Source organism: Saccharopolyspora sp. NPDC047091, from assembly GCF_040643635.1.
GTDB lineage: Bacteria > Actinomycetota > Actinomycetes > Mycobacteriales > Pseudonocardiaceae > Saccharopolyspora_C.
This window is the reverse complement of sequence record NZ_JBEYUS010000013.1, coordinates 1-56914: the sequence shown is the minus strand read 5'-3', so window position 1 is coordinate 56914 and position 56914 is coordinate 1. Positions and strand designations below refer to the sequence as shown.

Genomic DNA, 56914 nt, shown 5'->3' with positions numbered 1-56914 from the left:
GTGCTCACCGCGCAGCCGCCGCGCTCCGGCCGGGTCGAGATGCGGGCCATCTCCGGCGGGACCCTCGTGCAGCAGTCCGACGCGATCGACGCCGACGGGGACGACCCGGCGAACTGGACGCTCGCCGTGGGCGACGCGGCGGACGAGGCCACGCTCGCGGACCTGCGGTTCGCCTGGCGCGCCTGCCGCGCGGTGAAGTCGAATGCGATCCTGCTCGCCGACGACGGCGCCACGGTCGGCGTCGGCATGGGCCAGGTCAACCGGGTGGACTCGGCGCGGCTCGCGGTGGCGCGGGCCGGGGAGCGGGTCTCCGGTTCGGTGGTCGCCTCCGACGCGTTCTTCCCGTTCGGCGACGGGCCGCAGGTGCTCGTCGACGCCGGGGTGCGGGCGATCGTGCAGCCGGGCGGTTCGGTGCGGGACGAGGAGACGGTCGAGGTGTGCCGGGCGGCGGGGATTCCGCTGTACCTGACGGGCACGCGGCACTTCGCCCACTGAGCTGTTCCGCGCCCGGCCTGGTCGGCCGGGCGGTGCTTCCGCGGAGGGGCGGTGCGGGTCTTCGGACCTGCGCCGCCCCTCTTCGCGTGCGCGCCGGGTTGTCGGTGGGGCGGGGCAGGATGGGGGTGTGCGGCGGGTTTTCGGGGCGGGGACGCGTCCACCTGCTGTTATCGAACTTGTGTTCGCTCTTTGGTGTCAACGCCTTGACGGCGGACTCCTGGCCAGGGTTTACTTGAGTCAGTCGAACAAGGGTTCGACCTCCGGTCGGGGTCGGGAACGGCCTGCGGTGCGGCTCAGGGGCGGGGTGCCCGGGGCCACCGGTGACCGGAGGACTCCGGGCGTCGCGGGGGCGTGCGGACGAGAGTGATCGGGACGGTGATGTCGAGGACGGGACGCAACAGCAACGGCGGCGGTCCGCAGTGGAACGGGGACCGCCGGAAGTACTGAACTACCGGAAAGAACTCCGGAGCGATCGCCGTCGGGGGGCGGTCGTTCCACGAGGTGGTGCCGTTCGGGTGCAGACGGCACGACCTCACCGCTGTCTCCCCACAGCGGACGTGGGTGCCCGAGACGGGGTCGGGCATCCCTGCGAACGAGGTGGGGAGACGGCGGATGTCCGCGAGCACGTCCTTGGTGGCGTTGGACGGGGTGACCACGGCTCACGGGGTGTCCGTGGCTTCCCCGGCCGCCGAGGCGGGCGGCGATCCCGTTGCGGGACGGGTGCTGCCTGCGCGGGCGGAATTCGCCGCCGTGCTGCCATGGCCGGGCCTGCGCCGTGGCAGCACGGTGGCGGTGCACGAATCGACCTCCCTGCTGTTCGCCCTGCTGTCCGCGGCGACGGCGGCGGGCTCCTGGGCGGCGGTCGTCGGGCTCCCCGGACTCGGGTTGGCCGCGGCGTCCGAGGCGGGCGTGGAACTGTCCCGGCTGGCCCTGGTCCCGCATCCGGGGGACGACCCGGTCGCCGTGATCGCCGCCCTGCTGGACGGGGTGGACCTGGTCGTGGTCGGCCGCCCGGGGCTGGTGACCGAGACCGACGCCCGCCGGTTGTCCACCAGGGCTCGGCACCGCGGTGCGGTGCTGCTGCCGTTCGGCGCCTGGCCGGGCGCCGAGGTGCGGCTGCGGTGCGGGCAGGCGCGGTGGCGCGGCGTGGGACAGGGCCACGGTCACCTGCGGGAACGCGAAGTCACGGTGCGCGCGGGCGGACGCGGGGCGGCGTCCCGGCCGCGCTCGTGCCGGATGCTGCTGCCGGGGCGCGGCGGGCCCTCAGCACCGCTGAAGACGACGACCCCGCTGGAACCCGCCGCACCACTCGAACCGACGGCACCACTCGAACCGACGGCACCACTCGAACCGACGGCACCGCTCGAACCGACGGCACCGCTGGAACCGACGGCACCGCTGCAACCCGTCGCACCACTGGAACCCGTGGCTTCGACGGAAGCCTCGACGTCGCTGGAACCTGCTCCGGCAGGGGAACCCGTGGCGGGGCCGGAATCGGCCGCGTCGGTGGGGTCGGCTGCGCCGTGGGACTCGGCTGCATCGTGGGGACCTGCTGCGTCGCTGGGAACCGTGTCGCCGCTGGAACCGGTGGCGTCGCTGGACCTCGTTCCGTCGCCGGATTCCGGTGCAACGCCGGAACTCGCAACGCCGGAACCGGCAGCGCCGGAATCCGCAACGCCGGAACCAGCAGCGGCGGACCTCACGGGGGAGCGGCGGGCGCTGCGGCCGGTGCGGAGCGGCGACCATGCCTGCTGACCGCACCCGCCCCAGCTCGCCCGAGCCGGACGCGGCTCCGGACGCGGGGCACGGCTCCGCGGTGCGGCGGTTCCTGGTGTGGTGTCCGGACTGGCCGGTGGTGGCGGCCTCCCGCGCCGACGACCTCGACCCGCTGGCACCCGCTGCCGTGTTCAGCGCGAACCGGGTGCTGGCCTGCTCGGCGACCGCCCGGGACGCCGGGGTCCGGCGCGGGATGCGGCGCCGGGAAGCGCAGGGCCGGTGCCCGGAGCTCGTGGTGTCCGAGCACGACCCGGCGCGGGACGCGCGGTTGTTCGAGCCGGTGGTGGCCGCGATCGAACAGCTCACCCCCGGCGTGGAGGTGGTGCGCCCGGGACTGGTCGCGGTGCCGGCCCGCGGCCCCGCCCGCTACTTCGGTTCGGAGGAGGCCGCCGCGGAACGGCTCGTCGACCAGGTCGCCGCGCAGGCCGGGGTGGAATGCCAGGTGGGCGCGGCCGACGGCCTGTTCGCCGGGGTGCTCGCGGCCCGGCGCGGCGTGCTGGTGCCACCGGGTGGGAGCGGGGAATTCCTCGCTCCGCTCGGCATCGGCGAGATCGACCAGCCCGCGCAGCGGCTCACCGCGAACCGCGCGGAACTGGTGGACCTGTTGCGGCGCCTGGGAATCCGCACGCTCGGCGAGTTCGCCGCGCTGACTCCCGGCGACCTCACCACCCGCTTCGGCTCCGACGCGCTGCTGGCGCAGCGCTCCGCCCGCGGCGCCGAGGAACGCCCGCCGGACCGGCGCCGCCCGGCACCGGAACTGACGGTCACCGAGCAGCTGGACCCGCCGGTCGACCGGGTGGACGCCGCGGCGTTCGCGGCGCGAGCGCTGGCCGAACGGCTGCACCGGCTGCTCGCGGACCGCGGCGTCGCCTGCACGCGGCTCGGCATCGCCGCGCGGACCGAGCACGGCGAAGAACTGCACCGGGTGTGGCGGTGCGCGGAACCGCTGACCCCGGCCGACACCGTGGACCGGGTGCGCTGGCAGCTCGACGGCTGGCTCAGCGCCCGAGCACGGGAACCGCGCCCCACCTCGGGGGTGGCGGTGCTGGCGCTGTCCCCGGAGGAGGTCGTGGGCGCGGGCGGCCTCCAGCTGGACCTGGTGCACTCGGCGACCGGCGCCGCCGACGCCCGCGCGGGACGCGCGTTCGTGCGCGTGCAAGGGCTGCTCGGGCCGGACCGGGTGCTGGTGGGCGTGCCCTCCGGCGGCCGCGACGCGCGGGACCGCGTGACCCTGGTGCCGTGGGGCGCGGAACGCCACCCGCGGCTGGAACCGGACCGGCCGTGGCCGGGGCGGGTACCGGCGCCGTCCCCGTCGGTGCTGCCCGAACGGCCGTGGCCGGCGACGGTGCTCGACGCGTCCGGCGAACCGGTGCGGCTCACCGCCAGGGCGGAGCTGACCGCACCGCCGCGGCGGGTGCTGGTGCACGGCCGCGGCCGGGAGGTCGTCGGCTGGGCCGGGCCGTGGCCGCTGCGGGAACGCTGGTGGGACCAGGGCTCCGGGCCTGCGGGAGGTTCCGGACCCGCCGGGAGCACCGGCCCCGCGGGAGAGACCTCGCCGCTGCTCGCGCGCCTGCAGGTGGTCCTCGCTCCGGAGACCGGACCGGACGAGCCCCGAACCGACCTGCGCGACCGGCGAAGCCGGCGCGACCACCGAAACCACCGAGACCGGCCCGACCGCCAAGACCCACCCGACCGGCGAAGCCGGCGCGACCGCCGAAACCAGCGCGACCACCAAAACCGGACCGACTGCCAAGATCGGCCCGACCGGCAGGACCGGCAGGACCGGCAGGACCGGCACGACCGGCACGACCGGCACGACCGACACGACCGGCACGACCGACACGACCGGCACGACCGGCACGACCGACAAGATCGGCCCGACCGGCAGGACCGGCAGGACCGGCAGAGCCGGCCCGACGGCCAAGACCACGACGACCCGGGCGAGGTGGCGTTGCTGCTGGTGCACGAGAACGCCGCCTGGTGGGTGCAGGGGGTGTACCGGTGAACTGGTTCAACCCGCCGCAGACCTGGTCGGAGCTGGAAAAAGCGTTGTCCGGCAACGGGAACCTGCCGCGCGACGAGCGGTATCCCGGCGACGGCGGCGACAGCCCCGCCTGGACCCGGACCCGCGCGCCCTACCGGGGCGGGGGCGCGCCCGCGCCCGCCGACGTCCCCTACGCGGAGCTGCACGCGCACTCGCACTTCAGCTTTCTGGACGGCGCGGGCCACCCGGAGGAGCTGGTCGCCGAAGCGGCCCGCCTCGGCCTGGAAGCGGTGGCGCTGACCGACCACGACGGCATGTACGGGGTGGTGCGCTTCGCGGAGGCCGCCGCCGAGCACGGCGTGCGCACCCTCTTCGGCGCCGAACTGGGCCTGGGCGGCGACGGTGGCCGGGCCTCCGCCCGCACCGGCGAGCCGGACCCGCCGGACCGGCACCTGCTGGTGCTGGCCCGCGGCCCGGAGGGCTACCGCAGGTTGTGCCGGGCGATCACCACCGCGCAGCTGCGCGGCGGGGAGAAGGGCCGCCCGCACTACGACCTGGCGGAGCTGGCGGCGGAGGCCGACGGGCACTGGCTGGTGCTGACCGGCTGCCGCAAGGGCGCGGTGCGCGCGGCGTGGACCGAGGGCGGGACGTCTGCGGCCGCCGCGGAACTGGACCGGCTGGTGGCGCTGTTCGGCGCGGAGAACGTGGCCGTGGAGCTCACCGACCACGGGCTGCCGGAGGACTCGGTGCGCAACGACGACTTGTACGAGCTGGCGCGCAGCCGCGGACTGCGGGCCGTGGCGTCCACGGCGGCGCACCTGCCCGCACCGGACCGGGAGCGGATCGCCGCGGTGCTGGCGGCGATCCGGGCCCGCAGCAGCCTGGACGAGCTGGACGGCTGGCTGCCGCCGTCGGCGGGCGCGCACCTGCGGTCCGGCGCCGAGATGGCGCGCCGGTTCGCCCGCTACCCGGGGGTGGTGGCCGCGGCCGCCGAGCTGGGCCGGGAGTGCGCGTTCGACCTGCGCCTGGTGGCGCCGCGGCTGCCGCCGTTCGACGTGCCACCGGGCCGCACCGAGGCGCAGCACCTGCGGGAGCTGACGATGCGGGGCGCGCTGGACCGCTACGGCCCGCCGGAGCGGAACCCGGCCGCGTACCGGCAGCTGGAGCACGAGCTGGCGGTGATCGAACGGCTCGGCTTCCCCGGCTACTTCCTGGTGGTGCACGACATCGTGCGGTTCTGCCGGGAGCAGGACATCTTGTGCCAGGGCCGGGGTTCGGCGGCGAACTCGGCGGTGTGCTTCGCGCTGCGGATCACGAACGCGGACCCGGTGCGCTACGAGCTGCTGTTCGAGCGGTTCCTCGCCCCGGAACGGGACGGGCCGCCGGACATCGACCTGGACATCGAGTCGGACCGCCGCGAAGAGGTCATCCAGTACGTGTACGGCCTGCACGGCCGCACGCACGCCGCGCAGGTGGCGAACGTGATCTCGTACCGCCCGAAGTCGGCGGTGCGGGACGTGGCGCGGGCGCTCGGCCACTCGCCGGGGCAGCAGGACGCGTGGAGCAAGCGGGTGGAGTCCTGGCACGAGATCCCCGCCGACGAGGAGATCCCGGCGCAGGTGCGGGAACTGGCGGACGAGCTGCTCGGCTTCCCCCGCCACCTGGGCATCCACTCCGGCGGCATGGTGCTGTGCGACCGGCCGGTGAGCGAGGTGTGCCCGGTGGAGTGGGCGCGGATGCCGGGTCGCACGGTGCTGCAGTGGGACAAGGACGACTGCGCCGCCGCGGGGCTGGTGAAGTTCGACCTGCTGGGGCTGGGCATGCTCTCGGCGCTGCACTACGCGATCGACCTGGTCGCCGAGCACCACGGCCGCCGGGTGGACCTGGGCGAGCTGGACCTGGCCGACGACGCGGTGTACGAGATGCTGCGCCGCGCCGACGCGATCGGCGTGTTCCAGGTGGAGAGCCGCGCGCAGCTGGCGACGCTGCCGCGGTTGAAGCCGCGCGAGTTCTACGACCTGGTGGTGGAGGTGGCGCTGATCCGCCCCGGCCCCATCCAGGGCGGCTCGGTGCACCCGTACATCCGCCGCCGCAACGGGCTGGAGGAGTGGGACTACGAGCACCCGCTGATGGCGGGGGCGCTGGCGAAGACGCTGGGCGTCCCGCTGTTCCAGGAGCAGCTGATGCAGCTGGCGGTGGACGTCGCGGGCTTCTCGCCCGCGGAGGCCGACGAGCTGCGCCGGGCGATGGGCGCGAAGCGCTCGGGGGAGCGGATGCGGCGGCTGCGGGACCGGCTGTTCGCGGGCATGGCGGCGAACGGCATCGGCGAGGAGCTGGCGGAGCGGGTGTACGCGCGGCTGCTGGCGTTCGCGAACTACGGGTTCCCGGAGAGCCACGCGTTGAGCTTCGCGCTGCTGGTGTTCGCCAGCGCCTGGTTCAAGCGCTACTACCCGGCGGCGTTCTGCGCGGCGCTGCTGAAGGCGCAGCCGATGGGCTTCTACTCGCCCCAGTCGCTGGCCGCGGACGCGCGCAGGCACGGGGTGCGGGTGCTCGGCCCGGACGTCAACGCGAGCCGGGTGCGGGCGGACCTGGAGCCGGACGAGCGCTCGGACGGCGGGCAGGCGGTGCGGCTGGGCGTGGCATCGGTGCGCACCGTCGGCGAGGGCGCCGCGGAGCGGCTGGTGGCGGAGCGGGCCGAGCACGGCCCGTTCGCGGACCTGCCGGACGTGGCGCGGCGGGTGGGCCTGTCCGCGCCGCAGATGGAGGCGTTGGCGACGGCGGGCGCGTTCGGCTGCTTCGGCCTGTCCCGCCGGGAGGCGCTGTGGAACGCGGCCGCCGCGGCGGCGGACCGGCCGGATCGGTTGCCGGGCACCACGGTGTCGGCGGCGGCGCCGCCGGTGCTGCCGGGGATGGACGGGGTGGAGCTGGCCGCGGCGGACGTGTGGGCGACGGGCGTGTCGCCGGACAGCTTCCCGGTGCAGTTCGTGCGGTCCCGGCTGGACGGCTGGGGCGCGGTTCCGGCGGCCGGGTTGTCCGAGGTGGCGCACGGGGAGCGGGTGCTGGTGGGCGGCGCGGTGACGCACCGGCAGCGTCCGGCGACGGCGGGCGGCATCACGTTCCTGAACCTGGAGGACGAGACGGGGATGGTCAACGTGGTGTGCTCGCCGGGCCTGTGGGCGCGCTACCGGTCGGTGGCGCGGGGCAGCGCGGCGCTGCTGGTGCGCGGCACGGTGGAGCGCTCCGAGGGGGTGGTGAACCTGCGGGCGGACCGCTTGCAGCGACTCGACATGCGGGTCCCATCGACATCCCGCGACTTCTGCTGACTCGTCTGGTGCCTCGCTTCTGCTGCGCAGCACTGGGGTGGCGGAACCTCAGCGGGATTCTCGCTGCGGGATCGTTTTCACCGGTGGCTCCGCCACAGGCGAAAACGCTGTCCTCGCGAGAATCCCGCTGAGAACCCGCGGGTGGTCCTGCTGCGTGCGTGGTCTCCGCTCAGCGGCTTCGCCGCTGACAAGACGGCGGGCGGGTTGGGCGGCTTCGGCGTGACGTGGTTCGGCCCGGCGGCCGGTCTGTTCGAGCGGACGCCGGGCCGGGCTTTGGGGTGGGTGGTCAGGACTCCGCGAGCTGGGCCTGCCACATCCAGTGGGACTTCTCCAGTTCCTGCGCGATGGCGATCAGCAGGTCCTGGCTCACCAGATCCGTCTTGTCGGTCTCGTCGATCCGGCCGCGCAGCCTGCGGATCACCACGGCGAGCGCGTCGACGATGGCGGTGATGACCTCCTTGTCGCTGCGCCAGCCGGATTCGAACCGCGGCACCCCGGACGCCTCGGCCACCGTCGCGGCCCGGCCGTCCGGCGAGATGCCCAGCGCGGCCGCGCGTTCGGCGACGTCGTCGGCGAAGCCGCGCGCCACCGAGACCAGCTCGTCCAGCTGGAGGTGCACGTCCCGGAAGAACCGGCCGACGACGTTCCAGTGGGCCTGCTTCGCCACGAGGTGCAGGTCGATCATGTCCAGCAAGGTCCCCTGCAAGGCCTTGCCGGTGATGTCCTGTTCGGAGTCGCCGAGCGGGCTGGAGATCGGGGACTTGGTGGCGGTCATCGCGTACCTCCTCGCACCGGGTGCGCAGTCGGTTCGGGTATGTCCCCCGACGGCTACCCGGCGGGACCGCCCGGTAATCACGCCCGGCGCTGCTCGGCGAACCCCACCAGCTGGGTGCCGATGGTGCGCAGCGTGCCCCCCAGCTTCGGGTCCGAGCAGGAGCCGTCCGGTTCGAACCGGGCCTCCGAGGAGTTGACCGCGGCGCCGAGCGGCGTCGGCCAGCCGCGCAGCGAGTGCACCACCGAGCGCAGCGCCTGCAACGTGGTCACCGCCGCCTGCCAGCCGTACGCGGTGCCGACGCAGCCCACCGCCCGGCCGTCCAGGTACGGGTGCGCGTCGTCGCGGAGGTCCTCCGCGTAGTCGAGCGCGTTCTTGATCAGACCGGAGATGGTGCCGTGGTACCCCGGCGACGCCAGCACGACCCCGTCCGCCCCGCGCAACGCGGCCACCAGCTCCCGCGCGGCCTCGGTGCGGTCGGTGAAGTGCGGGTCGTAGAACGGCAGCACCAGGTCCTCGCCCCCGATGGCGCGCACCTCGGCGCCCGCCTCGCGCGCCCCGGCGAGAACGGCGTGCATCGCGCGCTCGGACTGGGAGTCCGGGCGCACCGAACCGCCGATTCCCACCACGGTCACGGTCATCTTCAGATCCTTTCATCGGGGGTCGGCGGTGTCCTGCGGTCGTGGCCGGACCTCGATCACGCTACGACCTCCAGATAACTCGAAGTCAAAGGTCCACGGCAGTGTCCCGGGTCACCACTACCTGCTAGTAGCCTCCCGGGCACGGTCCGTCCTCGGGAGGTCTTGCCATGTCGAAAGCCGTCGAACTGATCCCGCCCCGGATGCGCGCGCACGTGCTCGGCGCCGGGTTGCACGCCGCGTTCGCGCTGCCGCGGCCGCTGCGCAGGCTCATCGCGGGAGCACCGCGGCGGATCGACGGCCAGGAGCTCTCGCTCGACGCGCAGCTGCTGCTGAAGATGCAGTCGCTCACCGGCAGCACCCAGCTCACCACCGGCGACGCCGCCGGTTCCCGCGCACTGCTGGAGGAGTCCACCGCCCTCGTGGAACGGGCGCCGCTGGGCGGTGTCTCGGTCGGCGAGCGCAGCATCCCGACCCCGGACGGCGAGCTCGCGGCCCGGCTGTACCGGCCGCAGGCGCTGACCGAGCACAGCCCGCTGCTGGTGTTCTTCCACGGCGGCGGCTGGGTCATCGGCGACCTGGACAGCCACGACGACCTGTGCCGCTACTTCGCGAAGACCGCCGGGGTCCGGGTGCTGTCGGTGGACTACCGGCGCGCCCCGGAACACCCGTTCCCGGCGGCGTTCGACGACGCGATGGCCGCGTTCCGGTACGCGGTGGAACGCGCCGATGAGCTCGGCACCGAGCCGGACCGGATCGCGGTCGGCGGGGACAGCGCGGGCGGCAACCTGGCCGCGGTGGTCTCGTACCACGCGACGCGGGCCGGGGGCCCGAAGCCGGCCTTCCAGCTGCTGATGTACCCGGCGCTGGACATGACGACGCGGCGGCGTTCCCGGGACCTGTTCAGCAGCGGGCTGCTGCTGTCCGATGCGGACATCACCTGGTTCCTCGACCAGTACGCACCCGCCGGGGTGGACCGCTCGGACCTGCGGATGTCGGTGCTGCTGGCGGAAGACCTGAGCGGCCTGCCGCCCGCGCACGTGGTGACCAGCGGGTTCGACCCGCTGCGCGACGACGGCGAGGAGTACGCGCGGCGGCTCGCCGGAGCGGGCGTGCCGGTGGTGGTGCGGCGCTTCGACGACCTGATCCACGGTTTCGGCAGCATGCGCCAGGTGGGCACCCGGTTCAACGAGGCGCTGAGCGAGATCTCGGGGACCCTGCGCGCCGGCCTGGCCCTCACCTGACGCGCCCTGGGTGAGCGGCCCGCCGGCCCGTGCCGGTGGGCCGTCCACCCGGGTGCTCGTCAGGAGTCGAGGATCTCGCGGAGCCGGGCCAGCAGGTCCTCCCGGGAGGCGGCGCCGAGGCGCTGCTTGATCCGGCCGATGTGGTGCTCCACCGTCTTCGCCGAGATGAACAGCCGCTTGCCGACCTGCTTGTAGGTGAGCCCGGACAGCACCAGCTCCGCGACCTCCCGTTCCCGCTCGCTGAGCACCCCGTCGCCGGCATCGCCGACGGCGCGCGGCCGGGCCGGTTTGCCCTGCAGCGAGCGGGCGCACTCCAGCAGCCCGAGCATCGTGGGCCGGTCCGAGGTGCGCAGCGCCGCCTGCCCGGCGAGCCGCGCGCCGTCCCAGGTGAGCCCGGCGGCGTGCAGCCCGCGCGCCGCCTGCTCCGCCTGCTCGCGGTCGACGTCGCCGGTGAGCACGTCCTGCCAGGTGCGGGCGGCGGCGGCCATCGCCGCGGACATCGGGTTGTGCCCGGACATCGCTTCGAGCGCGGCGACGTGGGTGCGCACCGTCGCCGCGTCCTCGCTGACCACGGCGGCCTGCAGGCACTTCCAGCGCAGCAGGCCGGTCCACAGCGGCGGGTCGCCGAGCTCGCCGAGCAGCGCGAACGCGGCGTCCAGGTGCGGCTCCACCCAGTCCTGGTCGTGCAGCCGCGCGCAGGACACGGCGAGCTCGCCCAGCGCCAGCAGCCCGAACAGGTCCGCGGGGTGCTCGGCGATGGCCTGCCGGGCGCGGCCGCGGACCGCGTTCAGCGCGGCGGTGTCGTTGTCCCGGTTCGCGATGCCCGCTTCGATCGCGGTGGCCAGCAGCCGGTCCCGCGCCTGCAACGAGTCCGGTGCGGGCGCGGCGGCGTCCAGCGCGGCCCGCGCGCCGAGGGTGTCGCCGCGGGCCAGCGGGATCCACGCGGCGAGCAGCCGGTGCCGCACGGCGAGCATCGGCCCGCCGCTGCCCGCTTCGATCGCGCGCCCCACCACGGAGGCGGCGACGTCGAGCTCGCCGCAGTGCAGCGCGGCCAGGGTGGCGATCGCGGCGGGCGTGTCCGGCACCAGCGCGGCGCCGCCGACCGGTTCGGCCAGCGAGGCCGACCGGGTCAGCAGGGACAGCGCGGTGACCGGGCTACCGGTGATCGATTCGCGGATGCCGTCGACGAGCTGGTCGGACGACCCGGACAGCGAAGTCGGCGGGCCCGGGTCGGCCACCGTCCGCAGCAGCTGCTCGGCTTCGGCGAGCCGCCCGGTGCCGATCAGCGACACGGCCGCGTACGCGCGGTCGCCCGGCCAGCGCAGGTGTTCGGCGGACCAGCGGCACAGCTGCGCGGAGCGGGCGGGCAGTCCGCGGTGGGCGAGGACGCTGGCGGCGACCTGCACGCCTAGCGCCCGGTCCGGGACGGTCTCGTCCACGATCACCGCGTCCGCGAGCCGCAGCGCCTCGTCGAAGTGCCCGGCGATCGCGGCGGCCTTGGCCCGGCGGGCGGCGAGCCGGGCGGGCGGTGTGCCCGCGGAGACGGCGGCGTCGAAGAACCGCGAGGACAGGTCCGGCGCCTGCTCGGCGGCCTCGACCCCGGCCTGCTCGTAGGCCTCGGCCATCGTCGGGTCCGCGGCGGCGGTCGTCTCCGAGTCGAGGAACGGGCGCAGCAGCCCGAGCACCGGCCGGCCGCGGTCCAGCTGCACCCGCACCAGCCTGCGCGCGATCGCCAGCCGCTCGTCGACGGGCGTGAGCAGTTGCGCGGCCCGGCGCGCCAGCGGCAGCAGTTCCCCCGCCCCGTCGGTGAGCCCGCTGGCGCGGATCGCGGACAGCGCGGGCACCACGTCGGCGGGGTCGAGCGACAGCAGCCAGGCCAGCACGTCGGGGTGCGGGGCGGCACCGACGGCGACGGCGCTCGCGCACCGGGCGCCGATCCCGCCGAGGGCGGTGAGCTCGTGCTGGACGTGCTCGACGATGCGGGACGGCACCGAGGTCGACGTGAGGTGCTGCGGGCTGGTGTCGGCCAGCACGCCCTCCACCAGCCGCGGGACCCCGCCGGTCTGCGCGAGCAGCCGGTCGATCCACTCGGCGGGCGGGGCGGTGCCGAGACCGCGCTCGACGCGGGCGGCGAGGTCGGCGGCGGTGTACCCGGACAGCACGACGGGCGGTCCGGAGCGGTCCAGGACGTGCACGAGCTCGACGAGCTCGGCGCTGCGCGGCCACGGCCGGTAGGCCACCACCAGCCGGGCCCGCGGGTCGGCGGCGAGTTCGCGGGCGGCGCGCAGCGCGCCGTCGTCGAGCAGGTGCGCGTCGTCCAGGAGCACGGCGGCGCCCGCGGGGTCGGCGCGGCGGGCGTCCCGCTCGACCGGCACGCCCGCGGCCCGGTACGCGTCGGCGAGCTCGTCGAGCAGGGCGGTCTTGCCGGACCCGCCCGCGGCCTGGATCCCGACCTGCACCGGTTCGGCGGGCGCGGCGGCGACGGACTCCCACAACCGGACGGCGCGGGGCCCGGTCACCAGGTCTGGGGGGGTGGCTGTCCGGTGGTTCACAGGACTCCTCGGTTCACGGAGACCTCGATTCGCGGGTCACTCGGCGGGATCACTCTTAGGGGTGCGAGTGGGTTTCGTCAACGCTGCTGGGTCTGGATGGGACTGGAGGGGGCCGACGTTCCGCCGACCGTCTGCACGATGGTCAGCACCAGACCGCCGATGATCAGCAGCGCCGCCGCGGTCAGCTTGAGGATCTTGAACATCCGCTGCCGGTCTTCGTCCGGCGGTTCCAGGTACATGGGTTCGACCTGCACCGGCGGCCGCGGTGGTGCTTCGCGCTCGGGTTCGCCGTCGATGACGTCGAGGGCGCCGGGCCCTTCGACGCGGACGAGGACGCTGGTCTCGGCGACGGATTCGGGGCGTTCGTTGACCCCGGACAGCACGCTGACGGCGGAGGCCGCCGCGCCGCGGGCCGCGACGAGCTCGGGCGCCGAGTCGACCTGCGGGGTGCGTTCGAGGCGTTCGGCGACGAGCCGCTTGAGCAGCGGGGTGCGGGCGGTGCCACCGGCGAGCACGAGCGCGGTCAGGTCCTCGGGCGCGACCGCCGCGGACTGCACGGCCTGCAGCAACAGCTCCGGCACCCGTTCCAGGTGCGGCTGGGCGAGTTGTTCGTAGCGGGCGCGGGACACGGCGAAGTCGGTGCGCAGCCCGGGCAGTTCGATGCGGACGGTGCTGCCCGGGTGGTAGGACAGCGCTTCCTTGGCACGGGTGCAGTCGCCGCGCAGCGCGGCCAGCGCGGCGCGGTGGCCCGGGTCGGCCGCGTCGAGCCCGTCGAGCTGCTCGTCGAATTCGCCCAGCAGGTGGGAGAACACCTCGTCGTCGAGGTCCTGCCCGCTCGGATGATCGGTGTCCAAAGTGGACCCGACGACCTCGAAGCCGGGCGCGCGGCGGCGCAGCACGGTCGCGTCGAACCCGGTGCCGCCGATGTTCGCGACGGCGACGGCGTCCTGCTCGGCGACCTGCTGCTTGCTCGCGTAGTCGAGGGCTACGGCGACCGGTTCGGGCACCAGCGTCACGTCCCGCAGGCCGAGCTGGGCCAACGCCTGGCGCACCAGGTGGACGCGGAACGGTCCCCAGGTCGCGGAGTGCGCGAGGGTGATGTGCTCGGCCGGGTGGCCGAGCTGGTGGGCGACGGTGTCGGCGACCCATTCGACGACGGCCGCGACCAGCGCCTGCGCGGAGATGAACTCGCTGCCGACCAGCAGCGGCGCTTCATCGCCGACCTGGCGGGTGAATCCTCGGACGACCCACTCGTGGTGGGTCAGCTCCTGCCTGCTCGCCTGCTCGCCCGCGACGAACGATCCGTCCTGGACCCGGCACAGCACGGTGGGAACGGTGTGCCCGGTGGAACTCAGCGGTAGTGGGGTGGCCGCACCCCATCTGCCGCCGTCGCGCCGCGCGATGGCGGCCGAGGTGGCCGTGGCCCCCACGTGGATCCCCAGGACGTAAGGCATGCAACCCCTTCCTGCGATCGCCTTCCGGGGTCATCTGGCGGTACCGGACGCACGGCCGGGGAAGTCCGGATCACACGGTCGGGTGACCACCCGATGACGCTCAGGGCGGTGACAATTTAGCGCGTGCCCGATCACGGAGTGCTGACGGATCCCCCTATGGGTCCCCTAGTCGAGTCAGGACCACATCCCCTAACAGTGCCCCCAATCACTAGGAGTCGTACCCGATGGCCGCGGGCACGCCCCGCAGTAGCGTGCTCGCTGGGAGTGAGGGATCGGGCACGACCTTCACTCGGTCACACGTAACCGAGTTCCGCTGAGCCAGGAGAAGCAGTCATGACCCACTCTCAGCCGGATGATGCCCCGGGCCGTACCGAGCCCCCCACTGCCACCCCGGGGGCGCACGACGCGCCCGGTCAGCCGGAACCGACGCTGTACGAGTTCCTCACGAGGCTCGTCACCAGCCCGGACGCCCAGGCTGCCTTCGACGCGGATCCGCGCGCCACGCTGGATCACGCCGGACTCGGGGACATGAGCGCGACAGACGTGCTTCACGCATCGTCGCTGGTGCTCGACTACGCGCCGGTCGAGATCGCGGACGAGTACGGCCGCTCCTTGCAGAGCAGCGTCGAGAAGTTCGCCGCGAGCACCCAGCACGTCGCGATCAACGAATTGCATCCCGCACAGCCACACGAGCAGGAAGTTACGGAACTCAGCATGCTGCCTCCGCACAACACCCCCGCCCCTGCCCCCGGCGACGACGCCGAGCAGCACATCCACGACGAGACCAACGTCAACATCGAGCAGACCGACTCGCACAACCTGGTCAACGTGCACGACGTGCTCAGCGGCAACGAGATCCTGAGCGGCAACGAGGTCAACGTCGGCAACGTCGTCGGTGACACCACCTCCTCCGCCTTCGCGGGTGGCGACAGCATCGTCGGCACCGTCGGCGACGTCGCCTTCGGCGGCATCAACGAGGTCACCAACACCGTCGACACCACCGTGAACACGGTCGGCAACGTGGCCGGCGGCTCCGCCGACCTGTCGGTCGTCGACGACCTGACCGGCGCGCTGCCGGTCGGCGGCGACGCCGCCTCGGTCGACGCGGGCGCGCTGTCCGGTGTCGCCGGTGGCGCCCTGGACACCGTGGGCGACGTGGCCTCCGACGTGCCGGTCGCCGGCGACATCGCGGGCCCGGCCGTCGACACCGTCGGTGGCGTGGCCGGTGGCGCCGTGGGCACCGTCGAGGGTGTCGCCGGTGGCGCCGTGGACACCGTCGGTGGCGTGGCCGGTGGCGCCGTGGCCGGCCCGGTGGGCGACGTGGCCTCCGCGCTGCCCGCCCCGGCCGACCTGCCGGTCGTCGGTGACGTGGCCGAGTCCCTCCCCGTCGAGGACGTCGCCTCCCACCTGCCGGCCCCGAGCGACCTCCCGGTCGTCGGCGACATCGCCGGCCCGGCCGTCGAGGACGTCGCCGGTGCGGCCACCTCGGCCCTGCCGCTGGACGGCCTGCTCTGATCTGACCCTCCGGGTCTGATCGAGGCGAAATGCCCAGAAAGCCGGGTTCGCGCGTTCTGCGTGAACCCGGCTTTCGCATTACCACACCACAGTCCTGACACAAGTCACCCGCTCGGGTTTTCCTTTCGCTATGTAACGGTCCACAATCGCTGCTGTGATCGAGACGGCGATGGTGGAACTGATCGATCGCGCGACTGCGGAATGCGCCGAACAGCAGCGCCCCGACCTGCACAACCGGCTGCGCCAGATCCGGACGCGCGTGCTCGATCCCGCCCAGCTGGTGCTGGTCGTGGGCGAACCGAAGCAGGGCAAGAGCGAACTCATCAACGCGTTGGTCAACGCCTCCGTGTGCGATTCCGGCGACGACGTGACCACGCTCGTGCCCACCCTGGTGCGGCACGCCGACCATCCGACCGCCCAGGTCGTCGAGCAGGAACCCGCGGGCGGGCCCACCGCCCTCGACCGGTTCCCCGTCCCCGTGGAGCAGGTGCGGGAGCGCATCGGGCAGGCCATCGGCAACGGCCGGCCCGTCAGCCGCGGCGAGGTCGGCATCCCGCGCGCCGTGCTCAAGGACGGCCTGGTGCTGATGGACACGCCCGGCTTCGGCGCCACGTCCAGCACCCTCACCGCGCGCACCCTCGGCGTCGTCGCCGAAGCGGACGTGCTGCTGATCGTCTCGGACGCCACCCAGGAGCTCACCCACAACGAGCTGACCTTCCTGAAGAAGGTCGCGAAGCTGTGCCCGAACGTGGCGCTCGTGCAGCCGAAGACCGACGTCACCCCGCACTGGCGGAAGGTCGTCGAGGTCAACCAGCGGCACCTCGCCGACTCCGGGATCAACGCCAAGATCTTCCCGGTGTCCTCCACGATCCGGATGCAGGCGATGCACGCCAAGGACGCCGGGCTCAATTCCGAATCCGGATTTCCGCAACTGGTCGAATACCTGCGCGGCGAAGCGCTCGGCAAGCACGACCAGCTCACCCGGCGGCTCGTCGCGCAGAACGTCGCCGACGCCGTCGACGACCTCAGCGAAGCGCTGAAGGCCGAACTCGCCGGGCAGAGCCCGCGCACCGCCGCCCAGACCCTGATCGAACTGGAAACCGCGCAGCGGCGTTCCGAAGATCTGCGCCGCATCACCGGCCGCTGGCAGAAGGCGCTCAGCGACGGGATCGGCGAACTGTTCGCGGACATCGAATTCGACTTCCGGGAGCGCAGCTGGGCGATCACCACCCAGATCGGCGAGACCTTCGAGGAAGCCGATCCGGTGCCCGTCTGGGACGACTTCGCCGCCTGGCTCGACGGCGCGCTGATGACCGCCATCGAGGAGAACTTCAGCTGGCTGGACCGCCGCCGCGAACAGCTCCGCGATCGGATCACCGACGAGTTCCTGCGCGAGTACCCGGGCGCCCGGCCGCGGGTCGAGCAGGCGGCGCTGCCCGACCCGTTCGACCAGGTCGTCCCGCTCAAGCAGCCCAGCAACGGCACCTACAAGCGGTTCGACCAGGTGCTGACGGGACTGCGCGGCTCCTACGGCGGCGTGCTCATGTTCGGCCTGATCACCAGCCAGCTCGGGCTCGGGCTGCTGAACGTCGTGACGATCTGCTCGGGCCTGGTGCTGGGCAGCCGCAGCCTCGGCGAGGAGAAGGACGCCCGGCTGCGCCGCCGCCAGGCCGAAGCGAAGACCACCGCGCAGCGGTACGTGGAGAACGTGGTGTTCCACGTGAACAAGGAGGCCAAGGACGTCATCCGGGCCACCCACCGCGCGCTGCACCAGCACTTCAACCAGCTCACCGAGGAAGCCCAGATGGAGATCAGCCTGGCCATCCAGGAGATCAAGCGCACCGCCGAGCGCAGTGCCGTGGACCGCGAGGACCGGGCTCGCGAAATCCGCCGCAAGCTGGAAGAGCTGGCGCTGCTGCGCAGGCGGGCCGGAATGCTGACCGCGAACCGCATCACCGCGGCATGACCGCGCCCGACCAGCCCCGGGCCGATCTGCTGGAGCGGTCCCGGGCCCTGCTCATCCGCACCATGACGTTCTACCGGGACGATCCGCGCACCTCGGCGTGGCTGCGGGGACGGCTGGAACGGCTGGAGCAGCCGCTGCGCATCGCCGTCAGCGGCCGCGTCGGCTCCGGCAAGTCCACGCTGATCAACGCGCTGGTCGGGCAGGTGCTGGCGCCGACGGCCGCCGAGGAGAGCACCCAGGTCAACACCTTCTACCAGTACGGGCCGGAACCGCGGATCACCGTGCACACCCCGCACGGCGCGGTGCAGAACATGCCGGTGACGACGCTGGACCCGGCGACCATCCGCGACCTGCAGCGCTGGCGGCCGGACGAGGTGTCCCGGCTGGTGATCGAAGCCCCCGCCCCCGGCCTGCAGGCCATCACGCTGATCGAGACGCCCGGGGTGTCGTCCTCGGCGGTGCAGGACACCGGCCGGTCCGCGCTCGCGCAGATCCTCGCCGAGGCGGACGCGGTGCTGTACCTGACGCGCTACCCGCAGCAGACCGACGTGCAGTTCTTGCAGTCGGTGCACGAGCTGCAGCTGGCGCGGCGCGCCCCGATCAACACGATCATCACGCTGTCCCGCGCCGACGAGACCGGCAACGGGGGCGGCGGTGCGGTCGCCGCGGCGGAGCGGATCGCGCTGCGCTGGCGGGACGATCCGGTGGTGCGGTCGTTCACCCAGTACGCGATCCCGGTGATCGGGCTGGTGGCGCAGGCCGCGGCGACGCTCACCGCGGAGGACTTCGCCGCGCTGGTGCGGTTGCGGCAGCTCCCGGAGAAGGCGCTGGAGACGCTGCTGCTGTCCTCGGACCGGTTCGCGAACAACCCGACGCCGGAGGCGGTGCCGCCGAGCGTGCGCCAGGACCTGGTGGACCGCTTCGGGCGGTTCGGGCTGGCGCAGGCGCTGACCGCGCTCGGCGAGGGCGTGGCGGACCAGAAGAAGCTGAGCGCGGCGCTGCTGGAGGCCAGCAGGCTCAACGACCTGCAGGAAGCGGTGCACCAGCAGTTCGTCGAGCGGCAGGACGTGCTGCGCGCCCGGTCCGCGCTGCTGGCGGTGGACATGGTGCTGCGCGCGAACCCGCGGCCCGGGGTGGCGCAGCTGCACGGGGAGTTCGAGCGGCTGCTCGCGAACGCCCCGGAGTGGGAGGAGATGCGGCTGCTGTCGGCGCTGCAGTCCGGTCAGCTGAGCTTCCCGCGGCCGCTGCAGAACGAGGCGCGGCGGCTGCTCGGCGCGCACGGCCCGAGCGCGGCCGCGCGGCTCGGGCAGGACCCGGACACCCTGGAAGCGATCTTGGCGGACGAGGCGGGGGCGGCGCTGGCGCGCTGGCGCGACCAGGCGGTGAACCCGCTGCACGACCGCGCGCACCGGGACGCGGTGCGGGTGGTGCTGCGCAGCTGCGAACGGTTGATCGCCTCGCGGATGCACCGCTGACCGGCCCGGTCCAGGCCCGGAACACCGGGCCTGGACCTTGTGGTGGGTGCCGCAGTCAGCGGCCAGGGGCGGTTCGGGCGCCCCGGTCGGTGCCGGCGAGCTGATCGCCGGTGGTGCTCGCGTCCGGGCGGCAGTGCGGGCACAGCCCCCAGAACACGATCTCGGCCTCGTCCACCGCGTACCCGGCGGTGTCGGACGGGTCGAGGCAGGGTGCCGCGCCGTGCGCGCAGTCGACGTCCTCGGTCCGGCCGCACTCCCGGCACACCAGGTGGTGGTGGTTGTCGGCGGTCCGGGACTCGAACCGGGCGGGGTGCCCGGCGGGTTCGATCCGCCGCAGCAGCCCGGCGTCGGTGCAGGCGCGCAGCACGTCGTAGACGGCCTGGGTGGACACGGAGCCCAGCTCCGGGCGCACCGCGTTCGCCGCCTGGTCGGCGGTCGAGTGCGGGTGCCCGGACAGCCAGCGCAGCACGGCGATCCGCGGCCGGGTGGCCCGCAGCCCGCTGGCGCGCAACCGCTCGCGGAGCCGGGCCGAGTGCCCGTCCGCGTGGTCGACGTCCCTGGTCGCGGGTCCGCTGCGCTGGTTCATGGCACCCCCATTGTGCCACGAAAAACTGGAACCACTCAAAAAAAATCCGCGAGGTGAGTGGCCCACCCGCCCCATCGGGTTCGGGCCGGTGGGCCACTCACCTGACGTCAGAGGTCGAGCTCGCGCAGCGTGCCGTGCAGGCGGTGGATCAGCGGCCGCCTGCGGGCCAGCAGCGCCGCGGCCTCCGGGTCGGGGCGCACGGTCCGCTCCGGCCGCACCAGGCGGGCCGCGTGCCGCAGCGAATCGAGCTCGCCCAGCGCCCGCCAGCCCAGCAGCACCGCGCCGAGCCCCGATCCGCCGCTGCTGTCGGTGAGCTCCAGGTCCCGGCCCAGCGCCGCCGCGATCGCCGCCGACCACACCTCGCTGCGGAACCCGCCGCCGGTGGCCCGCACCTCGCGCACGTCGGCGCCCGCGTCGAGCACCGCCTCCTGCACCAGTGCCAGCTGCTGCGCCACGCCCTCGACGACGGCGCGGGTGATCTCGGCGCGGCCGTGCGAGCGGCGCAGCCCCACCAGCGCCCCGGTCAGCCCGGCCTCCCACCACGGCGCCCGCTCCCCCAGCAGGTAGGGCAGCGCCACCAGGCCGTCGGCGCCGGGCGGCACGGCCAGCGCCTCGTCGAGGAGGTCGGCGACGTCCACGCCGAACGCCTCCGCCGCCCACTGGCCGACGACGGCGCCGTTGCTCACCGCGCCGCCGATCACCCACAGCCCGTCGGCGAGCGCGTAGCTGAACGTGCGGCAGTCCGCGTCCACCCCGGGCCGGTCCCGCACCACGCGCAGCGCCCCGCTGGTGCCCAGCGACAACCCGGCCACGCCCGGGTTGATCGCCCCGGTGCCGAGGTTCCCGAGCGGCCCGTCCCCGCCGCCCAGCGCCACCGGCAGGCCGGACGGCAACCCGGTGGCCGCCGCCATCGACGCGGTCAGCGGCAGCACGTCCGTCGGCGCCCCGATCCGCGGCAGCTGCTCGGCGCGGACGCCCGCCACCTCCAGCGCCGGGCCGTACCAGTCGAGCGCGCTCATGTCCTGCAACCCGCTGCCGGAGGCCAGCGAGAAGTCGGTGGTGAACCCGTCGGCGAACGCGCCGAACACGTAGTCCTTCAACGCGCACCAGCGCTCGACCCCGCGCACCAGGTCCGGCCGCTCCCCGGTCAGCCAGGCGAGCTTCACCATCACCGACTGGGTGTGCACCGGGGTGCCGGTGGCGCGGTGCAGTTCGGCGGCGGCCGGGTCGGCGCGCAACCGGTCGGCGACATCGGCGGCGCGGGTGTCGGCCCAGTTGAACGCGGGGGTGGCGGGTTCTCCCGCCGAGTCGAGGCCGACGAGGGTGTGCATGGCGGTGCTGAACGACAGGCCGCGCACCTCGTGCCCGTGCTCGCGCGCCCAGTTCACGCAGTCGGTGAGGGCCTGGACGGCGGCGTCGCGCACCTGCCGCGGGTCCTGCGTGGCCTCGCCGGGTTCCTCGGTGCGCAGCGGGTAGCCGCGCTCGGTCCGGTGCAGCACCTCGGCGTCCGCGGTGGCGGCCACCACCTTCGTCGCCGTGGTGCCGAGATCGATGCCGAGGACGACGGGTGCGGAACTCATGCCCCCAACCTAACCGGGCGCGGAGCCCGGTCCCGCGCGCCGGTCAGCGGCCTGGGGCACGAACTACGAGCGAAGCGAGGTCGACGCCGATCTCGAACGGCTCGACGGTCTTGAACATCCCGCCGCCTTCGAATTGAGGCTCGTACCCGCCGTCGCACAACCGAAGCGCGGTGAGCGTGACCGAGTCGTCGATTTCGATGATCCAGTAGTGCGGAATTCCCGCCTGCGCGTACTCCTGCACCTTTACCAACCTGTCGATGCGTCCGGACCCAGGTGACACGACCTCGACAGCGAGCACCACGTCGGCGGCGACCAGCCGGTTCGGATTCACGTCGAAGGCCTGGGTGGACGCCAAGATCGCGTCCGGAATGCGGACCGTCGCGGGGAAGCCCTCCCCGACCACGACTTCCACGTCCTGCAGCACCTCCCACTTCACCGGGAGCTGCGCATCCAAGGTCGCTGTCAGGCGTTTGATGACGCGTTGGTGAACTGCCGCTGCTTTCGGGGACACCTGGAGGACGCCTTCCTGGAGCTCGTAGCGCCGCGAGTTGTCCTCCGGGAGCTCGTCGAACTCCGCCAGCGTCAGCAGGTGATCGGGCCAACTCATCACGGACATACCTCCTGCATCGGCACGTTCGAACAGCAGCTCGACCAGATCGACCGCAAGATCGCTGAGCCGGGTGGTGGGCACCACCCTCTCGTGAGAGTAGAAGGGCGCCTCCCTCCCGACCAGGAGGAAGGCGCCCGTCAGCGAGCCCGCGAGATCACTTCACCAGCGTCTCGGCGATCTCGTAGGTGTTCAGCGCGGCCCCCTTGCGCAGGTTGTCGCCGCACACGAAGAAGTCCAGCGTGTCGGTGAAGTCCAGCGCCTGCCGCACCCGGCCCACGTAGGTCGGGTCGGCGCCGACCACGGCCGCCGGGGTGGGGAACTCGAGCTTCTCCGGGTCGTCCTGCAGCACGATCGTCGGCTGCGCCTCGAACACGCGGTGCGCTTCGGCGACGGAGACCTCGCGCTCGAACACGGCGTGCACCGTGAGGGAGTGCGTGGTGACGACGGGGACGCGCACGCAGGTCGCGGAGACCTTCAGGTCCGGGATGCCGAGGATCTTGCGGGACTCGTTGCGGACCTTCAGCTCCTCGGAGGTCCAGCCGTCGTCCTTGCGGGATCCCGCCCACGGCACCACGTTCAGCGCCAGCGGTGCCTTGAACGGCGTCTCCTCCGGGAGCCCGGCCGCGGCCAGCGCCTCGGCGACGTCCCCGGCGCGCTCCCCGACCTGCTTGCCGGCCAGCGCCGCGATCTCGGCGTGCAGCCGGTCGATGCCTTCCTGGCCCGCGCCGGACGCGGCCTGGTAGGAGGACACCACCAGTTCCTTGAGCCCGAACTCGCGGTGCAGCGCACCGAGCGCGGCCATCATGGACAGCGTCGTGCAGTTCGGGTTGGCGATGATGCCGCGCGGGCGCTGGTGCACCTGCTCCGGGTTGACCTCCGGCACCACCAGCGGCACCTCGGGGTCCATCCGGAAGGCACCGGAGTTGTCGACGGCGACGGCACCGCGCTCGGCGGCGATCGGCGCCCACTCCGCGGAGATCTCGTCCGGCACGTCGAACAGCGCGATGTCCACGCCGTCGAACGCCTCCGGGGCGAGCTCCACCACGGTCAGCTCCTGGCCGCGCACGGTGATCTTCTTGCCCGCGGAGCGCGCGGAGGCGATCAGCCGGATCTCGCCCCACGGCACGGATTCGCGGTTGTTGATGATGTCGATCATGACGGTGCCGACGGCACCGGTGGCGCCGACGATCGCGACGGTGGGTGCCATCAGATACCACTCCCCGCGTACACCACGGCCTCTTCCTCGCCACCGAGCTCGAAGGCGCCGTGCAGCGCGCGCACCGCGTCGTCCAGCTGGGTGTCCCGGATCAGCACCGAGATGCGGATCTCCGAGGTGTTGATGATCTCGATGTTCACACCGGCGTTGGACAGCGCCTCGCAGAACGTGGCCGTCACCCCGGGGTGCGAGCGCATCCCCGCGCCAACCAGCGACACCTTGCCGACGTGGTCGTCGTAGACGACCTCCTCGAACCCGACCTCGTCCTTGATCTTCTCGAGCTCGGCGACGGCGTCCGCGCCGTTGTCCCTGGCCACCGTGAACGTGATGTCGGTGCGGCCGGAGCTGGTGCCCGAGACGTTCTGCAGCACCATGTCGATGTCGACCTCGGCGTCCGCGACCACGCGGAAGATCCTGCCCGCCACGCCTCGGTTGTCCGGCACACCGCGCACGGTGACCTTGGCCTCCGACCGGTCGTGCGCGACGCCGGTGATCATCGCCTGTTCCACGGAAAGGTCCTCCACTGAGCCGGACACGATCGTTCCGGGCTTGGGTGAGTACGACGAGCGGACGTGCAGCGGGACGCCGTAGCGGCGGGCGTACTCGACCGCGCGCAGGTGCAGCACCTTCGCGCCGGTCGCGGCCATCTCCAGCATCTCCTCGTAGGTGACGCGCTCCAGGTGCTTCGCGTTCGGCACGATCCGCGGGTCTGCGGTGTAGACGCCGTCGACGTCGGTGTAGATCTCGCACACGTCGGCGTTCATGGCCGCGGCCACCGCCACCGCGGTGGTGTCCGAGCCGCCCCGGCCGAGCGTGGTGATGTCCTTGGTGTCCTGCGCGACGCCTTGGAAACCGGCGACGAGCACCACCTGCCCCTCGGCGAGCGCCTCCTGCACCCGGCCCGGGGTCACGTCGATGATCCGCGCGTTCTGGTGCGCCGAAGTGGTGATCACCCCGGCCTGCGAGCCGGAGAACGAGCGGGCCTGCTCGCCGAGCGCCTCCACGGCCATCGCGACGAGCGCGTTCGAGATCCGCTCCCCCGCGGTGAGCAGCATGTCCAGTTCCCGCTCCGGCGGGGACGGGTTCACCTGCTGCGCCAGGTCGAGCATCTCGTCGGTGGTGTCGCCCATCGCCGAGCAGACGACCACGACGTCATTGCCCGCTTTGCGGGTCTCCACGATGCGTTCGGCGACCTTTTTGATCCGGTCGGCACTTTCCAGCGAGGAACCGCCGTACTTCTGGACGACGAGCGCCACGTGAAACTAACCTCCTCGCGCCGTTCCTCGGGTATGGGTGCCCGGAGGAAGCGGTCGTCCCGGGTGCGGGAGTGGTCCCACACTGACGCCGGTGGACGAAGAGCACCAGCGCGGTCACACCGAGTTGCACGGCGCGCCGGGGAGCCCCGCGACCAGCGAGAAGCAGCTTCGACCCGGCAGGTCGAGCGGCCCGTGACTGGTCGCTCCGCTGCTGCGCCAGCCTACCGAACCGTTACCGCCCAGACCCATAGCCGTGACTGACGACTAACGTGTCAGGCCGGTTTGTCGACAAGGGCGGAGGAGCGGTTTGTCCACCACTCCGGAGGCCGTCGGGTCACGGCGGTCCTCGACCGGGCAGAGCGCCCACGACCAGCGAGAACATCCCGTCCGCCGGTGGTGGGAACGGGCCCGCCACGAGGCCGCCGGCTTCGGTGCGCGCTGGGCCTTCCTGGCACCCGGTGTGGTTTACCTCGCAATCCGCCTGTTCGGCCTGCTGGTGCTCTCCCTGCTGTCCGCGGCCAACGACGAGACCGTCCGCGACAACCTGCGGGCGTGGGACGGCGAGTGGTACCTGGAGATCGCCGCGCACGGCTACGGCGGCGTCTCGGACAGCATGGTCGACGGCTACGGGCACCGGTACCCGGAGACGCCGCTGGCGTTCTTCCCCGGCTATCCGCTGCTGGTGCGGCTGGTGCGCCAGTTCCCCGGTTTCGGGCTGGACGGGGCGGCGACGACGGTCAGCCTCATCGCCGGGATCGTCGCCGCCTACGGGCTGGCCCGCATCGGCCGCTCGGTCGGCGGCACCCGCGGGGTGGGGCTGCTGCTGGTGGCGCTGTTCGCGGCCTCACCGATGTCGGTGACGCTGTCGATGGCCTACTCGGAGGCGCTGTTCTGCGCGCTGGCGGCGTGGGCGCTGGTGGGGGTGCTGGAGCGGAACTGGCTGCTCGCCGGGCTGTGCTGCGCGGCCTCCGGGCTGGTGCGGCCGACCGCCGCCGCGCTGATCGGCGTGGTGGGGCTCGCCGCGCTCGTCGCCCTGGTGCAGCGCAAGGACGGGTGGCGGCCGCTGCTCGGCGCGGTGCTGGCGCCCGCCGGCATGGTGCTGTACGTGGGCTGGGTCGCGGTGCAGACCGGCGAGCTGGGCGGCTACTTCGCGCTGCAGCAGCGCGGCTGGTCGTCCGCGTTCGACGGCGGGGTCGCCACCGCGAAGTTCGCGGTCGAGACGTTGTCCCAGAACAAGTCGGTGCTGGAGACGTTCACGGTGTGGATCGTGCTCGCGGCGCTGGTGCTGCTGGTGTTGTGCGTGCGGGCCCGGATGCCGTGGCCGCTGGTGCTGTTCGCGTTCGCGGTGCTGGCGATGGATCTGGGTTCGGACGGGCTGATGTACTCGAAGGTGCGGCTGCTGCTGCCCGCGTTCCCGCTGCTGATCCCGGTGGCGATCGGGTTGGCGAACCGGCGCACGACGACCGCCGTGTGCTCGACGGTGCTGATCGTGTGCTTCGGCGCCTGGTTCGGGGCGTACGCGCTGACGGCGTGGTCGTACGCGATCTGACGTGAACAGGAGGCTGGTGTGACCGAGGTGTTCGAGATCCCGGACGGCAAGGCGGCCGATTCGTCGGTGCCGCTGCACCCGCTGCTGGCGGCGCGGTGGAGCCCGCGGGCGCTGGACCCGGCGGCCGAGCTCGGCGAGGTGGAGCTCCGCGCGCTGTTCGAAGCGGCCCGCTGGGCGCCGTCCTGGGGCAACACGCAGCCCGCCCGGTTCCTCGCCGGGCGCCGCGGCGAGCCGGTGTTCGACCGCATCCACGGCACCCTGTCCCGCGGCAACAAGGGCTGGGCGGCCTCGGCGTCGGCGCTGGTCGCCGGGCTCGCGCAGACCGTCGACGACGAGGGCGAACCGCTGCCCTACGGCGAGTACGGGGTGGCGCTGGCGGCGCAGAACCTGGTGCTGCAGGCCGTCGCGGACGGCTTCGTCGCGCACCAGATGGCCGGGTTCGACCGGGACGCGCTGCGCGCCGAGTTCGCGGTGCCGGACGGCTTCGAACCGGTCGTGGTGATCGCGATCGGCAGGCTCGGCTCGACCGACGGGATGCCGGACCGGCTCCGGGAGAAGGAGGCCGCACCGCGCTCCCGCAAGCCGCTGGCGGACCTGGTGTTCACCGAGCAGTGGGGCCGACCGCTCTTCTGAATCCGGCGACCCGGTCTGTTTTCGCAGGCCCGGCACGTCCCCCGACCGGCCCGGATCGCGAGATCGGGCCGGTCCGGGCAGTGACGCGCAGTAGGCCCGTGCGGTATGAATCTCACTCGTGTGGACGAGCACCAGAGCGGCCGCGGAGGCGCTGGACCGCGCCGACGAGCTCGCCGCGCTGCGCGCCCGCTACGACCTGCCCGCGGGCGTGATCCGGCTCGACGGCACCAGCGGCGGGCCGCGGCCGCGCGCCACGTCGGCCCGGCTGCGGGAGTTCGTCGAGAGCAGGCGGGAGCTCCGCGCGCCCGCCCCGCAGGTCGACGAGGGCCTGCACCGGCAGGCCCGGGACGCGGCCGCCGAGCTGGCGCCGCTGATCGGGGCGCTGCCCGCGGAGGTCGTGGTCGCCGACTCGACGTCGATGAACCTGTTCAACGCGCTGCGCTCGGCGGCGGCGCTGCGGCCGGAGCGGCGGGTGCTGGCGGTGGGCAGGCACGACTTCGCCGCGGACCACTACCTGGCGCGCTCGGCCGCCGATTCCGCCGGGTGCGAGCTGCGCTTCGTGGACGATCCGGCCGAGCTGGCCGCGCAGCTCGACGGCCAGGTGGCGGTGCTCGCGCTCTCGCACGTCGATCCGCTGTCCGGGGCGGTGCGCGATGCCGCGGAGCTCACCGCCCTGGCGCACCGGCACGGCGCGCTGTCGCTGTGGGACCTGAGCCATTCGGCGGGGGCGGTGCGGGTGGACCTGCGCGGCTGGGCCGCTGATTTCGCGGTCGGCTGCGGCTACCGCTACCTTGGTGGTGGTTCCGGTGCGCCCGGTTTCTCGTTCATCGCGCAGCGGCGGCGCGCGGAGCTCGCCGAGGTGGCGCCCGGCCGCGGCGGGTTCGGCGCGATGCCGCCGACGTTCTCGATCACCGAGCTGCAGGCGGGCCTGGCCGCGCTGTCCGGGGCGGAACCCCGCGCGCTGGCCGCGAAGTCGACCGGGCTGGCCGAGTTCTTCGTGCACTGCCTGCGGGAGCTGCCGATGGCGGTGGCGCCGGTGCCGGTCGGGGTCGCGGGACGGGGCGCGCACGTGTGCGTGATGCACCGGCGCGCGCACGACGTGGCGCAGGAGTTGTCGTCCCGCGGCGTGATCGTGGACCTGGCGGGCCCGGGCAGGCTGCGCTTCGGCTTCGCCCCGACCTGGTTGCGCTACGCCGACGTCCGGGAGGCCGCCGACCACTTCGGAGCGGTGCTGGCGGAACTCGCCCAGCGCCGCTGACCGTCCGATCAGGACACCACTTCGGCGTAGACGTCGGTGAGCTTGTTGCGGAGGTTGTGCGCGGGCGCGTCGGGCTGGATGCGCAGCTGCCGGGCGGCGGTGCGCAGGGTCGAGACGATCCGCTGGGTGTGTTCGAGCCGCAGGTCGTCCCCGCCGCGTTCGATCAGCAGCGCCCGTTCGGTGGCGGCGTCCACGAGCCGTTCCAGCACGATGATCGACGGCCACCACACCTCGGCGGCACGGCCCACCGCTGCGGGTTCCATCAGCTGCTGCTGCAACGCGGTGCGCAGGTCGGACAGTTCCCGGTAGGTGCGGCGGCGCAGCGCGGACCGGCCCTGCACCCGCCCGGCCATGGACAGCGCCACGTACTCGGAGACGGTGTCGACGGCGTCGGCCAGCCTGCCCGCGAGCGCGGGGCTGCGCCCGGGCGGCCACATCAGGTAGCCGATGACGAGCACCAGCGCGCAGCCGAGCAGCGAGTCGACGAGCCGCACCCGGGGCAGCTGCTCGACGAACAGGTCGCTCTGGTGCATCTGCAGCAGCACGATCATCGTGACGACCATGGTGAACAGCCCGTAGTGCCTGCTGAGCGCTTCGGGCACGAACGCGGCGACGAGCACGGTGGCGATGGCGAGCCCCCACCCCGGCGGCACCGCCAGCAGCAGCGCCCCGGCGATGACGACGCCGACGAGCGACCCGATGCCGCGCAGCACGGTGCGGGCGAACACCGATCCGGAGTTGGGCTTGAGCACCAGCGCCACGGTCATCGCGATCCAGTACGAGTTCTGGAACTCCAGCGCGCTCCCGACTCCTTCGGCGACGGCCAGGCACAGCACCATGCGCAGCGTCAGCAGCCAGCCGGTGCGCCCGATGCTGATGTCGCTGCGCCACAACCGCAGCCGTTCCCAGGTGCCCAGGCGCGCCCGGAAGTCGGGCAGATCGGCGCGCTTCGCCCGGCGCCACGAGTCGATGAGGTCGACGAGCCCCTGGTCCAGCGCGTGCACCATGATCGAACCGGAGGTGGCGGGCCGGTAGGGCGGCACGGTCCCGCCGTCCCGCACGCACCGCGCGATGGCGCGCATCGCGTCGAGGGTGCGTTCGGCGGGCCGGATGCGGGCGTGCGCGAGCGCCACGGACGCTTCGACGACGGGCGTGGCGCGGGTGAGCACGACGTAGAGCCGGTCGTGCACGCGGCTGCGCGAGATGGAGGCCCCGCCGACGAGGATGTCGTGGGCGTTGTTGAGCGCCCGGGTGAGCTCCTGCCGCGCGCTGATCGCCGCATCGGTGCCCGCCGCGTCGAACAGCTTGAGCAGGGCGTCGAAGACGCGGGCGACGGCCCCGCGCGCGGGCGCGGCCCGGCGGAACGGCCAGGTGGCGGCGACGAGCGCCAGCAGCAGCACCTCCCCCGCCACGAACCAGCCGATCTGCTGGCCGACGGGCACGCCGGTGGCGACGTGCCCGGTGGCGACGACGCAGAAGGTGAGCATCTGGGCGCCCGCGGCCGCGCACAGGTCGTTGACCCGGCTGGCGAGCACCGAAGGCACGGCGACGGCGACGACCACGACGGCCGACCACAGCGGACTCGGTGCGGCGACGCCGACGGCGAAGCCGACTCCGCCGCTGAGCACGGTGAGCCCGACGCGGCGGAGGCGGTACCGGTAGGACCCGGTGAGGTCGGAGAAGCTGGCGCACAGCGCGCCGAGCGAGACGAGCACCGCTTCGTCGAGCCTGCCGACGCCGAGCCCGACGAGGGTGGGGCCGCCGATACCGAGGGCGGCGGCGACGATCCGGGTCCAGTCCAGCGGGAGCGGTGCGGGCCGCAGCATGCGGAGCAGCCACGCGGGCAGCAATGCGCGGGTGGCCCTGGTGGTTCCGGCGAGCGCTTCGGTCCGTGTCACGCACATCCCTCTCGCTGGTGGGAAATCGCGCTCCACGCCGAGCGGTCGAGTGCGTGCATTGTCACGCCGCTCGGCCACCGTTCCAGCTGCTCCGTGCAAGCATCACACGTTGCGGTGCATCACATCACCGGGTCGGGGTCCGTCCCCGGCGGCTCGTCAGCCGAAGGCGCTGATGATCCGCACCACGATGGACGTGAGGATCAGCCAGAAGATCGCGGCGATGCCGAAGTTCACCAGCACCGCCAGCTGCGGATCTTCCGGCGTGAACAGGTCCGCGAAGCCGAGCGCGAGCGGTTGCGACCAGTCCGCGACGAACCGGGTGATGCCGTTGTCCGGGTTCGCGCCGCCGACGGTGAGCACCACGTGCACGGTGAGCAGCAGTGCGATCAGCGTGCCGACCCAGCGGGCCACCGAGGCGAGCGCTCCGACCGCCTTGGCGCGGCCCTGCGCCCAGTCGTGCGTCCGACGCAACCGCCGTCGCCCTCCGCTGGGCAGGTCGCTCTCCTGCGCACCGGCGGTCGCCTCACCGACATTCTCCGACATACCCGGAAGTGTGACACGCGACAACTCCTCAGAACTACCACCCAGTAGCCCCCGTTTCCGCCTCGTGACCCGGGGTGCCGGGTGCTGCTACGAGCCGCCGGGTCCCCTAGCCCCGCCGGTCGAACCCGGGGGGGGCGTCGGGCCGCACCCGATCTCCCGGGGCCGCGATGCCGGCGAGCCGTTCGACGATCCGGTCCCGGAATCGGATCGGGCGAGGTGGCCGAGACCGGAACCACCGGCGCGATCGCGTTCCGCGACCGCCGCGCGATCAGCCGAAGATGCGGGCGAGGAGGCTGGTGGCGAGGACCCAGAACAGGGCGGCGAGGCCGTAGTCGAGGATCAGCTGCAGCTCGGCGTTGGGGGTCTGCACCAGACCGGGGAAGAACAGCGCGAGCGGTTCGGCGGCACCGCGCAGCGAGTCGGCGACGCCGTTCTCGCTGGGCAGCCCGAACAGCACGAGCACGACGTGCAGCACCAGGATGACGGCGAACAGGTAGCCCACGCCGTTGATCAGGGTGGCGATGCCGGAACGCCCCTTTTTCGCAGCCATGATCCCCAGTCTGCCCCGCCCGGCGGCGCCCGTGTTCCGCCGCCCGGCGGTCGCGGACCGACCACCATCTGGGACGCCGGGGTTGCGCCGTGGGCACCCGTTGCGGTTAACCTGGCGGGCGTGGCACGCGTTCTCCTGCTTCGCCGCCGCGACGGGGTCAGTTAGACCGGCCCCTCGTCGCGGGGTAGCAACCTGCCGGTCTGCGGTTCTGACATCCGACCAGCAGGAGACGAACACCCGATGACTTCGCCGCAGGAACCCCAGGCCCCCTTCACCGGCCGGGTACGCACGCCGTCCCGCCAGGCACCGGCCGACCAGCAGCCCTGGAACGCGCAGCGCGGCTCCTCGATGCCGTACCACCGCTACCGCCCGTTCCACGAGCTGGTCGAGGACGTGTCGCTGCCGGACCGCACCTGGCCGGACCAGCGCATCACCCGCGCCCCGCTGTGGTGCGCGGTGGACCTGCGGGACGGCAACCAGGCCCTGATCGATCCGATGTCGCCCGCCCGCAAGCGCCGCATGTTCGACCTGCTGGTCGGGATGGGCTACAAGGAGATCGAGGTCGGTTTCCCGGCGGCCAGCCAGACGGACTTCGACTTCGTGCGCGAGATCATCGAGGACGACGCGATCCCCGAGGACGTGCACATCCAGGTGCTGACGCAGTGCCGGCCGGAGCTGATCGAGCGCACCTTCGCCGCGCTGGAGGGCGCCCCGCGCGCCATCGTGCACATCTACAACTCGACGTCGATCCTCCAGCGCCGCGTGGTGTTCCGCGAGGAGCGCGAGGGCATCAAGAAGATCGCCAAGATGGGCGCCGAGCTGACGCTGGAGTACGCGGGCAAGTACTCCGACACCGACTTCCGCTTCGAGTACACGCCCGAGTCCTACACCGGCACCGAACTCTCCTTCGCCGTCGAGGTCTGCGACGCGGTCACCGAGATCTGGCAGCCGACCCCGGAGCGGCCGGTGATCCTCAACCTGCCGTCGACCGTCGAGATGGCCACGCCGAACGTGTACGCCGACTCCATCGAGTGGATGCACCGGAACCTGGCGCGCCGCGACTCGGTGATCCTGTCGCTGCACCCGCACAACGACCGCGGCACCGGCATCGCCGCCGCGGAGCTGGGTTACCAGGCCGGGGCGGACCGCATCGAGGGCTGCCTGTTCGGCAACGGCGAGCGCACCGGCAACGTGGACCTGGTGGCGCTGGGCATGAACCTGTTCAGCCAGGGCATCGACCCGCAGATCGACTTCTCGGACATCGACCACATCAGGCGCACCGTGGAGCACTGCAACCAGCTGCCGGTGCCCGAGCGGCACCCGTGGGGCGGCGAGCTGGTCTACACGGCGTTCTCCGGCAGCCACCAGGACGCGATCAACAAGGGCCTGGAGGCGCTCCGCGTGGACGCGGAGCGCGCCGGCGCCGACGTGGCCGACCACCCGTGGGAGGTCCCGTACCTGCCGATCGACCCGAAGGACGTGGGCCGCAGCTACGAGGCCGTGATCCGGGTGAACTCGCAGTCCGGCAAGGGCGGCGTCGCGTACATCATGAAGAGCGAGCACCAGCTGGACCTGCCGCGCAAGCTGCAGATCGAGTTCTCGAAGCTGGTGCAGGCCCGCACCGACTCGGACGGCGGCGAGGTGTCACCGGGCGCGATGTGGCAGGTGTTCTCCGAGGAGTACCTGGAGCCGCGCAGCCCGCTGGAGCTGGTGTCCCGCACCCTCAGCGGCGAGACCGGCCACGAGACGGTCACCGCGAAGGTCGTCGTGGACGGCAGCGAGCAGGAGATCACCGGCACCGGCAACGGCCCGATCGCCGCGTTCGTGGACGCGCTGAGCACCGTCGGCTACGACGTGCGGGTGCTGGACTACAACGAGCACGCGCTGACCGCGGGCGACGACGCGCGCGCCGCCTCCTACCTGGAGTGCGCGGTGGGCGACGAGGTCCTCTGGGGCGTGGGCATCGACACCTCCACCGTCACCGCCTCGCTCCGCGCGGTGGTCTCGGCGGTGAACCGGGCGCACCGCTGATCCGGGCGGGCCGCTGATCCGGGCGAGCTGGTCCGGGCGCACCGCCGAGCCGGGCGCGCTGGTTCGGACGCACCGCTGATCCGGGTGGAAGAGCCGCGTCGGCGCACGGAATCCCGTGCGCGGGCGCGGCTCTTCGCCGTTCAGCGCCGGTACCGCCCGCGGGCGACGGCGGCGAGGAAGACCGTCCACTGCGGACGGTCGAAGGAGAGGTGCCCGGCGGCGCGGTCCTTGGAATCGCGGACGGCCGCGCCACCCGGAAGACCACCCACCTCGACGCACTGGCCGCCGCCGTTGCTGTAGCTGCTGGTGCGCCAGTTCTTCGGTAATCCGTCGCCCACGGTCTCCTCCTCCAGTCAGACCTCGTGCAGATGGCGCAGTTCGTCGAGCCTGCGCCGGGAGACGCGCGGGTCCAGCGCGCTCGCCCGCAGGTGCTCGAAGACCTGCCGGTAGCGGTCCACCTCCTCGGGCTCTTCGAGGTAGCTCGCCCCGCTGAGATTGTCCAGGTACACCACCGGGTCGTACAGGGTCGCGAAGTCGAGCATCGTGAACGCGGTACCCATCGCGGCGTGCATGCCGATGTCGGCCTACGCCACGCGCTGGACGGACACCCTCACTCCTGTTCGGCTGAGCGGCGCCGGTCACACACCGGCGAACCCCCGGAGGAGGGAAGCTCCTTGCGCCACCGCGACTTTCGAACTACTTTCAAAGTATGGTCGCCGCAGTTGAAACCGCCTTCTCGGACTTGATCAACCACCCGAAGGCCACCCTCGCCAAGCTGGACTCGAACCCGGCGAACTCGATGCGGTTGCGCAGGCGGGACGACGAGGACCTGGTGCTGACCACGGCCGCACACGCCGAGCAGGAGACCGAGCTCGTTTCCGCCACCACGCGGATGTTCGTCGCGATGATGCGACACGACAGGGCCGCGTTGAGCCTCCTGGTCGATGTCGTCCCGGAAGCGTTCCCCTGGGTGCGGTTCCTGCCCGCCGAAGACGTTCGGGGGTTCGTCGTGGAGCTGGTGGAGACCCTCCGCGCAGCGGACTCGATCGAGAACCACGCGCCCGTCGTCCAGGTCATCACCGAATGGCGGCACACCGCCGAGGTGCACGCCGATCCCGACCTGCTGGCACGCCTGACCCAGGACGCCGAAGACAGCGGACCTGCGACGATTCCGCCGGGATCATGAACCAGACCAAACGCAAGCACCGGGTCGCGCCGCCCGCGGGACCGGACAAGTGGGAAGTCCGCTGCGGCAACAACGACGCGGGCAAGGGCTGGGACCAGCTGTGCCAGGCCGAACCGGCGAACACCCGCTGGGCATGGGAACAGATGAGCTCCGAGCCCGCGCCATCACCACCCACGACGCGGCACCACCGCATGAAGGGTTCGCTCAGCACTCGCACCTTCGAGGGGCGCACGCTGCCTCAGTGGCAGCTCGAGGTCACCGGAGCGGCCCGGGTCTGGTACCTGCTCGACGAGGAACGCTCGACGGTCTGGATCGTCCACGCCGGCCCGAGTCATCCGAAGTCCACCGAGTGAGAGCCGCACCCAGCCGACGAACCGTCCGCCGAGACCGCTGACGTCCCGGGCGGAGCCGATCACCGGTCGGGTCTGCGGTGGGCTCCTACTCCTCGGGGGTCGACGAGGTCGCGGAGGTCGCGGCCGCCGGGTTCGAAGGTGGGGAGGCTGCCGACGAGGATGGTCTCGCCGGGGGTGAACGGGTCGCCCTTGCGCTTGCGGAACTTCGACCTCGGCATCCGGGTGTCCATCATGGACAGTCCGGCGAGCCAGGCGGAGATGCCGCGGCTCTCCGCGGTGAACCAGACGGCGACCGCGGACAGCAGCGCGAACCCGACGGCCAGCCGGTTCACCTCGCTCGGGCCGAGGTCGGCGAAACCGACCAGCAGCACGTACTGGCCGCTGCCGAAGAACACCCGCAGCAGCAGCCGCAACCTGCCGGGCAGCGCGCCGTCCGGCAGCGCGGGGCGCAGCAGCACCGCTCGCTGCCCCAGCGTGCCGCCGCTGCCCACCATCGTCGGCACCAGCAGCACCAGAACTCCCGGCAACCAGGCGTTCAGCACCGCCTGCGCCGGATCGGGCAGCACCATCGACGGCGCCCCCGTCACCAGCAGCAGCACCGCCACCACCCCGCTGTGCAGCGCCGCCCCGGTCAGCACCAGCGCCGCCACGTCGCAGGCCATCCCGAGCAGCCGCCGCTGCGCCGTCACCGGGCGCGGCGTCATCGGGCGGGTGGGCGCCTTGCCGCCGACCAGCTCCAGCACCGGCGCCAGCAGCAGCCCGAACACCGCGCCCAGCGTGTTCATCAGCAGGTCGTCCACGTCGAACAGCCGGTACGCGCACGGGTACAGGAACCACACCCCGGTGAGCTGCGTCGTCTCGATCAGCAGCGAGGTCGCGAACCCGATCGCGACCGTGCCGATCCGGCTGGAGCGGAACAGGTGCCGGACGAACATGCCCAGCGGCACGAAGAGCGCGATGTTCAGCAGCGCCTGCCCCACCATCGGATCGCGCATCAGCGCGGCGAGACCACCGGACGCCGCGCGGAAGTCCGCCAGGAAGTGCAGCGGCTCCAGCTGCGGCGCGTACGCCGCCGGATCGGCGCAGAACCCCGGCCCCACCTCCGGCAACGGCAGCAGCGTGTAGGTCATCAGCGCCCAGCAGTGCACGATGAAGCCGAGCACCACCAGCATCCGGCCCGCACCGGTCCCGCCGCGCCAGCGGTACTCGCGGGCGACGAACGGCACGAACAACAACACCGCCAGCAGGACTCCGCACACGACTGCGATCACCGCGGGCGTCACCCTGTCGATCAACCGTGCTCCTCGATCACTCAGCGCTGTCACCCGGCTCCTCGACCGGGCGGTTCCGTTCGGGCCGCTCCACCTTTCCGCACCGGCCCCCGCGGGCTCGCCCTTCAGTGCGGAAGAACGCACTTCTGCCCGCGGCGGCAACCGAACAGCGGTGTCCGGCATGCGCACATCACGTTTTTCCCAGGCAGGAAGCGCGCGAAACGGATCCGCCCACCGCCCGGCGCGCGCCGCGGGGCAAGCCACCCGATGGTCCCGCGCACGACGGCGGAGCCGATCCGAAACCTTAGGGGGTCGATATCCGGTCGGTCACGATCAGTGCATCGACTCGACTAAAGGGGGTAGTCGCGGTGGATCTTGAACCCGGAGAATGCGGGAGCGGCGAAAGGTTGCTGTGATCAGACTCACCCCTGGGGAAATTCGGGAGAGCGGCCGGTAGGCCACGGCCTGTCGGGGCCGGCCGCCCTCCCGGCACGACCAGGGGCACTGGTCCGCCGAACCCCATCGAAGTTGATCACAATTGGGGTACTCGTTCGGTCTACTCCACTTGTCGGTGCGCGCCCCGCGCGGTTCAGTCATGCCTGCCCACCCAGCACGCGGCGGACAGGACGACATGCGGCCGATCGAAGAGCACAGCGATGACCTCCGATGGCGGATTCCGTGCCACGACTCCGGAGGCGAGAATCGCTCCGTGTCGATCCTGGTCATGGGCGACCGGGTTGCCGTCGTGCTCCCACCCGGCGACACGCTGATCTTCGACGCGGACGAGGCGGACGACTTCGCGGCGCTGCTCGACAAGATCGCGACCTACACGGAACCGTCCAGCACCTGAGCCACGGGGAGCGCTCATGGCCCTCATCGACGCGGACCTGAGCTTCGACCCCCGCGACCCGTACTTCCCGCTGCCCGGCAGCGACCTCCGCTGGGCCGTGCAGGTGTTCACCACCGGCAACGGCTACGGGCTCGACCCGGCGAGCTGCCGCCTCCAGGACGGGCGGCTGCGCTGCGACCGGCTCGCCCTCCTCGGCGGGCAGCGCACCGCGGACGGCGGCGTCGACGTCGAGCTGCGCACCGGCGGCGACCACACCGAGTGGACCATCCACGTGCACCACCCGGAACCGGTGAAAGCGGTGAAGCTGCTGCTCACCGGGATTCCCGACGAGCCGTGGTGGGCGCCGAACACCGGCCGCGGCCGGGAACTCGGCGACCGCTTCCAGCTGGACTACCCCGGGCCCGAGTGGGCGACGCCGTGGGCGGCCTGCGGCGACCTCGCGCTCAGCGTGCGGGACCCGCTGGTGCGGCGGCAGATCCTGCACGTGCACCGGCCCGTCTACGCGCCGGGGCGGATCGTCGAGCTGGTGCACCTGCCCGCCGCCTCCGCCCGCACCACGAGCCACCGGGTGCCGCCGATCCGGCTGCGCCGCGGCGGCCTCGACGCCGACCTGGACGAACACCTGTCCTTCGTGGCGGACGCCCACCGGCTGGTGCCGTGGGAGCAGCGGACCGACGTGCCGGACTGGCTGCGGGACGTCGCGCTGGTCGTCACGCTGCACGGACAGCACTGGACCGGGCACGTGTTCAACACCTTCCCGGCGATGGCCGAGGCGCTGCGCTTCGTCACCCGGCACGTCGAGCCGCACCGGGTGCTCGCCTACCTGCCCGGCTGGGAAGGCCGCTACTACCACGACTACCCGCGCTACCGGCCCGGCGCGGACCTCGGCGGGGACGCCGGGTTCCACCGGTTCACCGAGGCCGCGCGCGAGCTCGGCGTGCGGCTGATGCCGATGTTCGGCGGGCACGGCGCCAACGTGACCGCCTACCCGGACTGGGAGCGGTCGGTGATCCGCAACGACACCGGGCGCTACGCGGAACTGCTCAACCGGCCCGACTGGGACGGCGACCGCACCGGCGAGGGCGACCAGGTGTTCCTCAACCCGGGCGAGCCGCGGTTCCGGGCGCACCTGGTCGAGTCGGTGTCGGCGATCGTGCGCGAGTTCGGGGTGGACGCGGCGTTCTTCGACACCCTCGGCTACTGGTTCAACGATCCGCGGTTCGAGCTGGTGGACGGCTACCGGCGGCTCGTCGCGGAGCTGCGCGGCCGGCACCCGGAACTGCTGCTGGCCGCGGAGGGCTGGTGGGACGCGCTGTCCGCGCTGTTCCCGCTGAGCCAGCAGTGGTTCGGCGTGGACCGGGACCTGCGGGAGCCGCGGGTGCTGACCCGGTACGCGCGCACCACCGGGCACCTCGCGGAGGGCACGCCCGGGCCCGGCAGCACCGGGGTGCACGAGAAGGGCTTCGTGCGCCGGCCCGCGGACGTGGCCCGGCCCGGGCACATCCCGGTCGTCGGCATCGTCGGCGACACGCTCGCCGAGCACGCGGACGAGGTCGCCGCGATCGCCCGGTGGGCCCAGGCGCACCCGCCGAGGTGAGCCGGGCCGGGTGCGGTCGGCCGAACGGGCGCGCCGGGGCGGGCGGCGAGCGGCACGCCCTCGGGCGAGCGGGCCGTTCGCCCCGCGGGTCAGGTGGTGCGTTCGTGGGACTCGGCGCGCAGGGCTTCCAGGACCGCGCGGATCGCGGGCCGGTCCGTGGCGCCGCGCCGGGTCACCGCCTCCACGTTGCGGCCCGCGCGCACCCCGGCCAGCGGGCGCAGCACCAGATTCGGGTTGTCCAGCACGAACCGCGGCAGCAGCGCCACCCCGTGCCCCGCCGCGACCAGCGCCTCGGTGATCCGGAAGTCGTTGATCCGCTGCACCACCTCCGGCCGGGTCCCGGTCCGCACCGCCAGCGAGCGCAGCACGTCGTCCACCGGGAACCCCACGTCCACCCCGATCCACGGCTCCTCGGCCAGCTCGGTGAGCTCCACCCGGTCCTTGCGGGCGAGCCGGTGGTCCGGCGGCAGCGCCACGTCGAGCGGTTCCCGGTACAGCGGCGTGATCTCCGCGCGGGCCGCGTCGAACGGCGGCGCGTGGTCGTCCCGGTGCGTCATCAGCACGTCGAAGTCGGCGAGCAGGCCCGGCACCTCCGACGGCTGCATGTCGACGTCGTGGAACTCCACTCGCAGCTGCGGCTGCGCGGCGAGCCTGCTCAGCAGACCCGGCAGCACCAGCAGCGCGCCGGACGGGAACGCGGCCAGCCGCACCGTGCCGCGCGGTGCCGAGCGGAAGCTGTTCAGCTCGGCGTCCATCCGCTCCAGCGCGGCCAGCACCTCGTCGGACCGCGCCACCAGCGCCCAGCCCGCGTCGGTGAGCCGCAGGCTGCGGCCCGCGGGTTCGGTCAGCGGCACGCCCGCCTCCGCTTGCAGCGCCTTGAGCTGCTGGGACACCGCCGACGGCGTGTAGTCCAGCGCTTTCGCCACCGCGGTGACGGTCCCCCGATCGGCCAGCTCGCGCAGCAGCCGCAACCTCCGAACCTCCATGAAGCGAAACTACACGGACGTTGCAGATAATCTCGCTTGTCCTTCATGGAGCGTCCGCGCAGGCTCGGTGCCGTGACCGCCCGAGACCGCCTCCTCGCCGCTTTCGTCGCCCTGCTGTGGGGCATCAACTTCCTCGCCCTCGACTACGCGCTGCGGTGGTTCCCGCCGCTGTTCTTCGCGGGGCTGCGCTTCCTGGTGATCGCGGTGCCGACCGTGCTGCTGGTGCCGCTGCCCGGGGTGAAGTGGCGGTGGCTGCTGGGCTACGGGCTCGGGTTCGGCACCGTGCAGTTCGCGTTCCTGTTCCTGGCGATGGACGCGGGCCTGCCGACCGGGCTCGCCTCGCTGGTGCTGCAGGCGTCCGCGCCGTTCACGGTGCTGCTCGGCGGGGTGCTGCTGCGGGAGCGGATCCGGCCGGTGCAGGCCGCGGGCATCGCGATCGCCGTGCTGGGCATGGCCGCCATCGGCTGGCACCGGGCGCAGGCGGCGGCGCTGCTGCCGGTGCTGCTCGCGCTGTGCGGCGCGCTGGGCTGGGCGATCGGCAACCTGTGCAGCCGCAAGGCGCAGGCGCCGAACCCGCTGCGGCTGACGCTGTGGATGTCGATCGTGCCGCCGGTGCCGATGTTCGTGCTGTCCGCGTTCCTGGAAGGGCCCGGCACCGGCTGGCGGGCGGTCGCCGGTTCCGTGCTGTCCCCCGCCGGGTGGGCGGCGCTGGGCGGGCTGGCGTTCACCTCGCTGCTGGCGACCGTGGTCGGCTCCGGGCTGTGGACGACGCTGCTGGCGCGGTACCCGGCGAGCACCGTGGCACCGTTCTCGCTGCTGGTGCCGATCGTCGGCGTCACCTCGGCGTGGCTGGTGCTGGGCGAGCAGCCGCACCCGGTCGAGCTCGCCGCCGGGGCGGTCGTCGTCGGCGGAGTCCTCCTCGGCAGCCGCCCGCCCCGCGCCACCCCGCCACCCCTCGAACCCGTCGCGCCCCCGCTCGAAGCGGCACCGGCGACCGGAGAACACCGGAACGCGTGACCGGCCCCCGCGGAGCGGCAGGAGGTCCCACGGGCGCGATGCCCCACCGGCGCGTCCGGACGGCCCGGCCTGGGGAGCCTCATCGGAGTCGCAGCAGACGTCGACGAGCGCGATGCCGGGACCGCCGCGGTCAGTAGGTGAAGCGGTGGGTCTTCTCCGGGTGGAGGGTGCAGCGGAGAACTCCGGCGGCGAGCATGGCGTCGAGGTCGGCGATGCGCGTCGGGTCGGTCAGGTCCCAGTAGCGGGCGGCGAGGCGGCGGGCCAGGTCCTCCGCCCCGTCCGGTTCGAAGGTGACGCGACCGGCCACCGACACCCAGTGCTCGCGCTCCCCCACCGGGGCGGCGACGACGAGCGAGGCGCGCGGATCGCGCTCCAGCCGCCGCACCTTGAGCGAGCCGGGTTCGGTGAACAGGTGGATCGTGCCGTCGGCGGCGGCGTCGAACCAGACCGGGCGGGGTTGCGCCGGGACCGGGGCCGCCGCGACGGTCAGGAAACCGTGCAGCGGGCGCCGGAGGAGTGCGAGGTCTTCGGTGGTCGGGGTGCCGGTGTTCATGGTCTTCCCTCCGCTTTCGCCGTGTGGTCGGAGAAGTGCTTTTCAGTCCTTTGTGGATGCAGATGGCCCGCCCGCCCCCGAGCGGCGCTCACCCCCAGGCGCCCGCCGCGGCGGCCCGCACCACGTAGTCCTCGAACGTGCGGGGCGCGCGCCCGAGCAGGGCCGCGAGTTCGCCGGTGGTCTCGGCGATCAGCCCGTCCGCCATCAGCTCGAACATCGCGACCACGTCGTGCGCGTCCGCCGCGGGCACGCCCTCCGCGATCAGCGCCGCCTCGTACGCGGCGGGCGCGGTGCGGCGGTAGGTGATCGACCGCCCGGTGGCGCGGGAGATCAGGTCGACGACCTCACCGAAGGTGATGGCGCGCGGTCCGGACAGCTCGTAGGTCCGCCCGGCGTGCCGTCCCGGCTCGGTGAGCACCGCGGTGGCGGCGTCGGCGACGTCCTCGACGTCGATGAACGGTTCCGGCACCGGCCCCGCGGGCAGCGCGAGTTCCCCGGCCAGCAGCGCGGGCAGGAACACCTCCTCGTCGAAGTTCTGCGCGAAGTTCGACGCGCGCAGCACCGTCCACTCCAGCGCCGAACCGCGCACCGCGTCCTCCGCGGACCGCATGTCCCGCCCGAAGTCCGACTCCCCCCAGCGGTCGGCACCGCGCCCGGACAGCAGCACCAGCCGCCGCACCCCGGCCGCCGCGGCGCGGGCCACGAAGTCGTGCGCGGGCCCCGGTTCGCGCGGCGCCACCAGGTACACGGCGTCCACGCCGCGCAGCACCGCGTCCCAGCCCGCCGGGTCGTGCCAGTCGAAGCGGGTGGCGCTGGACCGGGACGCGGCCCGCACCGGGACGCCGCGCAGCCGCAGCCGGGGGACGATGCGGCGGCCGGTCTTGCCGGTGGCGCCGAGGACGAGGGTCGTGTCGGTCATGCCACCGATTCAACGCGCCCGGACCGGACGCGCACATGGGTGAAGAGCCGGATCGCCTGTCCGTTCGTCTACGCTCGACGGGGTGGATGCGTTCAGCGACTTGATCCGCGGGGTGCGGGCGCACGGTTCCCTGTTCGGCACGACGACCGTCTCGCCGCCGTGGTCGCTGCACTTCGCGGACGGCGCGCCGCTCACGCTCGTCACCGCGCTGACCGGCTCGGGCTGGGTCGTGCCTGCGGGCCTGCCGCCGGAGCGGCTGCGCGCCGGGGACACGATGATCGTGCGCGGACCGGGGACGTTCGCCTTCGTCGACGAGGTCGGCACGAGCGCGGAGCCCGTCGAGTGCGGGGTGGACTGCGCGACGCCGGAGCAGGGCGGCGCGCGGCACCGGCTCGGCTGGAGCGACCCGGCCGGGGACGCGGGAGCGACCACGCTGATCACCGGCGCGTACCCGGCGCGCGGCGAGATCAGCCGCAGGCTGCTGGACGCGCTACCGGTGCTGCTGCGGGTGGACGCCGGGGGCACCGCGGACCCGGTGCTGGAGCAGCTGGCCGCCGAGGTCGCCGTGGACGCGCCCGGCCAGCAGGTGGTGCTGGACCGGCTGCTGGACTGGATGCTGGTCTGCACGCTGCGCTCGTGGTTCGACCGGCCCGGCGGCGAACCCCCGGCCTGGTGGGCGGCGCAGCACGACCCGGTGGTGGGCGCCGCGCTGCGGCTGCTGCACGAGGAACCGGCGGCGCCGTGGACGGTCGGCGCGCTGGCGTCCCGCACCGGGGTGTCGCGGTCGACGATGGCGAAGCGGTTCGCGGAACTGGTGGGCGAGCCGCCGTTGACGTACCTGACGCGCTGGCGGATGACGCTGGCCGCGGACCTGCTGGTGGACCGGGAGGCGGCGACGGTCGCGGAGGTCGCGCGGACCGTCGGCTACGCGGACCCGTTCGGGTTCAGCTCCGCGTTCAAGCGGGTCCGCGGCATCAACCCGAGCGAGTTCCGGCAGGCGGCGGCCCGCTGATCTCCTCCGCGTAGTGGCAGGCGACCCGGTGCCCGGTGCCGAGGGTGCGCAGCTCGGGGCGTTCGGTGTCGCACCGCTCCGGCCGCCGCCACGGGCAGCGGGTGTGGAAGCGGCAGCCGGTGGGCGGATCGGCCGGGGACGGCAGGTCGCCGGAGAGCAGGATCTGCTCGCGCCGGTCCTCCACCCGCGGGTCGGGCACGGGCACCGCGGACAGCAGCGCCTTCGTGTACGGGTGGCGCGGCGCGGTGTACAGCTCGTCGGACCCGGCCTCCTCCACGAGCCCGCCGAGGTACATGACGCCGACCCGGTCGGCGATGTGCCGCACCACGGCGAGGTCGTGCGCGATGACCAGGTAGGTGAGGCCGAACTCGCCCTGGAGGTCTTCCAGCAGGTTCACCACCTGCGCCTGCACCGATACGTCCAGCGCGGACACCGGCTCATCGGCGATGACCAGGTCGGGTCCGACGGCGAGCGCCCGGGCGATGCCGATGCGCTGGCGCTGCCCGCCGGAGAACTCGTGCGGGTACTTGCGCAGCGCCGAGACGGGCAGGCCCACCGCGGCGAGCAGCTCGCGCAGCCGGGCGGCGGTCGAGTCGCGGCCCCGGTCCAGGTCGTGCGCGCGCATCCCCTCCACCAGCAGCGCCTCCACGGACTGCCGCGGATCCAACGAGGACAGCGGGTCCTGGAACACCATCTGCATGCGGCGGCGCATCCGGCGCAGCGATTCGCCCTTCATCCCGGACAGGTCGGTGCCGTCGAACACGACGCGGCCGCCGGTGGGCCGTTCGAGCCGCAGCAGGGCGCGGCCGAGGGTGGACTTCCCGCAGCCGGATTCGCCGACGAGGCCGTAGGTCTCGCCGCGCCGCACGCCCAGCGTCACCCCGTCCACGGCGTGCACGTGGCCGACGGTGCGGTCCAGCACCACGCCGCGCTTGATCGGGAAGTGCACGGCGAGGTCGGTGACCTCGACGAGCACCTCGCGGTCCGCGGTGCCGGCAGGCGCGGCGAGCGCGCCGGGTGTCGTGTTCGTCATGACTGCTCCGCGGTGCTGGCGGCGATCTCCCGGACCGGGTTGTGGCAGCGCAGCAGCCGCGCTCCCACGTCGATGGACGCGTCCGGTGGTTCCTGCCCGCACACGTCGAGGGCGTTCGGGCAGCGCGGGCTGAACGCGCACCCGGTGTCCCACGGGATGTTGTCGCTCACCGAGCCGCGGATCGGCGCGAGCCGCCGCCCGCGCGGCGAGTCCAGCCGCGGCACCGAGGCGAGCAGCCCCGAGGTGTAGGGGTGGCGGGGCCGGGCGAACAGCTCGTGCCGGGTGGCGCGCTCCACGACGCGGCCCGCGTAGAGCACGTTCACCTCGTCGCACAGCCCGGCGACCACCCCCAGGTCGTGCGTGATCATGATGAGCGCGGTGCCGGTATCGGCGACGAGCGTGGCCAGCAGGTTCAGGATCTGCGCCTGGATCGTCACGTCGAGCGCGGTGGTCGGCTCGTCGGCGATGAGCAGCCGCGGCCGGCAGGCCAGCGCCATCGCGATCAGCGCGCGCTGCCGCATCCCGCCGGAGAGCTGGTGCGGGTACTCCTTGAGCCGCCGCGTCGGGTCCGGGATGCCGACGCGGCGCAGCAGGTCCGCGGCCTCCGGCATGGCCTGCTTGCGGGCGAGGCCGCGGTGCCGCTCGATGACCTCGGAGACCTGCAATCCGATCGGCACCACGGGGTTCAGCGAGGTCAGCGGGTCCTGGAACACCATGCCGAGGTCGCTGCCGCGCCGCCGGTCCAGCTCCTTCTTGCCGAGCGAGAGCAGTTCGGTGCCGTCGAACCGCACGGAGCCGCCGACTTCGGCGCCGCGCGGCGGCAGCAGGCCCATGATGGCGAGCGAGGTGACGGACTTGCCGCACCCGGATTCGCCGACGAGCCCGACGGTGCGGCCCGGTTCGACGTCGAAGGAGATGCCGTCGACCGCGGTGACCGGTGGTTCGCCGCGGCGCGCGAACACCACCGACAGGTCGCGGACTTCCAGCAGTGCCATATCCGAGGTCCTCACAGGTGGGTGGTCGCGGGCGGCGCGCTCAGCGCCGCCGCTTCGGGTCCAGTGCGTCCCGCAACGACTCGCCGACCAGGGTGAAGCCGAGGGCGACGAGGATGATGCAGCCTGCGGGCCAGAACGCCAGCTGCGGGTGCGAGTCGATGACGTCCTGCGCACCCCCGAGCATCTGGCCCCATTCCGGCACCGAGTCGTCGGCGGCGCCGAGGCCGAGGAACGACAGCGCCGCCGCGTCGATGATCGCGGTGGCCAGCACGAGCGTGGCCTGCACGATCACCGGTCCGAGCGCGTTGGGCAGCATGTGCCGGAACACGATGGCGCTCTCCCGCACGCCCAGCGCCCGCGCGGCGAGCACGTGGTCGCTGGCGCGCTGGGCGAGCATGGTGCCGCGCAGCAGCCTGCCGAAGATCGGCACCTGCACGAGCGCGACGGCGAGGATCACGGTGAACCGGTTCTGCTGGGTGAACAGCGCCCCGATGGACACGGCCAGCAGCAGCGACGGGACGGACAGCAGCACGTCCACGACGCGCATGACGAGCGCGTCGACCCAGCCACCGAACGCGCCGGCGAGCAAGCCGAGGACCAGCCCGCCGCCGAGCCCGATGACGGTGGCCAGCAGCGCCACCAGCAGCGTCTGCTGCGAGCCGAGCAGCAGCCGGGACAGCAGGTCGCGGCCGTACTGGTCGCCGCCGAGCGGATGTCCGGGCTGCGCGGGCGGAATCGTGTTGTCGGCGCGCGAGACCTGGTTCTCCAGCAGGTGCAGCCCGGGGTCGTGCGGGGCGAGCAGCGGCGCCGACACGGCGAGCAGCACGAACAGTCCGATGAGGGCGGCGCCGACGAGGAACACGGGGCTGTACCGCAGCCGCCGCCACGCGGAGGCGACGAGGCTGACGCCGAGGTCCGCCGCGGCCAGGTCGTCGATGCGCGCCTTGCGCGCGGTCCGGGTCACCACGGTCACCTCGCCCGCAATCGGGGGTCGATCAGCGCGTACGAGAGGTCCACGAGCAGGTTGACCACCACGTACACCATCGCCGCCGCCAGGATCACCACTTGCAGCACCGGGAAGTCCTTGCGCTCGAAGCCGACGGCGACGGCCTGGCCGATCCCGGCGATGTTGAACACCCGCTCGGTGAGCACCGCGCCGGCCAGCAGCGCCCCGGTCTGCAGCCCGACGGTGGTGACGACCGGCAGCATCGCGTTGTGCAGCACGTGCCTGCGCCGGATCACCGCGCCGCTGAGGCCTTTGGCGCGGGCGGTGCGCACGTAGTCCTCGTCGAGCACGTCGAGGACGGCGGCCCGGGTGATCCGGAAGATCACCGCGAACGGGATCGTGGACAGCGCGACCGCGGGCAGCGCCAGGTGCACCAGCGCGTTCCACGCGGCGTCCCACTCGCGGGTGAGGAGCCCGTCGAGGACGTAGAAGCCGGTGACGCGGGTGGCGTCGAGCCCGATGTCCTGCCTGCCGGAGGCGGGCAGCCAGCCGAGCTGCACGGCGAACACGAACTTCAGCAGGAACGCCAGGAAGAACACCGGCACCGCGACGCCGACGAGCGACCAGGTGATGCTCAGGTTGTCCCACCAGCCGCCGCGGCGGCGCGCGGCGAGGTAGCCGAGCGGGATGCCGACGGCGACGGCGAGCAGCAGCGCCAGCAACGAGAGCTCGATGGTCGCGGGGAAGCGGGTGAGGAACACCTCCACCGCGGGCGATCCGCGCTGCACGCCGGTGGAGGTGCCGAAGTCGCCGCTGAGCGCGCGCAGCAGGAATCTCCCGTACTGCGACCAGATCGGCTGGTCCAGGCCGAGCTGCGCTTCGAGCGCGGCGCGGGATTCCGGGGTGGCGCGGTCGCCGAGCAGCGCCGACACCGGGCCGCCGGGCAGCAGCCGCAGCCAGCCGAACAGCAGCACGGACAGGACGAAGACGACGAGCACCAGCTGTGCCAGTCTCCGGATCGTGTAGCGGAGCAAGCGTCCCCCGGGTTGTGCGGTACTGCGTCCTCTGCGGGTCGGTTCGGGTCCGATGTGGACGGTGGATCCCCCGGTGCGGCCGCCGCGATCGCGCGGGATCGCGGCGGCCCCCGGGTCAGCCGGTGACGGTGACCCCGGCGAACTCCTCGGCGGTCAGCGGGGACGGGACGAGCCCGTGCACGTTCTCGCCGACGACGATCGCGGGCGGCGAGTGCGACAGCGGGACGGCGGGCAGGTAGTCGGCCAGCAACTTCCGGTTGACCTCCTGGTACATCCCGTTGCGCTTCACCTCGTCCGGTTCGCCGTCGGCGGCCCGGAGTTCGGCGGCCAGCTGCTCGCCCCACGGGGATTCCGCGGTGTAGAAGCGGTTCGTGGGCGTGCCGAAGAAGGTGCCGATGAAGTTGTCCGGCGTGTTGTAGTCCCCGGTCCAGCCGAGCAGGAACACGTCGGCGCGCGCGTTGTCCACGTCGTCGATGTAGCCGCCGTTCCACGGCTTGCTCACCGCGTTCACCGTGATGCCGACCTCGCGGAGGTCTTCGGCGAGCGCGTTGTAGATGCCCTGCGGGTCCGGCATGTAGGGCCGGGTGACCTCGGCGGGCCAGTAGAAGGTCAGGGTGAGGTCGCCGGCCCCGGCTTCGGCGAGCAGCTGCCGGGCGCGGGCCGGGTCGTGCGGGTACTGCTGCACATCGGGCGCCCAGCCGTCGACGGTGTCCGGGTAGAACTGGGTGGCGACCTCGGCGCCCTCGGGCAGGTTCGCCTTGACGAGGTTCTCCCGGTCCACCGCGTGCGCCAGCGCCTGGCGCACCCGCAGGTCCCGCAGCTTCGGGTTGTTCTTCTGCGTGATCCCCAGGTACATGACGTTGAACGGGTCGCGGACCTCGACCTGGTTCCCCGCGTCCCGCAACGACTTCAGGTCGGCGGCGTTGGGCAGGTCGTAGCCGTCGATGCCGCCCGATTCGAGTTCCTGCTTGCGGGTGGTCTCGTCCGGGATGATCCGGAACGTGAGGTCGTGCAGCTTCGCGGGCTCGCCCCAGTAGTCGTCGTTGCGCTCCAGCCGGATCGCGGCGTTGCCCTGGTCGTAGGAGACGAACCGGAACGGTCCGGTGCCGGTCGGGTGCGACTGCGCGTATTCGGGGTAGGCGAAGCTGTCGCCTTCGGCGCGCACGTCGTTGGCGCGGTAGCGGTCCATCGCGGTCGGCGACTGCATGCTGAACGCGGGCAGGCCGAGCAGGTCGGGGAACTTGGAGGTGGCGCGGGTGAGGTGCACGACCGCGGTCGCCGGGTCGGGGCTCTCGCAGGAGTCGTAGAGCGAGGGCCGCGCGCCGTCGGCGAACCCGCCGAAGTTCTCGATCCAGTAGTACGACAGCGCGTTGTTCTGCCCGGCGCCGGTCTGGTGGTACCAGCGCTCGAAGTTCTTGCAGACCGCGTCGGCGTCGAAGGCGGTGCCGTCGTGGAACTTCACGCCCTGCCGCAGGTGGAAGGTCCAGGTCGTGCCGTCGGGGGTGTGCTCCCAGCGTTCGGCGAGCTCCGGTTCGACGTCGGCGGTGCCCGCCTTGAATCCGACGAGGCCTTCCATGATCTGGCGGGTGACGCGGAACGTCTCGCCGTCCGAGGCGTAGAACGGGTCGAACAGGTCGGGGGCGCCCGCGGCGCCGAAGGTGAGGCTGCCACCGTCGCCGCCGCCCTCGCCGCGTTGGGATTCGGCGCATCCTGCCGCTGCGGCCGCCACGAGCGCGCAGGTGATCCCCGCGATCGCGGCCCGGCGCCGGACGCCGGGCGAGTGCGGTCTCGACGGAGCTCTCATCACAGCACCTCGATGTGTCTCAGGTCTCACATTGCGGAGAACAATAGCCCGCGAAACGCCGCCGCCGAAGTAGGTCAGGTTACGATCTCGCTACCCTCGCAGAATCGGCGCGCACGAATTTTCCCAGCGATCACCAGAAATTCTGGCAATGCCAGACTATGCCCTTGACCTGCTATTTCACTGCGGCAACCGAGTCCGAATTCCCGCACTAACGCGGTTTTCCGAGCGCATAATTGACCCGGATGGCGCAACCCGGTGCACCGTTCACCGCCGCATTCCGCGCGATATCGGGGAAATGATCTTCAGCGTTCCGCGGTCGATTCCCGGTTCCGGACGACCGCGATTCCCGCCGGACGGATCAGCCGGGTGCACCGGTCGCGGCGGGCCCGATGCGGACGTCCGCGCGGGCGCGGGTGCCGTCCGCGGCGAACCACTCCTGCTCGAAGCGCTGCCAGCGGCGCAGCTCGCCGCGCGCGTCCTCGCCATCGCGCGCCACGGCCCGCTCCAGCCGCAGCGCCGCGCCCACCGGCTCTACCCAGACCACTGTGGACAATCGGGGCGCGATGGCGGCGCGGGCGGCGGAAACCCCTTCCAGCACCAGGACTTCCGGCACCGGCACCGGCACGTGCGCGCCCGGCACCGGACGCCCGCCCGGCCACTCGGTGCGCCGGTACCCGCCCGGCGACCCCGCGGCCAACGGCTCCAGCACCCCCGCGCGCAACCGCGGCCACCACTCCACCGGCTCGTCCCAGGTGGCGAAATCATCGGTGCGGACCAGCCGGGCGTCGACCGCACCCAGCCGGGACAGCAGCAGATCGGCGAACGTGGACTTGCCCGCACCGGACGGCCCGTCCACCGCCAGCACCCGCACCGGGCCCAGCCGCGCGGGCGCCGCCAGCAGGTGCGCGATCGCCGCCTCGGCGGCCCGGTCGAACTCGCTCACCACCGCGCCTCGGCCCGGTGGCGGGACGCCCGGCGCCCCGCCACCCGCCTCACATCGCGCGGCGGCCCGACAGGGCGCGCCCCAGCGTCAGCTCGTCCGCGAACTCCAGGTCACCGCCCATCGGCAGCCCCGAGGCCAGCCGCGTCACGTTCAACCCGGGGAAGTCCCGCAGCATCCGCACCAGGTACGTCGCCGTCGCCTCCCCCTCGGTGTTCGGGTCCGTCGCGATGATCACCTCGGTGATCTCGTCGGTCCCGATGCGGGTCAGCAGCTGGCGCACCCGCAGCTGGTCCGGCCCGATGCCCGACAACGGGTCCAGCGCACCGCCGAGCACGTGGTAGCGGCCCTTGAACTCGCGGGTGCGCTCCACCGCGAGGACGTCCTTGGGCTCCTCCACCACGCACACCAGCGCGGTGTCGCGGCGCGCGTCCTGGCAGATCCGGCACTTCTCCTGCTCGGAGACGTTGCCGCAGATCTCGCAGAACATCACGCCTTCCTTGACCTTCTGCAGCACTTCCTGCAGCCGGGTCACGTCCGCCGGTTCCGCCGCGAGCAGGTGGAAGGCGAGGCGCTGGGCGCTCTTCGGACCGATGCCGGGCAGCCTGCCCAGCTCGTCGATCAGATCCTGGACCGGACCTTCGTACACTGTGGACTCTCCGTCACATGCCGGGCAGGCCGAGCCCGCCCAGTCCCTGACCGCCGCCCAGCGCGCCGGTCACCGGGCCCATCTTCTCGGCCTGGAGCTCCTGCGCGGCCCGGTTCGCGTCGCGCACCGCCGCCACCACCAGGTCCGAGAGCGTCTCGGTGTCCTCGGGGTCGGCAGCCTTCGGGTCGATGGTCACCGACTTGAGCTCGCCGGTGCCGCTGACGACCGCCGTCACCAGCCCGCCGCCCGCGCTGCCGGTCGCTTCCGCGTCGGCGAGTTCCTGCTGCGCGCTCATCAGCTGCTGCTGCATCTGCTGCGCCTGTTCCATGATCTGCTGCATGTTCGGCTGGCCGCCCGGTTGCACCGTGGTCCTCCAGAGCTGTTCGCGGTCGCCGCTGGGATTCGTCGCGTGGGCTGTCGATCGCGCCCGGCGTTCCGGCTCGACCGGCCCGAACCCAGCGTGGGCACGTGCCCGGAACGGGCACTCCGCCCAGGGTAGTCGTGCCGGGCCCGCCCCGGCCGCGACCACCCGCCGTGTCGGCCCGCGGCTCAGCTCGGCCGGTGGAAGGTGACGGTGAGGCCGCCGCACGACGGGCAGTTGCGCATGACGTCGTTGCCCGGTTCCTGGTCCTGCTTCGACCACGCGTACGCGCGCGGGCAGTGCTCGTTGAGGGCGTCGCTGTACGAGGTCTTCTCGTCCCGGCTCGGGTTCGTGCACAGCTGCGGCTGCCCGTCCTCGCCGCCGGTGAGGTCCTCCGGCGGGCAGTGCGCCAGCAGCGGTTCCGCGCAGCCGACCTGCTCGCACTGCCCGGAGTCCGGCGGCGGGTCGGAGTCGTCCGGTTCGATCGTGATCGGCAGCGACACCGCGTTGACGTAGCTGACGTTGTACCAGGGGGCGTCCGGGTCGGCGGGGTCGAAGTTGAACTCCGCCAGCCCGGCCGGTTCCTCCCCGGTGGTGCAGGTGTCCGCCTCCGGGCCGCAGTCGCCGATGGCGCAGTGGAAGTCGGCGCCCGGTTCGCCGGAGCAGCCCTGGCGGGCGAAGAACTTCCCGCGCCAGTGGCCCGCCTCGCCGGACTCGGGGACGGTGATCGTCGCGGACTCGCCGTCCGCCAGCACCGGCAGGCCGGTGAGCTGCGGTGAACCGTCCGGGTTGACGGTGCTGCCGATCCACAGCTCCTCGCCGGAATCGTTGACGAAGGTGACGGTGTGGTCCGGGGTCTCCTGGCGATCCGGGGTCTCCTGCGCGGTGGCCGACGCCGCCCCGGTGAGCAGGAGCAGGCCGGCGAGCAGGCACGCTGATGTCCGCATGGGTCCTCTTCGAGCAACGCGGCGGCTGAGCGGTCGCCGATCATCGTAGAACGCCGGGGCGGCCCTGCCGGTGCGGCGAATTTCCCAGGGTCCGGGCGGACCGGTTTCACCCCTGCGGCGGTAGCACCCGGCTCCGCCGGGTGGCCGGACGCGATCCGGCGGACGGCCCCGCCGCGTCGCCCACCGGCCGCAACGATCAAGGTGTTGATCACCACCTACCGGCAGGTCCCCGCGCGTCCCGCGCGTGACAAGGTGAGCGCATGGCGGTGGACATGGTGCGGTTGCTGGAACTGGCGAGCTGGCGGGCGTTCGACGTGGACGAGGCGGGGCGCGTGCTCGCCGGGTCCGACGAATCGGGCTCCACCCAGCTCGTGGAGCTCTCCCCCAACGGCGGCGCGACGGCGCTGACCGCGCTGTCCGGGGCGGTCACCGGCCGCTACCTGCCCGGCGAGCGCGCGGCGATCATCCAGCACGACACCGGCGGCAACGAGCGCGGTCAGCTGTCCCTGATGCGCCTGGACCGCCGCCGCACCCGGCCCGCCGAGCTCGACGACCTGCAGCCGCTGGTCCGGGACCCGCGCTACGTGCACCGGCTGCTGGACGTGCTGCCCGGCCGGCTCGTGTACGCCACGAACCGACGCAACGGCGTCGACTTCGACGTGGTCATCCGCAGCGCCCTCACCGGCGAGGAGATCGTCGTCTACGACGGCGGCGGCATGGTGCAGGAGGCCGCGGCCTCCCCCGACAGCCACTACCTGGCGCTGACCCTGCCCGGTGAGCAGCCGATGTCCGACCAGGTGCTGCTGGTCGACACGATGCCCACCACCGACGGCGAGCGCCTCCGGGTGCTCACCGGCCCCGGCGAGCACACCCGCAACACGCACGTCCGCTGGCTGCCCGACGACTCCGGGCTGGTGGTGAGCAGCAACGCGGACCGGGACCGCGTCGGCGTGGCCCGCATCGACCCGCGCACCGGCGACCGCACCTGGCTGGTGACCTCCGAGGAGCACGACCTGCTCGGCTGGCTGGCGCCGGACGGGAACTCGCTGCTGGTGCAGACGAACGACGACGGCGCGGGCCGGCTGGCGCTGCACGACGCGCGGACCGGGCGGCTGCGCCGGGAGGTCCCGCTGCCCGCCGACGGCTGGTGCGCGTTCCCGCTGCCCTCCCCGGTGTGGTCCCCCGATTCGCGGCTGGTCGCGCTGTCCTTCAGCGCCCCCGACGTGCCCGGCGACGTGCTGGTCCTCGACGCCGAGCAGGAGGACCCGCCGCTGGCGATGACCGACTCGGCGGCCGCGCTCGCCGGGGAACGGCTGGTGACGCCGTCGGTGCACCGCGTCCCCGCACCCGACGACGAGCAGGTGCCGTGCTTCGCGTACCGGCCCGCGGACCCCACCGGCTCCTCGGTGCTGATCATCCACGGTGGGCCGGAAGGCCAGTCGGTGCGCACCTTCAACCCGATCGTGCAAGCACTCGCCGCGCAGGGCCACACCGTGCTGGTGCCGAACGTGCGCGGCTCCACCGGCTACGGGAAGCGCTGGTACAGCGCCGACGACGGGCGCAAGCGGCTGGACTCGGTGCGGGACCTCGCGGCGCTGCACGACTGGCTGCCGAGCCTCGGGCTGGACCCGGCGCGGTCGGCGCTGTGGGGCGGCTCGTACGGCGGGTACATGGTGCTGGCCGGACTGGCGTTCCAGCCGGAGCGGTGGGCCGCCGGGGTGGACATCGTCGGCATCTCCTCGCTGGTGACGTTCCTGGAGAACACCTCGCCGTACCGGCGGGCGCACCGCGAGCGCGAGTACGGGTCGCTGGCCGCGGACGCCGAGTTCCTGCGGGAGGCCTCGCCGCTGACGCACGTGGACGCGATCTCGGCGCCGCTGTTCGTGATCCACGGGGCGAACGACCCGCGGGTGCCGCTGTCCGAGGCGGAGCAGCTGGCGACGGCGGTGCGCCGCGGCGGCGTCGAGTGCGAACTGCTCGTCTTCGACGACGAGGGCCACGGCTTGGCGAAGCGCGCCAACCGCCTCGACGCCTACCCGCGGGCGCTGGCGTTCCTCACCCGCCACCTGATCTGACGCACCAGGTGAATGGCCCACTCGCCCATTGAGGTTGGGCGGATGGGCCATTCACCTGCGCGGGACCGTCACTCGTCGATCTTGCGGGCGCCCAGTTCGGCGGCGAACAGCTGGACGGCCTCTTCCTCCCGGCCGCGGCGCGGCGCCGCTTCGGCGGCCGATGCAGGGGAGGAACCCGCGATCATCGACTCCTCGTCCTCATCGTCGTCCGGCGGCGGCGGTGCCGCGGGCGGCGGGTACGCGTCCTCCGGCGGAGGTTCGTCCTCGGGCGGCGGCTCCGGGGGCGGCGGGATGTCGTCGGAGCGGCCCCGGCCGGACGACGCACCGCGGCGGGCCGGGGCGGGGCGGCGCTGGCCGTTGCCGTTGCCGTTGCCGGATTCCGGCGGGCGCTGCTCCTGCTGCTGCGCGGCGCTCGGCCTGCTGTAGGTCGGCGGCGCGGCGGGTTGGGCCGGCTGCTGCGGGGCGGGCTTCGCGGCCCCGGCGGGGCGCTGCGGCGGCGGGGCGGACCCGGCTTCGACGCAGCGCACGTCGTAGTCGGTGCCCGCGCCGAGCACCTCGGCCATCGCCTCGCGCACGAAGTCGATGCGCCGCTGCTGCGCGAACTGCTTCACCAGCCCCGAGGTGGGCATGGTCAGCACCAGCGTGCCGTCGGCGTAGTCGTGCACCGTCGCGTTGAGCAGCAGCGCCTGGGTGGGCCGGTTGCGCTGGGCGACGGCGCGCAGCAGGTCGGTCCACACCCGGCGCACGTCGGCGGCGCCGAAGCCCGCGGAGTGCGCGGCGCCCGGGTCGGCGACGGCCGGTTCGGCCGGTTCGGAGTGCGCGGGCTGCGGAGCCGGCGCGGCGGCCTGCTGCGGTGCGGGCTGCTGGGGCGCGGCCTGCTGCGGTGCGGGCTCGGGACTCGCGGGCGCTTCCTCCGGGGCCGGGCTCGGCTGAGCCGGGGCGGCCTGCTGGGCTGCGCCCTGCGGAGGCTGTTCCTGCGGAGGCTGTTCCTGCGGAGGCTGTTCCTGCGGAGGCTGTTCCTGCGGAACCTGGGTCTGCGGCGCTCGGGCCTGCGGAGCCTGCGCTTGCGGAGCCGGTTCCTGCTCCGCCGGGGCGGCCTCCTGCGGTGCCGGAGCCTGCGGCGCGCCGCGCTCCTCGGCCCGGGGTTCGGCCGACGGCTGCCGGTCGCTGGGCCGCTGGAACACCCGCTTCCCCGCGGCCGCGTCCCCCGCGGGAGCAACAGCGGCGGCCGGAGCGGCGGGTGCCGCGGCCCCGTCGGTCCCGGCGGGCGGCGCGAGCGTCATGCGCCGTTCGACCTGCTCGACGCGCTGCAGCAGCGCGCTCTCCGATTCGGACACGGCGGGCAGCATCATCCGGGCGCACAGCAGTTCCAGCAGCAGCCGCGGCGCGGTCGCACCCCGCATGTCCTGCAGCCCGGTGTGCACGATCTCGGCGAACCGGGACAGCGTCGCGGCGCCGAGCTGCTCGCTCTGGGTCTGCATCTTGGTGAGCTCGTCGCCCGCAGCATCGATGAGCCCGCGGCTGCCCGCGTCGGGCACCGCGTGCAGCAGCACCAGGTCGCGGAGCCGGTCGAGCAGGTCGGTGGCGAAGCGGCGCGGGTCGTGCCCGGCTTCGACGAGCTTGTCGACGGTGCCGTACACCGAGGCGCCGTCCCCGGCGGCGAGCGCGTCCACCATGTCGTCGATGAGCGCCACGTCGGTGACGCCGAGCAGCGCGACCGCCCGCTCGTAGGTGACCCCGTCGTCCCCGGCGCCGGCGAGCAGCTGGTCGAGCACGCTGAGCGTGTCGCGCGCCGAACCGCCGCCCGCGCGGATCACCAGCGGGTACACGGCCGGTTCGACCTGCACGCCCTCGTCGCCGCAGATGCGTTCGAGCAGTTCGCGCATCACCCCGGGCGGCATCAGCCGGAACGGGTAGTGGTGCGTCCGGGACCGGATGGTGGTGAGCACCTTGTCCGGTTCGGTGGTGGCGAACACGAAGATGAGGTGTTCGGGCGGCTCTTCGACGATCTTCAGCAGGGCGTTGAAGCCCTGCGTGGTCACCATGTGCGCTTCGTCGATGATGAAGATGCGGTACCGCGATTGGGCGGGCGCGAAGAAGGCCCGGTCGCGGAGTTCGCGGGTGTCGTCGACGCCACCGTGGCTGGCCGCGTCGAGTTCGACGACGTCGACGCTGCCCGAGCCTTCCGGGGCGAGCGCCACGCACGAGTCGCACTCCCCGCACGGGTCCGGCGTGGGCCCCTGCGCGCAGTTCAGCGACCGGGCGAGGATGCGCGCGCTGGACGTCTTGCCGCAGCCGCGCGGCCCGGAGAACAGGTACGCGTGGTTGATGCGCTGCGCCGACAGTGCGGTGCGCAGCGGTTCGGTGACGTGCTCTTGGCCGACGACCTCAGCGAAGGTCGCCGGACGGTACTTGCGGTAGAGGGCGAGCGCCACGGTCGGAACCCTACGCGGTGGCACCGACGCCCCGGATCGGGACGTGGGGTGCGGGCGGCCGGGGAAAAGTAAGCGGGACCCCGTGCACCCGCCAGAGCCCGCTTACCCTTGCTGCCTTCCGGCCCTGGGGGAGTTCACAGGATGGACGCCGCACGGAGTCCCACCAAGAGTCTAGCGCGTACCCCGGCGGGCTTCGAACCCCCTCCGGGCCACCACCGGTGCGAGGCTCACCACCAGGGCCGGTCGTCGCCTGATTCGGCCGATTCGGGCATGATCTGCTGCATGTCTCTGCGGATCTCTTTTGCCGGTCGCCGGGCGCTCGTGCTCGGCAGTGCGGTCGCGGCTCTCGCGCTGACCGCGTGCACGCCCCCTGGTGCTCCGTCCACCCAGCCGCCCGGACCGGGCACGCCGCCGCCCCCGGAGGTGCAGGAGCAGCAGAGCGGCGGTGGCGGGCAGGCGTTCGAGGGCACGCTGGCGCAGCCCGGCGGGCAGGGGGGCGCGTTCACCTACAACCCGCAGCTGGCCCCGGAGGGCGCGCAGGTGAAGGCCACCGTCGACGGCTCCGAGCAGTCCACGGTGGTGACCTTCACCGTCTCGGGCCTGCAGCCGAACCGCGGGTACGCGGCGCACGCGCACGTGAACGCGTGCGGGCCGACCGGGGACGCGGCGGGGCCGCACTTCCAGAACAGGCAGGACCCGGCGGCGGGCCCGGGCAACCCGTCCTCGGACCCGGCGTACGCGAACCCGCAGAACGAGATCTGGCTGGACCTGCAGACGGACGCGCAGGGCGCGGGCAGCTCCACGGCGACGGTCCCGTTCGGGATCACCGGCGAGCGGGCCCCGAAGTCGATCGTGCTGCACGAGGAGTCGAACACGAACACCGGCGCGGGCCAGGCGGGCACCGCGGGTGGTCGTGCCGCCTGCCTGAACATCCAGTCCTGAGCCCGGCGGGGGGGGGGGGCGGGGGGGCGCCCCCCCCCCCCCCCCCGCCCCCCCCCCCCCCCGCGGGCGCGGGCCGCCCGCGCCCCCCCCCCCCCGGGGGCGCAA

The 56914-nt window shown here is 73.2% G+C and carries 48 protein-coding genes and 1 other RNA gene (1 of these 49 cut by a window edge); 20 read left to right on the top strand and 29 right to left on the bottom strand.

The annotated features are described in order from the left end of the window. From purH to ABZ805_RS08995, 4 genes are all read left to right on the top strand, one after another. On the top strand, positions 1–495 hold the end of the coding sequence (purH, locus tag ABZ805_RS09010; RefSeq protein ID WP_358436571.1) for a bifunctional phosphoribosylaminoimidazolecarboxamide formyltransferase/IMP cyclohydrolase. 1071 nt of this gene lie to the left of the window's left edge; the window shows 495 of its 1566 coding nt (coding positions 1072–1566); its start codon lies off the left edge, out of view; its stop codon occupies positions 493–495. A 612-nt stretch (positions 496–1107) separates the two neighbouring features. Beyond that, positions 1108–2250 (top strand): hypothetical protein, encoded by a 1143-nt coding sequence (locus ABZ805_RS09005; protein WP_358436568.1) that lies wholly within the window; start codon positions 1108–1110, stop codon positions 2248–2250. Continuing rightward, positions 2240–4276 carry a DNA polymerase Y family protein gene (locus ABZ805_RS09000; RefSeq protein ID WP_358436565.1) on the top strand — a complete coding sequence of 679 codons (2037 nt, stop codon included), beginning with the start codon at positions 2240–2242 and terminating at the stop codon, positions 4274–4276. The genes ABZ805_RS09005 and ABZ805_RS09000 overlap by 11 nt, the downstream gene beginning before the upstream one ends. Beyond that, a complete protein-coding gene (locus tag ABZ805_RS08995) occupies positions 4273–7578 on the top strand; it encodes an error-prone DNA polymerase (RefSeq protein WP_358436562.1) in 3306 nt (1101 codons plus the stop codon). The genes ABZ805_RS09000 and ABZ805_RS08995 overlap by 4 nt, the downstream gene beginning before the upstream one ends. Before the next feature lie 286 nt (positions 7579–7864). Here ABZ805_RS08995 and ABZ805_RS08990 read toward each other — a convergent pair whose 3' ends face one another. After that, a complete protein-coding gene (locus tag ABZ805_RS08990; protein ID WP_358436560.1) occupies positions 7865–8353 on the bottom strand; it encodes a DNA starvation/stationary phase protection protein in 489 nt (162 codons plus the stop codon). 77 nt (positions 8354–8430) lie between these two features. After that, positions 8431–8991: an NAD(P)H-dependent oxidoreductase gene (locus tag ABZ805_RS08985; protein ID WP_358436557.1), complete on the bottom strand. Its 561-nt coding sequence runs from the start codon at positions 8989–8991 to the stop codon at positions 8431–8433. 200 nt (positions 8992–9191) lie between these two features. Between ABZ805_RS08985 and ABZ805_RS08980 the strand changes: the two genes are divergently transcribed. Then, positions 9192–10232, top strand: coding sequence for an alpha/beta hydrolase (locus ABZ805_RS08980; protein ID WP_358436676.1), 1041 nt, complete (start codon positions 9192–9194; stop codon positions 10230–10232). Between the two features lie 59 nt (positions 10233–10291). Here the strand turns inward: ABZ805_RS08980 and ABZ805_RS08975 are convergent, their stop codons facing one another. Further along, positions 10292–12784 carry a LuxR C-terminal-related transcriptional regulator gene (locus ABZ805_RS08975; protein ID WP_358436555.1) on the bottom strand — a complete coding sequence of 831 codons (2493 nt, stop codon included), beginning with the start codon at positions 12782–12784 and terminating at the stop codon, positions 10292–10294. 77 nt (positions 12785–12861) lie between these two features. After that, complete coding sequence (locus ABZ805_RS08970) at positions 12862–14238, bottom strand: Hsp70 family protein (RefSeq protein ID WP_358436552.1); 1377 nt, start codon at positions 14236–14238, stop codon at positions 12862–12864. Between the two features lie 333 nt (positions 14239–14571). Between ABZ805_RS08970 and ABZ805_RS08965 the strand changes: the two genes are divergently transcribed. The 3 genes from ABZ805_RS08965 (at position 14572) to ABZ805_RS08955 (ending at position 19194) form a co-directional block, all read left to right on the top strand. Then, positions 14572–15753 (top strand): IniB N-terminal domain-containing protein, encoded by a 1182-nt coding sequence (locus tag ABZ805_RS08965; protein ID WP_358436549.1) that lies wholly within the window; start codon positions 14572–14574, stop codon positions 15751–15753. A 154-nt stretch (positions 15754–15907) separates the two neighbouring features. Continuing rightward, entirely contained in the window at positions 15908–17719 is a 1812-nt protein-coding gene (locus ABZ805_RS08960; RefSeq protein ID WP_358436546.1) for a dynamin family protein, read from the top strand. Further along, complete coding sequence (locus ABZ805_RS08955) at positions 17716–19194, top strand: dynamin family protein (RefSeq protein ID WP_358436543.1); 1479 nt, start codon at positions 17716–17718, stop codon at positions 19192–19194. The genes ABZ805_RS08960 and ABZ805_RS08955 overlap by 4 nt, the downstream gene beginning before the upstream one ends. A gap of 55 nt (positions 19195–19249) precedes the next feature. Here the strand turns inward: ABZ805_RS08955 and ABZ805_RS08950 are convergent, their stop codons facing one another. From ABZ805_RS08950 to ABZ805_RS08930, 5 genes are all read right to left on the bottom strand, one after another. After that, positions 19250–19780, bottom strand: coding sequence for a Fur family transcriptional regulator (locus ABZ805_RS08950; RefSeq protein ID WP_358436540.1), 531 nt, complete (start codon positions 19778–19780; stop codon positions 19250–19252). Between the two features lie 107 nt (positions 19781–19887). Continuing rightward, the gene (locus ABZ805_RS08945; RefSeq protein ID WP_358436537.1) at positions 19888–21360 is read right to left on the bottom strand and encodes a gluconokinase; all 1473 of its coding nucleotides are present in this window, start codon (positions 21358–21360) and stop codon (positions 19888–19890) included. 43 nt (positions 21361–21403) lie between these two features. Beyond that, positions 21404–22054: a Uma2 family endonuclease gene (locus tag ABZ805_RS08940; protein ID WP_358436534.1), complete on the bottom strand. Its 651-nt coding sequence runs from the start codon at positions 22052–22054 to the stop codon at positions 21404–21406. A 70-nt stretch (positions 22055–22124) separates the two neighbouring features. After that, entirely contained in the window at positions 22125–23177 is a 1053-nt protein-coding gene (locus ABZ805_RS08935) for an aspartate-semialdehyde dehydrogenase (protein ID WP_358436531.1), read from the bottom strand. Next, positions 23177–24442, bottom strand: coding sequence for an aspartate kinase (locus ABZ805_RS08930; RefSeq protein ID WP_358436529.1), 1266 nt, complete (start codon positions 24440–24442; stop codon positions 23177–23179). The genes ABZ805_RS08935 and ABZ805_RS08930 overlap by 1 nt, the downstream gene beginning before the upstream one ends. A 460-nt stretch (positions 24443–24902) precedes the next feature. On the opposite strand from ABZ805_RS08930, the gene ABZ805_RS08925 reads away from it, so the two are divergent. From ABZ805_RS08925 to ABZ805_RS08915, 3 genes are all read left to right on the top strand, one after another. Further along, on the top strand, positions 24903–25991 hold the full coding sequence (locus ABZ805_RS08925) for a mannosyltransferase family protein (protein ID WP_358436526.1): 1089 nt from the start codon (positions 24903–24905) through the stop codon (positions 25989–25991). 18 nt (positions 25992–26009) lie between these two features. Further along, positions 26010–26624 (top strand): nitroreductase family protein, encoded by a 615-nt coding sequence (locus tag ABZ805_RS08920; RefSeq protein ID WP_358436523.1) that lies wholly within the window; start codon positions 26010–26012, stop codon positions 26622–26624. Between the two features lie 118 nt (positions 26625–26742). Then, entirely contained in the window at positions 26743–27882 is a 1140-nt protein-coding gene (locus ABZ805_RS08915; protein ID WP_358436521.1) for an aminotransferase class V-fold PLP-dependent enzyme, read from the top strand. An 8-nt stretch (positions 27883–27890) separates the two neighbouring features. Here ABZ805_RS08915 and ABZ805_RS08910 read toward each other — a convergent pair whose 3' ends face one another. The 3 genes from ABZ805_RS08910 to ABZ805_RS08900 all read right to left on the bottom strand — a co-directional run bounded on the left by ABZ805_RS08910 (position 27891) and on the right by ABZ805_RS08900 (position 30873). Further along, entirely contained in the window at positions 27891–29780 is a 1890-nt protein-coding gene (locus ABZ805_RS08910) for an FUSC family protein (protein ID WP_358436518.1), read from the bottom strand. A 156-nt stretch (positions 29781–29936) separates the two neighbouring features. Then, positions 29937–30323: a hypothetical protein gene (locus ABZ805_RS08905; RefSeq protein ID WP_358436515.1), complete on the bottom strand. Its 387-nt coding sequence runs from the start codon at positions 30321–30323 to the stop codon at positions 29937–29939. A gap of 268 nt (positions 30324–30591) precedes the next feature. Next, positions 30592–30873 (bottom strand): hypothetical protein, encoded by a 282-nt coding sequence (locus ABZ805_RS08900; RefSeq protein WP_358436512.1) that lies wholly within the window; start codon positions 30871–30873, stop codon positions 30592–30594. A 240-nt stretch (positions 30874–31113) separates the two neighbouring features. Between ABZ805_RS08900 and leuA the strand changes: the two genes are divergently transcribed. Next, positions 31114–32904, top strand: a complete 1791-nt coding sequence (gene leuA / locus ABZ805_RS08895) for a 2-isopropylmalate synthase (protein WP_358436510.1) — start codon at positions 31114–31116, stop codon at positions 32902–32904. Between the two features lie 140 nt (positions 32905–33044). Here leuA and ABZ805_RS08890 read toward each other — a convergent pair whose 3' ends face one another. Together ABZ805_RS08890 and ABZ805_RS08885 are read right to left on the bottom strand one after the other, a co-directional pair. Continuing rightward, complete coding sequence (locus ABZ805_RS08890; protein WP_358436508.1) at positions 33045–33242, bottom strand: DUF397 domain-containing protein; 198 nt, start codon at positions 33240–33242, stop codon at positions 33045–33047. 15 nt (positions 33243–33257) lie between these two features. After that, positions 33258–33476, bottom strand: coding sequence for a Scr1 family TA system antitoxin-like transcriptional regulator (locus ABZ805_RS08885; RefSeq protein WP_358436506.1), 219 nt, complete (start codon positions 33474–33476; stop codon positions 33258–33260). Between the two features lie 137 nt (positions 33477–33613). Here ABZ805_RS08885 and ABZ805_RS08880 point away from each other — a divergent pair, with 137 nt between their 5' ends. Continuing rightward, the gene (locus ABZ805_RS08880; protein ID WP_358436503.1) at positions 33614–34090 is read left to right on the top strand and encodes a DUF6247 family protein; all 477 of its coding nucleotides are present in this window, start codon (positions 33614–33616) and stop codon (positions 34088–34090) included. Then, the gene (locus ABZ805_RS08875; RefSeq protein ID WP_358436500.1) at positions 34087–34443 is read left to right on the top strand and encodes a hypothetical protein; all 357 of its coding nucleotides are present in this window, start codon (positions 34087–34089) and stop codon (positions 34441–34443) included. The genes ABZ805_RS08880 and ABZ805_RS08875 overlap by 4 nt, the downstream gene beginning before the upstream one ends. A gap of 59 nt (positions 34444–34502) precedes the next feature. Here ABZ805_RS08875 and ABZ805_RS08870 read toward each other — a convergent pair whose 3' ends face one another. Continuing rightward, a complete protein-coding gene (locus ABZ805_RS08870) occupies positions 34503–35738 on the bottom strand; it encodes a VanZ family protein (RefSeq protein WP_358436498.1) in 1236 nt (411 codons plus the stop codon). Positions 35739–36423: 685 nt separating this feature from the next. Here ABZ805_RS08870 and ABZ805_RS08865 point away from each other — a divergent pair. Further along, positions 36424–36564 (top strand): hypothetical protein, encoded by a 141-nt coding sequence (locus tag ABZ805_RS08865; RefSeq protein WP_358436495.1) that lies wholly within the window; start codon positions 36424–36426, stop codon positions 36562–36564. Positions 36565–36580: 16 nt separating this feature from the next. After that, on the top strand, positions 36581–38161 hold the full coding sequence (locus tag ABZ805_RS08860) for a hypothetical protein (RefSeq protein ID WP_358436493.1): 1581 nt from the start codon (positions 36581–36583) through the stop codon (positions 38159–38161). A gap of 89 nt (positions 38162–38250) precedes the next feature. On the opposite strand, the gene ABZ805_RS08855 is transcribed toward ABZ805_RS08860, so the two are convergent. Then, positions 38251–39147 (bottom strand): LysR family transcriptional regulator, encoded by an 897-nt coding sequence (locus ABZ805_RS08855; RefSeq protein WP_358436490.1) that lies wholly within the window; start codon positions 39145–39147, stop codon positions 38251–38253. Positions 39148–39219: 72 nt separating this feature from the next. Here ABZ805_RS08855 and ABZ805_RS08850 point away from each other — a divergent pair, with 72 nt between their 5' ends. Beyond that, positions 39220–40164, top strand: coding sequence for an EamA family transporter (locus tag ABZ805_RS08850; RefSeq protein WP_358436488.1), 945 nt, complete (start codon positions 39220–39222; stop codon positions 40162–40164). 130 nt (positions 40165–40294) lie between these two features. On the opposite strand, the gene ABZ805_RS08845 is transcribed toward ABZ805_RS08850, so the two are convergent. Both ABZ805_RS08845 and ABZ805_RS08840 read right to left on the bottom strand, forming a co-directional pair. Then, a complete protein-coding gene (locus ABZ805_RS08845) occupies positions 40295–40717 on the bottom strand; it encodes a pyridoxamine 5'-phosphate oxidase family protein (RefSeq protein WP_358436486.1) in 423 nt (140 codons plus the stop codon). A gap of 88 nt (positions 40718–40805) precedes the next feature. Next, entirely contained in the window at positions 40806–41636 is an 831-nt protein-coding gene (locus ABZ805_RS08840) for an NAD(P)H-binding protein (protein ID WP_358436483.1), read from the bottom strand. Between the two features lie 82 nt (positions 41637–41718). Between ABZ805_RS08840 and ABZ805_RS08835 the strand changes: the two genes are divergently transcribed. After that, positions 41719–42648: an AraC family transcriptional regulator gene (locus tag ABZ805_RS08835; RefSeq protein ID WP_358436481.1), complete on the top strand. Its 930-nt coding sequence runs from the start codon at positions 41719–41721 to the stop codon at positions 42646–42648. Here ABZ805_RS08835 and ABZ805_RS08830 read toward each other — a convergent pair. The 9 genes from ABZ805_RS08830 to ABZ805_RS08790 form a co-directional block, all read right to left on the bottom strand. Beyond that, positions 42611–43681, bottom strand: a complete 1071-nt coding sequence (locus ABZ805_RS08830; RefSeq protein WP_358436478.1) for an ABC transporter ATP-binding protein — start codon at positions 43679–43681, stop codon at positions 42611–42613. The two genes, ABZ805_RS08835 and ABZ805_RS08830, sit on opposite strands and share 38 nt — an antisense overlap. Further along, positions 43678–44676, bottom strand: coding sequence for an ABC transporter ATP-binding protein (locus ABZ805_RS08825; RefSeq protein ID WP_358436475.1), 999 nt, complete (start codon positions 44674–44676; stop codon positions 43678–43680). Before ABZ805_RS08825 ends, ABZ805_RS08830 begins: the two co-directional genes overlap by 4 nt. A gap of 40 nt (positions 44677–44716) precedes the next feature. Continuing rightward, the gene (locus ABZ805_RS08820) at positions 44717–45643 is read right to left on the bottom strand and encodes an ABC transporter permease (protein WP_358436472.1); all 927 of its coding nucleotides are present in this window, start codon (positions 45641–45643) and stop codon (positions 44717–44719) included. 2 nt (positions 45644–45645) lie between these two features. After that, on the bottom strand, positions 45646–46656 hold the full coding sequence (locus tag ABZ805_RS08815; protein WP_358436469.1) for an ABC transporter permease: 1011 nt from the start codon (positions 46654–46656) through the stop codon (positions 45646–45648). A 115-nt stretch (positions 46657–46771) separates the two neighbouring features. After that, entirely contained in the window at positions 46772–48460 is a 1689-nt protein-coding gene (locus ABZ805_RS08810; protein ID WP_358436467.1) for an ABC transporter substrate-binding protein, read from the bottom strand. A 358-nt stretch (positions 48461–48818) separates the two neighbouring features. Continuing rightward, a complete protein-coding gene (locus tag ABZ805_RS08805; RefSeq protein ID WP_358436464.1) occupies positions 48819–49403 on the bottom strand; it encodes a uridine kinase in 585 nt (194 codons plus the stop codon). A 49-nt stretch (positions 49404–49452) separates the two neighbouring features. Further along, positions 49453–50049 carry a recombination mediator RecR gene (gene recR, locus ABZ805_RS08800; protein ID WP_224957109.1) on the bottom strand — a complete coding sequence of 199 codons (597 nt, stop codon included), beginning with the start codon at positions 50047–50049 and terminating at the stop codon, positions 49453–49455. Positions 50050–50062: 13 nt separating this feature from the next. Beyond that, positions 50063–50389 (bottom strand): YbaB/EbfC family nucleoid-associated protein, encoded by a 327-nt coding sequence (locus tag ABZ805_RS08795; protein ID WP_358436673.1) that lies wholly within the window; start codon positions 50387–50389, stop codon positions 50063–50065. 209 nt (positions 50390–50598) lie between these two features. Then, positions 50599–51357, bottom strand: coding sequence for a thaumatin family protein (locus tag ABZ805_RS08790; RefSeq protein WP_358436461.1), 759 nt, complete (start codon positions 51355–51357; stop codon positions 50599–50601). A 260-nt stretch (positions 51358–51617) separates the two neighbouring features. Here ABZ805_RS08790 and ABZ805_RS08785 point away from each other — a divergent pair, with 260 nt between their 5' ends. Further along, positions 51618–53432, top strand: coding sequence for a S9 family peptidase (locus ABZ805_RS08785; protein WP_358436459.1), 1815 nt, complete (start codon positions 51618–51620; stop codon positions 53430–53432). A 68-nt stretch (positions 53433–53500) separates the two neighbouring features. On the opposite strand, the gene ABZ805_RS08780 is transcribed toward ABZ805_RS08785, so the two are convergent. Both ABZ805_RS08780 and ffs read right to left on the bottom strand, forming a co-directional pair. After that, complete coding sequence (locus tag ABZ805_RS08780) at positions 53501–55867, bottom strand: DNA polymerase III subunit gamma and tau (RefSeq protein WP_358436456.1); 2367 nt, start codon at positions 55865–55867, stop codon at positions 53501–53503. A 68-nt stretch (positions 55868–55935) separates the two neighbouring features. Then, positions 55936–56032, bottom strand: an RNA gene (gene ffs / locus ABZ805_RS08775) — signal recognition particle sRNA small type. 117 nt (positions 56033–56149) lie between these two features. Here ffs and ABZ805_RS08770 point away from each other — a divergent pair. Further along, positions 56150–56809, top strand: a complete 660-nt coding sequence (locus tag ABZ805_RS08770) for a superoxide dismutase family protein (protein ID WP_358436453.1) — start codon at positions 56150–56152, stop codon at positions 56807–56809. The last annotated feature ends 105 nt before the right edge of the window (positions 56810–56914 follow it).

What these genes read in the sequence shown, in the direction of transcription:
- ABZ805_RS08900 (WP_358436512.1), bottom strand. Translation starts at nt 30,873, where the DNA reads ATGGCTGCGAAAAAGGGGCGTTCCGGCATCGCCACCCTGATCAACGGC.
- ABZ805_RS08885 (WP_358436506.1), bottom strand. Translation starts at nt 33,476, where the DNA reads ATGCACGCCGCGATGGGTACCGCGTTCACGATGCTCGACTTCGCGACC.
- ABZ805_RS08970 (WP_358436552.1), bottom strand. Translation starts at nt 14,238, where the DNA reads ATGCCTTACGTCCTGGGGATCCACGTGGGGGCCACGGCCACCTCGGCC.
- ABZ805_RS08825 (WP_358436475.1), bottom strand. Translation starts at nt 44,676, where the DNA reads ATGGCACTGCTGGAAGTCCGCGACCTGTCGGTGGTGTTCGCGCGCCGC.
- ABZ805_RS08830 (WP_358436478.1), bottom strand. Translation starts at nt 43,681, where the DNA reads ATGACGAACACGACACCCGGCGCGCTCGCCGCGCCTGCCGGCACCGCG.
- ABZ805_RS08840 (WP_358436483.1), bottom strand. Translation starts at nt 41,636, where the DNA reads ATGACCGACACGACCCTCGTCCTCGGCGCCACCGGCAAGACCGGCCGC.
- leuA (WP_358436510.1), top strand. Translation starts at nt 31,114, where the DNA reads ATGACTTCGCCGCAGGAACCCCAGGCCCCCTTCACCGGCCGGGTACGC.
- ABZ805_RS08935 (WP_358436531.1), bottom strand. Translation starts at nt 23,177, where the DNA reads ATGGCACCCACCGTCGCGATCGTCGGCGCCACCGGTGCCGTCGGCACC.
- ABZ805_RS08785 (WP_358436459.1), top strand. Translation starts at nt 51,618, where the DNA reads ATGGCGGTGGACATGGTGCGGTTGCTGGAACTGGCGAGCTGGCGGGCG.
- ABZ805_RS08845 (WP_358436486.1), bottom strand. Translation starts at nt 40,717, where the DNA reads ATGAACACCGGCACCCCGACCACCGAAGACCTCGCACTCCTCCGGCGC.
- ABZ805_RS08990 (WP_358436560.1), bottom strand. Translation starts at nt 8,353, where the DNA reads ATGACCGCCACCAAGTCCCCGATCTCCAGCCCGCTCGGCGACTCCGAA.
- ABZ805_RS08795 (WP_358436673.1), bottom strand. Translation starts at nt 50,389, where the DNA reads ATGCAGCAGATCATGGAACAGGCGCAGCAGATGCAGCAGCAGCTGATG.
- ABZ805_RS09005 (WP_358436568.1), top strand. Translation starts at nt 1,108, where the DNA reads ATGTCCGCGAGCACGTCCTTGGTGGCGTTGGACGGGGTGACCACGGCT.
- ABZ805_RS08810 (WP_358436467.1), bottom strand. Translation starts at nt 48,460, where the DNA reads ATGAGAGCTCCGTCGAGACCGCACTCGCCCGGCGTCCGGCGCCGGGCC.
- ABZ805_RS08980 (WP_358436676.1), top strand. Translation starts at nt 9,192, where the DNA reads ATGCGCGCGCACGTGCTCGGCGCCGGGTTGCACGCCGCGTTCGCGCTG.
- ABZ805_RS09000 (WP_358436565.1), top strand. Translation starts at nt 2,240, where the DNA reads ATGCCTGCTGACCGCACCCGCCCCAGCTCGCCCGAGCCGGACGCGGCT.
- ABZ805_RS08770 (WP_358436453.1), top strand. Translation starts at nt 56,150, where the DNA reads ATGTCTCTGCGGATCTCTTTTGCCGGTCGCCGGGCGCTCGTGCTCGGC.
- ABZ805_RS08790 (WP_358436461.1), bottom strand. Translation starts at nt 51,357, where the DNA reads ATGCGGACATCAGCGTGCCTGCTCGCCGGCCTGCTCCTGCTCACCGGG.
- ABZ805_RS08860 (WP_358436493.1), top strand. Translation starts at nt 36,581, where the DNA reads ATGGCCCTCATCGACGCGGACCTGAGCTTCGACCCCCGCGACCCGTAC.
- ABZ805_RS08965 (WP_358436549.1), top strand. Translation starts at nt 14,572, where the DNA reads ATGACCCACTCTCAGCCGGATGATGCCCCGGGCCGTACCGAGCCCCCC.
- ABZ805_RS08855 (WP_358436490.1), bottom strand. Translation starts at nt 39,147, where the DNA reads ATGGAGGTTCGGAGGTTGCGGCTGCTGCGCGAGCTGGCCGATCGGGGG.
- ABZ805_RS08905 (WP_358436515.1), bottom strand. Translation starts at nt 30,323, where the DNA reads ATGTCGGAGAATGTCGGTGAGGCGACCGCCGGTGCGCAGGAGAGCGAC.
- ABZ805_RS08985 (WP_358436557.1), bottom strand. Translation starts at nt 8,991, where the DNA reads ATGACCGTGACCGTGGTGGGAATCGGCGGTTCGGTGCGCCCGGACTCC.
- ABZ805_RS08875 (WP_358436500.1), top strand. Translation starts at nt 34,087, where the DNA reads ATGAACCAGACCAAACGCAAGCACCGGGTCGCGCCGCCCGCGGGACCG.
- ABZ805_RS08880 (WP_358436503.1), top strand. Translation starts at nt 33,614, where the DNA reads ATGGTCGCCGCAGTTGAAACCGCCTTCTCGGACTTGATCAACCACCCG.
- ABZ805_RS08945 (WP_358436537.1), bottom strand. Translation starts at nt 21,360, where the DNA reads ATGAGTTCCGCACCCGTCGTCCTCGGCATCGATCTCGGCACCACGGCG.
- ABZ805_RS08955 (WP_358436543.1), top strand. Translation starts at nt 17,716, where the DNA reads ATGACCGCGCCCGACCAGCCCCGGGCCGATCTGCTGGAGCGGTCCCGG.
- ABZ805_RS08950 (WP_358436540.1), bottom strand. Translation starts at nt 19,780, where the DNA reads ATGAACCAGCGCAGCGGACCCGCGACCAGGGACGTCGACCACGCGGAC.